This window comes from Anaeromusa acidaminophila DSM 3853, assembly GCF_000374545.1.
GTDB classification, from domain to species: Bacteria; Bacillota; Negativicutes; order Anaeromusales; family Anaeromusaceae; genus Anaeromusa; species Anaeromusa acidaminophila.
Map to the genome: position 1 here is coordinate 57672 of NZ_KB894584.1, position 57204 is coordinate 114875.

The 57204-nt window shown below is 49.0% G+C and carries 56 protein-coding genes (2 of these 56 running past the window's edge); 47 read left to right on the forward strand and 9 right to left on the reverse strand.

Annotated elements, in window-relative coordinates:
• The 24 genes from dnaN to C508_RS0103130 form a co-directional block, all read left to right on the forward strand.
• A protein-coding gene (gene dnaN, locus C508_RS0103015) for a DNA polymerase III subunit beta (RefSeq protein ID WP_018702060.1) crosses the window boundary here: on the forward strand, positions 1 to 703 show its 3' portion. Its footprint begins 413 nt before the window's first position; 703 of the gene's 1116 nt are visible here — the last part of the coding sequence; its start codon lies beyond the left edge, outside the window; it ends in the stop codon at positions 701 to 703.
• A 272-nt stretch (positions 704 to 975) separates the two neighbouring features.
• Complete coding sequence (locus C508_RS0103020) at positions 976 to 1197, forward strand: RNA-binding S4 domain-containing protein (protein WP_018702061.1); 222 nt, start codon at positions 976 to 978, stop codon at positions 1195 to 1197.
• Between the two features lie 3 nt (positions 1198 to 1200).
• Positions 1201 to 2328 carry a DNA replication/repair protein RecF gene (gene recF, locus C508_RS0103025; protein WP_018702062.1) on the forward strand — a complete coding sequence of 376 codons (1128 nt, stop codon included), beginning with the start codon at positions 1201 to 1203 and terminating at the stop codon, positions 2326 to 2328.
• Entirely contained in the window at positions 2316 to 3170 is an 855-nt protein-coding gene (locus tag C508_RS0103030; protein WP_018702063.1) for a DciA family protein, read from the forward strand. The genes recF and C508_RS0103030 overlap by 13 nt, the downstream gene beginning before the upstream one ends.
• Positions 3148 to 3426, forward strand: a complete 279-nt coding sequence (gene remB, locus C508_RS19765; protein WP_027937787.1) for an extracellular matrix regulator RemB — start codon at positions 3148 to 3150, stop codon at positions 3424 to 3426. The genes C508_RS0103030 and remB overlap by 23 nt, the downstream gene beginning before the upstream one ends.
• A gap of 2 nt (positions 3427 to 3428) precedes the next feature.
• Complete coding sequence (gene gyrB / locus C508_RS0103035; protein WP_018702064.1) at positions 3429 to 5345, forward strand: DNA topoisomerase (ATP-hydrolyzing) subunit B; 1917 nt, start codon at positions 3429 to 3431, stop codon at positions 5343 to 5345.
• Between the two features lie 181 nt (positions 5346 to 5526).
• On the forward strand, positions 5527 to 5709 hold the full coding sequence (locus C508_RS0103040; protein ID WP_018702065.1) for a 4Fe-4S binding protein: 183 nt from the start codon (positions 5527 to 5529) through the stop codon (positions 5707 to 5709).
• A gap of 14 nt (positions 5710 to 5723) precedes the next feature.
• Complete coding sequence (locus tag C508_RS0103045) at positions 5724 to 6860, forward strand: 2-oxoacid:acceptor oxidoreductase subunit alpha (RefSeq protein ID WP_018702066.1); 1137 nt, start codon at positions 5724 to 5726, stop codon at positions 6858 to 6860.
• A gap of 12 nt (positions 6861 to 6872) precedes the next feature.
• Positions 6873 to 7691 carry a 2-oxoacid:ferredoxin oxidoreductase subunit beta gene (locus C508_RS0103050; protein ID WP_018702067.1) on the forward strand — a complete coding sequence of 273 codons (819 nt, stop codon included), beginning with the start codon at positions 6873 to 6875 and terminating at the stop codon, positions 7689 to 7691.
• A 1-nt stretch (position 7692) separates the two neighbouring features.
• Entirely contained in the window at positions 7693 to 8226 is a 534-nt protein-coding gene (locus tag C508_RS0103055) for a 2-oxoacid:acceptor oxidoreductase family protein (RefSeq protein WP_018702068.1), read from the forward strand.
• Between the two features lie 78 nt (positions 8227 to 8304).
• Positions 8305 to 9801, forward strand: a complete 1497-nt coding sequence (locus C508_RS0103060; RefSeq protein ID WP_018702069.1) for a DASS family sodium-coupled anion symporter — start codon at positions 8305 to 8307, stop codon at positions 9799 to 9801.
• Between the two features lie 431 nt (positions 9802 to 10232).
• Positions 10233 to 11924, forward strand: coding sequence for a LytS/YhcK type 5TM receptor domain-containing protein (locus C508_RS0103070; RefSeq protein WP_018702071.1), 1692 nt, complete (start codon positions 10233 to 10235; stop codon positions 11922 to 11924).
• Positions 11914 to 12633, forward strand: coding sequence for a LytR/AlgR family response regulator transcription factor (locus C508_RS0103075; protein ID WP_018702072.1), 720 nt, complete (start codon positions 11914 to 11916; stop codon positions 12631 to 12633). Before C508_RS0103070 ends, C508_RS0103075 begins: the two co-directional genes overlap by 11 nt.
• Positions 12634 to 12976: 343 nt before the next feature.
• On the forward strand, positions 12977 to 13483 hold the full coding sequence (locus C508_RS0103080; protein WP_018702073.1) for a DUF6803 family protein: 507 nt from the start codon (positions 12977 to 12979) through the stop codon (positions 13481 to 13483).
• Between the two features lie 161 nt (positions 13484 to 13644).
• Positions 13645 to 14319: a response regulator transcription factor gene (locus tag C508_RS0103085; RefSeq protein ID WP_018702074.1), complete on the forward strand. Its 675-nt coding sequence runs from the start codon at positions 13645 to 13647 to the stop codon at positions 14317 to 14319.
• The gene (locus tag C508_RS0103090) at positions 14316 to 15383 is read left to right on the forward strand and encodes a sensor histidine kinase (protein WP_018702075.1); all 1068 of its coding nucleotides are present in this window, start codon (positions 14316 to 14318) and stop codon (positions 15381 to 15383) included. Before C508_RS0103085 ends, C508_RS0103090 begins: the two co-directional genes overlap by 4 nt.
• A 185-nt stretch (positions 15384 to 15568) precedes the next feature.
• On the forward strand, positions 15569 to 15823 hold the full coding sequence (locus C508_RS0103095) for an SHOCT domain-containing protein (RefSeq protein ID WP_018702076.1): 255 nt from the start codon (positions 15569 to 15571) through the stop codon (positions 15821 to 15823).
• Positions 15824 to 15990: 167 nt separating this feature from the next.
• Positions 15991 to 16830, forward strand: a complete 840-nt coding sequence (gene pheA / locus C508_RS0103100) for a prephenate dehydratase (protein WP_018702077.1) — start codon at positions 15991 to 15993, stop codon at positions 16828 to 16830.
• A 76-nt stretch (positions 16831 to 16906) separates the two neighbouring features.
• The gene (locus C508_RS0103105; RefSeq protein WP_018702078.1) at positions 16907 to 17503 is read left to right on the forward strand and encodes a TetR/AcrR family transcriptional regulator; all 597 of its coding nucleotides are present in this window, start codon (positions 16907 to 16909) and stop codon (positions 17501 to 17503) included.
• 239 nt (positions 17504 to 17742) lie between these two features.
• Complete coding sequence (locus C508_RS0103110; protein ID WP_018702079.1) at positions 17743 to 18534, forward strand: YybI family spore inner coat protein; 792 nt, start codon at positions 17743 to 17745, stop codon at positions 18532 to 18534.
• Between the two features lie 17 nt (positions 18535 to 18551).
• On the forward strand, positions 18552 to 18929 hold the full coding sequence (gene gcvH, locus C508_RS0103115; protein ID WP_018702080.1) for a glycine cleavage system protein GcvH: 378 nt from the start codon (positions 18552 to 18554) through the stop codon (positions 18927 to 18929).
• Positions 18930 to 19005: 76 nt separating this feature from the next.
• A complete protein-coding gene (locus C508_RS0103120; RefSeq protein ID WP_018702081.1) occupies positions 19006 to 19698 on the forward strand; it encodes an iron-sulfur cluster assembly scaffold protein in 693 nt (230 codons plus the stop codon).
• Between the two features lie 14 nt (positions 19699 to 19712).
• The gene (locus C508_RS0103125; RefSeq protein ID WP_018702082.1) at positions 19713 to 20714 is read left to right on the forward strand and encodes a GGGtGRT protein; all 1002 of its coding nucleotides are present in this window, start codon (positions 19713 to 19715) and stop codon (positions 20712 to 20714) included.
• Between the two features lie 178 nt (positions 20715 to 20892).
• Positions 20893 to 22077: an MFS transporter gene (locus tag C508_RS0103130; protein ID WP_018702083.1), complete on the forward strand. Its 1185-nt coding sequence runs from the start codon at positions 20893 to 20895 to the stop codon at positions 22075 to 22077.
• Positions 22078 to 22336: 259 nt separating this feature from the next.
• Here the strand turns inward: C508_RS0103130 and glpK are convergent, their stop codons facing one another.
• Positions 22337 to 23830 carry a glycerol kinase GlpK gene (gene glpK / locus C508_RS0103135; protein ID WP_018702084.1) on the reverse strand — a complete coding sequence of 498 codons (1494 nt, stop codon included), beginning with the start codon at positions 23828 to 23830 and terminating at the stop codon, positions 22337 to 22339.
• A 102-nt stretch (positions 23831 to 23932) separates the two neighbouring features.
• Positions 23933 to 24661 carry an MIP/aquaporin family protein gene (locus C508_RS0103140; protein ID WP_018702085.1) on the reverse strand — a complete coding sequence of 243 codons (729 nt, stop codon included), beginning with the start codon at positions 24659 to 24661 and terminating at the stop codon, positions 23933 to 23935.
• Positions 24662 to 25626: 965 nt separating this feature from the next.
• Here C508_RS0103140 and C508_RS0103145 point away from each other — a divergent pair.
• From C508_RS0103145 to C508_RS0103160, 4 genes are all read left to right on the forward strand, one after another.
• Positions 25627 to 27105: an NAD(P)/FAD-dependent oxidoreductase gene (locus C508_RS0103145; RefSeq protein WP_018702086.1), complete on the forward strand. Its 1479-nt coding sequence runs from the start codon at positions 25627 to 25629 to the stop codon at positions 27103 to 27105.
• Positions 27098 to 28378 carry an NAD(P)/FAD-dependent oxidoreductase gene (locus tag C508_RS0103150; RefSeq protein ID WP_018702087.1) on the forward strand — a complete coding sequence of 427 codons (1281 nt, stop codon included), beginning with the start codon at positions 27098 to 27100 and terminating at the stop codon, positions 28376 to 28378. The genes C508_RS0103145 and C508_RS0103150 overlap by 8 nt, the downstream gene beginning before the upstream one ends.
• Before the next feature lies 1 nt (position 28379).
• On the forward strand, positions 28380 to 28751 hold the full coding sequence (locus C508_RS0103155) for a DUF1667 domain-containing protein (RefSeq protein ID WP_018702088.1): 372 nt from the start codon (positions 28380 to 28382) through the stop codon (positions 28749 to 28751).
• Between the two features lie 416 nt (positions 28752 to 29167).
• Entirely contained in the window at positions 29168 to 30034 is an 867-nt protein-coding gene (locus C508_RS0103160; protein ID WP_018702089.1) for a damage-control phosphatase ARMT1 family protein, read from the forward strand.
• Positions 30035 to 30096: 62 nt separating this feature from the next.
• Here the strand turns inward: C508_RS0103160 and C508_RS0103165 are convergent, their stop codons facing one another.
• The gene (locus C508_RS0103165; RefSeq protein ID WP_018702090.1) at positions 30097 to 32076 is read right to left on the reverse strand and encodes a methyl-accepting chemotaxis protein; all 1980 of its coding nucleotides are present in this window, start codon (positions 32074 to 32076) and stop codon (positions 30097 to 30099) included.
• A gap of 184 nt (positions 32077 to 32260) precedes the next feature.
• Here C508_RS0103165 and C508_RS0103170 point away from each other — a divergent pair, with 184 nt between their 5' ends.
• From C508_RS0103170 to C508_RS0103180, 3 genes are all read left to right on the forward strand, one after another.
• Positions 32261 to 32743, forward strand: a complete 483-nt coding sequence (locus C508_RS0103170; protein ID WP_026319326.1) for an 8-oxo-dGTP diphosphatase — start codon at positions 32261 to 32263, stop codon at positions 32741 to 32743.
• A 197-nt stretch (positions 32744 to 32940) separates the two neighbouring features.
• Positions 32941 to 33423: a GNAT family N-acetyltransferase gene (locus C508_RS0103175; RefSeq protein WP_245553710.1), complete on the forward strand. Its 483-nt coding sequence runs from the start codon at positions 32941 to 32943 to the stop codon at positions 33421 to 33423.
• 119 nt (positions 33424 to 33542) lie between these two features.
• Entirely contained in the window at positions 33543 to 34289 is a 747-nt protein-coding gene (locus C508_RS0103180; protein WP_018702093.1) for an SDR family NAD(P)-dependent oxidoreductase, read from the forward strand.
• A gap of 209 nt (positions 34290 to 34498) precedes the next feature.
• Here the strand turns inward: C508_RS0103180 and C508_RS0103185 are convergent, their stop codons facing one another.
• Positions 34499 to 35095, reverse strand: a complete 597-nt coding sequence (locus tag C508_RS0103185; RefSeq protein WP_018702094.1) for a glycerol-3-phosphate responsive antiterminator — start codon at positions 35093 to 35095, stop codon at positions 34499 to 34501.
• A gap of 164 nt (positions 35096 to 35259) precedes the next feature.
• Between C508_RS0103185 and C508_RS0103190 the strand changes: the two genes are divergently transcribed.
• The 6 genes from C508_RS0103190 to C508_RS0103215 all read left to right on the forward strand — a co-directional run bounded on the left by C508_RS0103190 (position 35260) and on the right by C508_RS0103215 (position 44277).
• Positions 35260 to 36285: an ABC transporter substrate-binding protein gene (locus tag C508_RS0103190; RefSeq protein ID WP_018702095.1), complete on the forward strand. Its 1026-nt coding sequence runs from the start codon at positions 35260 to 35262 to the stop codon at positions 36283 to 36285.
• 82 nt (positions 36286 to 36367) lie between these two features.
• Positions 36368 to 38053: an ABC transporter permease gene (locus C508_RS0103195; RefSeq protein ID WP_018702096.1), complete on the forward strand. Its 1686-nt coding sequence runs from the start codon at positions 36368 to 36370 to the stop codon at positions 38051 to 38053.
• Positions 38054 to 38074: 21 nt separating this feature from the next.
• Positions 38075 to 39124, forward strand: coding sequence for an ABC transporter ATP-binding protein (locus C508_RS0103200; RefSeq protein ID WP_018702097.1), 1050 nt, complete (start codon positions 38075 to 38077; stop codon positions 39122 to 39124).
• Between the two features lie 176 nt (positions 39125 to 39300).
• Positions 39301 to 40386 carry a hydrogenase small subunit gene (locus C508_RS0103205; protein ID WP_018702098.1) on the forward strand — a complete coding sequence of 362 codons (1086 nt, stop codon included), beginning with the start codon at positions 39301 to 39303 and terminating at the stop codon, positions 40384 to 40386.
• 16 nt (positions 40387 to 40402) lie between these two features.
• The gene (locus C508_RS0103210; protein WP_018702099.1) at positions 40403 to 42292 is read left to right on the forward strand and encodes a nickel-dependent hydrogenase large subunit; all 1890 of its coding nucleotides are present in this window, start codon (positions 40403 to 40405) and stop codon (positions 42290 to 42292) included.
• A 275-nt stretch (positions 42293 to 42567) separates the two neighbouring features.
• On the forward strand, positions 42568 to 44277 hold the full coding sequence (locus C508_RS0103215) for a methyl-accepting chemotaxis protein (RefSeq protein WP_018702100.1): 1710 nt from the start codon (positions 42568 to 42570) through the stop codon (positions 44275 to 44277).
• Positions 44278 to 44377: 100 nt separating this feature from the next.
• Here the strand turns inward: C508_RS0103215 and C508_RS0103220 are convergent, their stop codons facing one another.
• Entirely contained in the window at positions 44378 to 45790 is a 1413-nt protein-coding gene (locus C508_RS0103220; RefSeq protein ID WP_018702101.1) for a sensor histidine kinase, read from the reverse strand.
• A complete protein-coding gene (locus C508_RS0103225) occupies positions 45774 to 46460 on the reverse strand; it encodes a response regulator transcription factor (protein ID WP_018702102.1) in 687 nt (228 codons plus the stop codon). Before C508_RS0103225 ends, C508_RS0103220 begins: the two co-directional genes overlap by 17 nt.
• A gap of 179 nt (positions 46461 to 46639) precedes the next feature.
• Here C508_RS0103225 and C508_RS0103230 point away from each other — a divergent pair, with 179 nt between their 5' ends.
• From C508_RS0103230 to C508_RS0103245, 4 genes are all read left to right on the forward strand, one after another.
• Positions 46640 to 47197 (forward strand): class I SAM-dependent methyltransferase, encoded by a 558-nt coding sequence (locus C508_RS0103230; protein WP_018702103.1) that lies wholly within the window; start codon positions 46640 to 46642, stop codon positions 47195 to 47197.
• 241 nt (positions 47198 to 47438) lie between these two features.
• The gene (locus C508_RS0103235; protein ID WP_018702104.1) at positions 47439 to 47648 is read left to right on the forward strand and encodes a hypothetical protein; all 210 of its coding nucleotides are present in this window, start codon (positions 47439 to 47441) and stop codon (positions 47646 to 47648) included.
• Between the two features lie 127 nt (positions 47649 to 47775).
• The gene (locus C508_RS0103240; RefSeq protein WP_018702105.1) at positions 47776 to 48264 is read left to right on the forward strand and encodes a VOC family protein; all 489 of its coding nucleotides are present in this window, start codon (positions 47776 to 47778) and stop codon (positions 48262 to 48264) included.
• 159 nt (positions 48265 to 48423) lie between these two features.
• The gene (locus C508_RS0103245; protein WP_018702106.1) at positions 48424 to 49608 is read left to right on the forward strand and encodes a type III PLP-dependent enzyme; all 1185 of its coding nucleotides are present in this window, start codon (positions 48424 to 48426) and stop codon (positions 49606 to 49608) included.
• A 55-nt stretch (positions 49609 to 49663) separates the two neighbouring features.
• On the opposite strand, the gene C508_RS0103250 is transcribed toward C508_RS0103245, so the two are convergent.
• The gene (locus tag C508_RS0103250) at positions 49664 to 50950 is read right to left on the reverse strand and encodes a dicarboxylate/amino acid:cation symporter (RefSeq protein ID WP_018702107.1); all 1287 of its coding nucleotides are present in this window, start codon (positions 50948 to 50950) and stop codon (positions 49664 to 49666) included.
• A 275-nt stretch (positions 50951 to 51225) separates the two neighbouring features.
• Here C508_RS0103250 and C508_RS0103255 point away from each other — a divergent pair, with 275 nt between their 5' ends.
• The gene (locus C508_RS0103255; RefSeq protein WP_018702108.1) at positions 51226 to 51714 is read left to right on the forward strand and encodes a NanQ anomerase/TabA/YiaL family protein; all 489 of its coding nucleotides are present in this window, start codon (positions 51226 to 51228) and stop codon (positions 51712 to 51714) included.
• 78 nt (positions 51715 to 51792) lie between these two features.
• Here the strand turns inward: C508_RS0103255 and C508_RS0103260 are convergent, their stop codons facing one another.
• Positions 51793 to 52314, reverse strand: coding sequence for a hypothetical protein (locus tag C508_RS0103260; protein ID WP_018702109.1), 522 nt, complete (start codon positions 52312 to 52314; stop codon positions 51793 to 51795).
• Positions 52315 to 52473: 159 nt separating this feature from the next.
• On the opposite strand from C508_RS0103260, the gene C508_RS0103265 reads away from it, so the two are divergent.
• Both C508_RS0103265 and C508_RS0103270 read left to right on the forward strand, forming a co-directional pair.
• Entirely contained in the window at positions 52474 to 52860 is a 387-nt protein-coding gene (locus tag C508_RS0103265) for an ATP-binding protein (RefSeq protein ID WP_018702110.1), read from the forward strand.
• A 149-nt stretch (positions 52861 to 53009) separates the two neighbouring features.
• Positions 53010 to 53621, forward strand: coding sequence for a hypothetical protein (locus C508_RS0103270; protein WP_018702111.1), 612 nt, complete (start codon positions 53010 to 53012; stop codon positions 53619 to 53621).
• Positions 53622 to 53944: 323 nt separating this feature from the next.
• Here C508_RS0103270 and C508_RS17705 read toward each other — a convergent pair whose 3' ends face one another.
• Positions 53945 to 54538 carry a DUF1836 domain-containing protein gene (locus C508_RS17705; RefSeq protein ID WP_018702112.1) on the reverse strand — a complete coding sequence of 198 codons (594 nt, stop codon included), beginning with the start codon at positions 54536 to 54538 and terminating at the stop codon, positions 53945 to 53947.
• Positions 54539 to 54724: 186 nt separating this feature from the next.
• Here C508_RS17705 and C508_RS0103280 point away from each other — a divergent pair, with 186 nt between their 5' ends.
• The 3 genes from C508_RS0103280 to C508_RS0103290 all read left to right on the forward strand — a co-directional run.
• Entirely contained in the window at positions 54725 to 55474 is a 750-nt protein-coding gene (locus C508_RS0103280) for a TerC family protein (protein WP_018702113.1), read from the forward strand.
• A gap of 54 nt (positions 55475 to 55528) precedes the next feature.
• A complete protein-coding gene (gene htpX / locus C508_RS0103285; protein WP_026319329.1) occupies positions 55529 to 56392 on the forward strand; it encodes a zinc metalloprotease HtpX in 864 nt (287 codons plus the stop codon).
• Positions 56393 to 56755: 363 nt separating this feature from the next.
• A protein-coding gene (locus C508_RS0103290) for a methyl-accepting chemotaxis protein (RefSeq protein WP_018702115.1) crosses the window boundary here: on the forward strand, positions 56756 to 57204 show its 5' end (the start). Its footprint extends 1594 nt past the window's final position; only the first 449 of its 2043 coding nucleotides appear in the window; it begins with the start codon at positions 56756 to 56758; its stop codon lies off the right edge, out of view.

Below are 57204 nucleotides of genomic sequence, written 5' to 3' on the forward strand. Positions count from 1 at the left end.
TGTATTAAAAGATTTGGTAAAGAAAACTGGCTTTTCTTGTTCCAGTGATGAAGCACGGCCTATTTTTACAGGTTGCTTGATAGAAATAAATGAAGGCGTCATCCAAATGATAGCTACGGATACGCATCGTATGGCGCTGGCTCAAAATGGAGTAGAGCCTTCGACAACAACCGCTAAAATGATTATTCCCGCTAAGCTTTTAAACGAAATTTGCCGCATTGTACCGGCTAATACGCAAATTCAAGTACATTTATTAGATGGACAGGTTGCTTTTGTTTTTGGATCGGTGTACTTAGTTACTCGTTTAATTCAAGGACAATTCCCTGATTACCGCAAAGTGTTATTGACGCAAGTGCAAACACAAGCTACGATTGATACGCAGCAATGGCTGTTAGCCATGGAGCGTATTTTCCTGCTGGTTCGGGAAGGAAAATATAATACGGTGAGGATGTTCTTTAAAGAAGATCATCTTTCTATTGTTTACAGCAATCCGGATATTGGCACTGCTTCGGAAAGCGTTTCTTGCCAATTGGAAGGAAATGAGCTGGAGATTGCCTTTAATGCGCGCTTCTTATTAGATATTCTAAAAAATATCGATTCCGAGCAATGCACCATTGCCTTGAATACGTCTTTAAGTCCTGCGGCCATTCGGCCAGTAGGAGAAAGTCAGTATACGTATATTGTGACGCCAATGAGAATTTAAGAAGCTATAATGCTTTCTTAATATCTTCGCTAAAACAGCTCTTTTTCTGCGAAACAGCGTCAGAAAGCCCCGGCAGAGCGTCGCTATGCCTGCGTTTTCTTCCTTGTTTAGCCAGACTTGTGACGTCGGTTGTCATGCAATCCTAGCACAACCGACCTTAGGCGCATCCAGCGCCGTTTTGTTGTATCGAAGCATTCATGAAAGCATTAAAACTTCAATGATAGTAAAAACAGACAAAACAAAATTAAAAGATATGGATTGAGGTGGCTCTGATGGAATCTGTTGAAATTTCCACGCCTTACATACAGCTGGATCAGCTGTTAAAATTAGTTGGCGCTGTAGAAACAGGCGGTCAGGTCCGCTGGCTGATTGAAGAAGGTGTAATCTTCGTCAACGGCGTTGCTGCTACAGAACGTCGTAAAAAGCTGTATCCAGGGGATAAAGTGGAAATTCCCGAGAACGGCAAATGGCAAGTTGTGGCGACGGAGGCCTAATCTGTGCAGATTCAAAGTTTATCGTTGCGACATGTGCGAAACTATGAAACATTAGAACTGCCTGTTGGAGAACAAATTAATCTTTTTTTGGGAGATAACGGACAGGGAAAAACCAACATCTTGGAAGCTTTGTATTTTTGCGCTTTTGCTAAATCTCATCGGACTTCTAATGATGCGGAAATGATTCGGTGGCAGCAGCCCCAGGGAAGCATTTCCTTACTGTTTTCCCGTAAAGAGGTTTCGCATCGTTTGGATTTTATTCTGTCACGCCCGGAAAATAAGCGAAGCGGCAAAAAAGTGCAAATTAATGGCCAACCAGCTAGGGCGAGAGAGGTGGTAGGTCTTTTTAACGCTGTCCTTTTTGCGCCGGAGGATTTGCTCCTGGTGAAGGGAGCGCCTCAGTTGCGCAGGCGTTTTTTAGATAGCGAGCTTTCGCAGTCAAATCCTTTATATTATAAAAATTTCCTACAATATCATAGAGCTTTGTTACAGCGCAATCAGTTGCTGCGTTCTTGTCGTGAGAGAACGGCTGATGAAGCCATGTTGGCGGCTTGGGACGCTCAATTGGCTCCTTTGGCGGCTTGGCTTGTTTTTAGGCGTCAAGAAGCGGTTAAAAAGCTTTCGATGCTGGCTAATTTGATGCAGCGCCGTATTACTGACGGTAAAGAAGAGTTGGCGGTGCGCTATCAATTGCAGGGAGCCGCTAAAGGATTGGAATGTCCTGATGCGTCTTGGTATTTAGAACAGTTGGAAGCCAGTCGCCGTCAGGATATTTTTAGAGGTTCTACTGGAGTAGGTCCTCACCGGGATGACTTGGAATTTTTAGTGAACGACACCGATTTAAAGGCTTATGGGTCTCAAGGGCAGCAGCGTACAAGCGTTTTGGCTCTTAAACTGGCGGAATTGGAATTTATTAAAGCAGAAACAGGCGAATATCCAGTTCTTCTATTAGATGACGTGATGAGCGAACTCGACGCCGGGCGTCGAGAGCATTTGCTGTCTTTTATTCGTGAACGCATTCAGACCTTTATTACCGGTACGGAAGCCGCTTATTTTCCAAGCCGCCTCCAAGATGAATGTTATCGTGTGCAGTTGGGATGTGTGGAAAGGAGAGGCGCATGCAGCCTTTAAGCTCGGTTTTGGCGCAGGCTATTCGTAAAATGAATATAGCCAAACCATTTGCCATGCATTCTTTGATTGGTCACTGGCGTCAATTGGTGGGGGATGATATTGCAGACCACAGTCAACCGCAAAAAGTAGAGTTTGGCGTACTGGTGGTTACAGTAGATAGTTCGGTATGGACGCATCATTTGACATTGTTGAAATCGGATATTTTAAAAAAAATTCATCAGTATACCGGAGAGAAGCTAATTAGTGATTTGCGTTTCCAAGCAGGAATTTTACGTTCGAGGACGAATGATAATACAGTTGAGATTGAGGAAGCCCCTCCAAGACGCTATTGGTATCAAGCTCGCTGGAATGAAGAAGAGGCAAGTCAAGTAAAAATGTTAGCAGCTGCGGCCACTGACGAAGACGTGCGCGGCGCTAGCCTAAAGCTGTTAAAGAAAATTCGCCTTTCTCGGCGCTGGAAAGAAGAACATGGTTGGCAGGCTTGTTCTGTTTGCGGCAGGCTGCGTCCTCCGGAAGAAAAAGAATGTTCTATCTGCGCTTTTGAAGGCAGACGTAATAAACGACAGCGCATTAGAGAATTGCTTACAGGCGCTCCTTGGCTTTTATATGGACAATTGCGCCAATATATAGAATGCACTTCCTACGAATATACTTCGGTGAAGGCGGATATTTTAGCCGGTTTGCTACGGGATTTACAGGAGCAGAGGCTGGACGATTTGCATTTATCCACGCTGGTCATGCTGACAACAGGGTTGCAGCCGGAAGCGCTGACGGAAGAGTTGAAAATGAGTACTGTAGAAAAATTCAGGAGGAAAAAATATGTTTCTTCATCTAGGGTCTGATGTAGTCATTCCGCTGGATTCCGTCATTGCCATTACCGATTACAAGACAAATAAATTTGTTATTAATCGTAAATTTATTAATCACGCGCGGGAAAATCAAAAAATTATTGATATTTCCGAAGGACATCCTAAAAGCGTGGTTGTTACTAATAATCAGTTGTATTTTTCAGCTATTTCTTCTGTTACTTTGAAGAAACGAGCGCTTTTTATCTATGAGGATATTCATGATGAAAACAGTACTGGGGGACAAGGATAAACATGAGTGAAGAAACCGTGGTTAACGGTAGTTATGGCGCCGAGCAGATTCAAATTTTAGAGGGTTTGGAAGCGGTACGTAAGCGTCCTGGTATGTACATTGGCAGTACGTCTGTTCGAGGGCTGCATCATTTGGTGTATGAGGTAGTCGATAATAGTATTGACGAAGCGTTAGCCGGATATTGCGATAATATTGTAGTGGAGATTCGGCCTGACAACAGCATTTGCGTGCAGGATAACGGCCGCGGCATTCCTGTAGACATGCATGAATCCGGCATGCCTGCGGTAGAAGTCGTGTTGACAGTTCTTCATGCGGGCGGTAAATTTGGCGGCGAAGGCTATAAAGTGTCCGGCGGTCTTCATGGCGTGGGCGTTTCGGTTGTTAACGCCTTGTCTAAACGGCTGGAAGTAGAAGTAAAACGCGGCGGGAAAAAGTATAGTATTGCTTTTGAACGCGGTATTACCGTAGAAAAATTAACGGTCATCGGCGAAACCGAAGAAACCGGGACTAAAGTTACTTTTTGGCCGGATGAGGAAATTTTCGAAGAACTGGTTTATAGCTACGATACTTTAAAGCATCGTTTACGGGAATTGGCGTTTTTGAACCGCGGCATTCGCGTGACTCTTAAAGATGAGCGCGAAGAAGGCAAGGAAGAAGAATTTCATTACGAAGGCGGCATTTGCTCGTTTGTAAAGCATCTCAATAAAAATAAAGACGTGCTCCATGCAGAGCCTATTTGCATTTATGGCGGCAAAGAAACTACGTTAGTAGAAATTGCTATGCAGTATAATGACAGCTATGTGGAAAATGTTTCTACTTTCGTTAATAATATTAATACCCAAGAGGGCGGTACCCACTTAAGCGGCTTTAAGCAGGCTTTGACGCGTTCGATTAACGACTATGCTCGTAAATTGAATCAGCTGAAAGATGCCGATGAAAACCTAAGTGGTGAAGATATCCGCGAAGGTTTGACAGCGGTTATCAGTATAAAAATCCAGGAGCCTCAGTTTGAAGGCCAAACCAAGACAAAACTGGGAAACAGCGAAGTCCGCGGTATCGTAGACAGCGTAGTTTCCGAAAAGCTGGGCGAATTTTTGCAGGAAAACCCGGCGATTACCAAAAAAATCATTGAAAAAGCGGTTATGGCTTCCCGCGCTCGTTTGGCAGCCAGAAAAGCCAGGGAATTGACGCGCCGCAAGAGCGCCTTGGAAATCAGCAGTCTTCCTGGTAAGCTGGCGGATTGCTCCAGCCGGGATTCGGAGCAGACGGAAATTTACCTGGTCGAAGGCGACAGCGCCGGCGGCAGCGCTAAACAAGGACGAGACCGTCGTTTCCAAGCAATTTTACCGCTTCGTGGTAAAATTATTAATGTGGAAAAAGCGCGTTTGGATAAAATCTTGAATAACGAAGAAATTCGTTCTATGATTACCGCCTTTGGCAGCGGTATTGGCGAGGAATTTGATCTTTCGAAACGACGCTACGGTAAAATCATTATTATGACCGATGCGGACGTAGACGGTGCGCATATTCGCACGCTGTTGCTGACTTTTTTCTATCGCTATATGCAGCCGTTGGTAGCGGAAGGGCATGTATTTATTGCGCAGCCGCCGCTCTATTTGGTCAAAAAAGGCAAGGATCATACGTACTTGTATAGCGATGATGAGTTGGATCAGCATTTGACACGTATTGGTCGCGACAGCAATGTGGCGGTACAGCGTTATAAAGGTCTTGGCGAAATGAATCCGGAGCAGCTTTGGGAAACGACGATGAATCCGGAACGCCGCACGCTGCTGCAGGTATCCATGGAAGACGCCATGGAAGCTGACGAGATTTTCACGGTGCTCATGGGCGACAAGGTAGAGCCGCGCCGTAAATTTATCGAAGATTATGCGCATCGCGTGCGCAATTTGGATATTTAAAAAAATAAATCGTTTTATAAATAAAACCGTTCAGTCATTTATTTGACTGTTCGGTTTTTATTTTTTACCGTTCAGACGATTGTATTCGAAATGTTATCAAAACTGTCTTACGATACATAAGGAAGTATTTGTTTGTTTTTAACCAGTAGCAAACGGCAAGTGTTCAGAGGAGGTGACGGGAATGGCGATTAAATTGGTTTTGAATCGTTGCAAAGGCTGTGGAATTTGCGTGGAGTTTTGCCCGAAAAAGGTGTTGAAAGTCAATGAACTGAGCAAAGTGGAAGTGGCGGATGAGGCGTCCTGTATTCAGTGCAAGCAATGCGAGGAACGCTGTCCGGATTACGCTATTTTTATTCAAAAATAAAGGAAGTGACGTACGTGCCAAAAGTTATGCTTATGCAAGGCAACCAGGCTTGCGCCGAAGGCGCTATTGCCGCTGGTGTTACCTTTTTTGGAGGCTATCCGATTACGCCTTCTACGGAAGTGGCGGAAATTCTTGCTAAACGTCTGCCTCAGGTGGGCGGCAAATTTATTCAGATGGAAGATGAAATTGCCGGTATTGGCGCTGTTATCGGCGCTTCTTTGACAGGCAAAAAAGTAATGACTGCTACCAGCGGCCCTGGATTTTCCTTAAAACAGGAATTGATAGGGTATGCGACGATTTCGGAAGTGCCTTTGGTTATTGTCAACGTACAGCGGGTAGGTCCCAGTACGGGGCAGCCTACGTCCCCGTCACAGGGGGATGTAATGCAGGCTCGCTGGGGAACTCATGGCGATCATCCGGTCATTGCCCTGACGCCTGCCAGCGTGCCGGAATGTTTTTCTCTGACCATTAAGGCCTATGAACTGTCCGAAAAGTATCGTACTCCCGTTATTTTACTGATGGACGAAGTAATCGGTCATATGCGCGAGCGTATTGAACTGCCGGACAGTTATGATGAAATCCAAAAGCCGCAGCGCAAAGTCCCGGCGAAGAAAACCGAAGGATTTTTACCTTACAAAGCCGATACGGACGGCGTACCGCCGATGGCTCCTTTTGGTCAAGGCTATCATAGCCATGTGACAGGTCTTGTGCATGATGAAAGCGGTTTTCCTAACGGCTCTTCCCAGGCGACGCAAGTGCTTATGGATCGTCTGAATGGCAAAGTGGAAAATAATCTGGACGACATTATGATGTACGAAGAGTATTGCCTGGAGGATGCGGACATTGCAGTAGTCGCTTACGGCGGTACCGCCCGCACGGCCTATGCGGCTGTGGATATGGCCCGCGCTCAGGGTATCAAGGCCGGCTTATTTCGCCCCATTACTATTTGGCCTTTTGCGGAAAAGCAGATGCAGCAGCTGGCCGGCAAGGTAAAACATATTTTGGTAGCGGAAATGAACTGCGGCCAATTGGTCGGCGAAGTGAAAAAAGCAGTGGAAGGAAAAGTTCCGGTAGAGCTCTTGGCCAAATACAATAACGAAGCCATTTTGCCGGACGAAATGCTCCAGGCCATTGCCAACGTGAAATTGTAGGAGGTTCGCTCTATGGAAAAGATAGTGGAAAAATACTTTCGCCCCAAACTGCCTCATATCTGGTGTCCCGGCTGTGGCAACGGCATTGTGACAGGGGCTATTGCACAGGCTATCGATAAAATGGGTTTGGATCAGGACCGGACGGTTATTGTTTCCGGTATTGGCTGTTCCTCCCGCGCTTCAGGCTATTTGGATTTTGATACCGTTCATTCCGCTCATGGCCGGGCGCTGCCTATTGCCACCGGCATTAAGCTGTCTGAGCCGGATTTAAATGTTATTGTCATCACCGGCGACGGCGATTGCACTGCCATTGGAGGCAATCATTTCATTCATGCCGCGCGACGCAACATCAATTTGACTGTAGTGCTCTTTAACAACAATATTTACGGCATGACCGGCGGGCAGTATTCGCCGCTGACTCCTGTAGACAGTAAGGCTTCTACAGCGCCCTATGGCACCATTGAACGCAATTTCGACATTACGGAGCTGGCGAAAGCCGCTGGCGCTACCTTTGTGGCCAGAGCGACTTGCTTCCACAAGCAAGTCTTGGTGGACGCCATTGCCAAAGGCATTGCCAACGACGGTTTTTCTTTGGTGGAAGCCATTACGCAGTGCCCAATTTCGTATGGACGTCAGAACAAGCGCGGCAATGCGCCCCAGATGATGCAGTGGCAGAAAGAGCATGCCGTACCGGTAGCGGCGGCGGCAAAAATGACGCCGGAACAACTGGAAGGCAAGTTTACCATTGGCGTGCTGCATGAAAGCAAAGCGCCAGAATATACAAGCGAATACGATAAGGTAATCGCCAAAGCGCAGAAAGGGGGCAAATAAGATGTTGGAATTGCGTCTTTCCGGTTCCGGCGGCCAGGGCCTCATTTTAGGCGGCATTATTCTGGCGGAAGCGGCTATTTTAGACGGTAAGTTGGCTATTCAGTCGCAGTCGTACGGTCCGGAAGCCCGCGGCGGCTCCAGTAAATCCGAAGTGCTCATTTCCCATAAGCCCATTCATTTTCCAAAAGTAACTAAGCCCAATTTAGTGTTGGCTATGACCCAAGCGGCTCTTGATAAGTATGCGGCTGATTTGCCGGATGACGGTATTTTAATAACCGACTCCATGTTGGTGCAAGAAGTTCCTGCGCGTCTCAGCCGCGTTTATGAGCTGCCGATTACAGCGACAGCGAAGGAAGAGCTGGGCCGAGATCTATTCGCCAACATTGTGGCTTTAGGAGCCATTGTAGAGCTGACGGACGTGGTGACGAAGGACTCTTTAGTTAAAGCCGTGCTGTCTCGCGTACCGGCGGGAACGGAAGAAGTCAACCAAAAGGCTTTGTCCTTAGGAGCGGCCTTGATTTCGGCAAAAAAATAAGGATATAGCCTTAAATTCACACTCCTTGAGAAAATGATAGAGTTTGTTTCAATGTTTTTAAGGAAAAGGTGGAAGTGTATGTCGAAAACAACACAAAGCGGTTCCGTTGAGAGCAACTGCCGAAAGCAGTATTTGTTTTTAGCAGCGGCTGTAATTCTCTTGGGAATCATCCTGGCGCTGCCGACGCCTGCGGGCTTGCCTACGGCAGGGCATCGCATGCTGGGTATTCTAGTTTTTTCCGTTATCATTTGGATGTCTGAGGCGGTTTCCTATCCAACAAGCGCTGCGGTTATCTTGTCGTTAATGGCTTTTCTTTTGGGTACAGCTCCTGATGTGGCAAGTCCTGCCAAGCTCTTGGGGACCTCCAAGGGCTTGACCATGGCCCTGGGAGGTTTTAGCAATACGGCGCTGGCTTTGGTCGGCGGCGCCTTGTTCCTGGCGGCGGCCATGACAAAAACAGGCTTGGATCGGCGCATTGCCTTGGTGATTTTGTCGAAGATCGGCGCCCGTACCAACCGGGTGCTGGCCGGCGTCATTTTTGTCGGCTTTTTCTTGAGCTTCTTTGTTCCCAGTACGACAGCGCGCGTATCCTGTATGGTACCCATTGTTATGGGGATTATTCTGGCTTTCGGCGTGGAGAAGAAAAGCCGTTTTGCAGGCATGCTGATGATCGCCATTGCCCAGGCGGACAGTATTTGGAATGTGGGCATTAAGACAGCGGCGGCGCAGAATATGATCGCTCTGGGCTTTATTGAAAAGCAACTGGGCGTATATATCAGCTGGCTGGACTGGTTTATTGCCGCCGCTCCGTTCGCCATTATTATGTCGGTGGTCCTATACTACATTTTGTTGAAAATGATGCCGCCGGAAACGCGTGAAATCGAAGGCGGAAAAGAAACAATTGCCAGGGAACTGGCGCAATTAGGTCCGATGAAGGCGGAAGAGAAAAAGCTCTTTGCTATTTCCATTGTGCTTCTGTGTTTCTGGGCTACGGAAAAAATACTCCACAATTTTGATACCTCTTCGACGACCATTGCAGCTATTTCCTTGATGCTGTTGCCCGGCATCGGCATTATGACCTGGAAAGAAGCGCAGAGCAAGATTCCCTGGGGTACGCTGCTGCTCTTCGGCGTGGGTATTAGCTTAGGCTCGGCTATTCTTTCAACTAAAGCCGCTGCTTGGCTGGCTAAAATGATTGTAGGCTGGTTCGGATTGCAGACTATGCCGGCTTTGATCGTCTTCGCGGTCTTGGCTGCGTTTTTGATCATTATTCATCTTGGTTTTGCCAGTGCGACCGCTTTGGCGGCCGCGATGATTCCGATCATTATTTCCATTCTCCAGGGCATGCCGCCGGAAGCAGGCGTTAATGTTGTAGGTATGACTATGTTGCTGCAATATGTCATTAGCTTCGGCTTTATTTTGCCGGTCAATGCGCCGCAGAATATGGTGGCGTATGCGACGGAAACATTTGAGGTTAAGGATTTTATCCGCACCGGCGTACCGTTATGCATTATCGCTTATGCGCTGACGCTGGTACTGGCTGCCACCTACTGGAAGTGGCTTGGACTTGTGTAAGGAAGGTTGATTGATTCCCCGATGCCGGGTAAGACGAATAGGTCTTTTTCGGCGTGCAATATATTATTTTGTTGTGGACGCCGCCTTTTGGAAGAGGTTGGCGTCTTTTTTTCAGGCAGCTGCGACTAAATCACGCTACGCGCTAAAACAGATCTTTTTCCGCCAGATTTTGTCAGAAAGCCTCGGCAGAGCGCCGCTATGCCTGCGTTTTCTTTCGCGTCTGACAAAAAAATTTCTAATTTTAGCGGAGCGTTCATTATAGTCGCAGCTGCCTGTATAAAATTAATTTATAATTATAGTCCTCTCTCGTGCCCTCCGGTAACTCTGGTTCTCTTGTTCGTTTCTTGCTGTTAAAAATTCTATATTCTCGTACTTTCTGTTATTGATTCATTCGTGATACACTGAAGAAAATGACACAGAGGGAGATTATTATGGATCTCGAGTTGCTGCTGCAATTAAGTTTAAACATGTCTTTTGTGGCGTTAGCGGCGTATTTGATGGGGCGCAATCGCTATATCATCCAGTGCGCTACACAGCCCTATCGCTTAAAGCATTGGCTGACCTTGAGCGTGGCTTTTTCTATTTTATCGGCTATTGGTACTTATACAGGAATTCCCGTTCATGACGCCCTGGCTAATACCCGCATGGTAGGGGTGATTATGAGCGGTTTTATGGGCGGGCCGTTAGTAGGGGTGGCTACAGGGGCCGCCAGCGCCATTCACCGCTATTCCATCGGCGGCTTTACGGCGGAAATTTGCGCGGTTGCCAGCCTAGTGGTTGGTTTAATGGCTGGCTTGGTTCGGCGTAAAGTGGGTTTTGCGCGGCTAGATTGGAAAACGGGCGCTGCCGTAGCATTAGCAGGAGAATTTATTCAAAAAAGCTTGGTGATGCTGCTGGCGCAGCCTTATGAAAAAGCGCTTGCTATGGAAAAGGCCATTGCCTTGCCGACGACGATCGTAAGTGTCGTGGGTACCATTATTTTTATTGTCATTTTGAAGAACATTCTTGAAGAACAGTCTCTTTACGGAGCTAAAGCGGCGGAACAGGCTCTTGATATTGCTACGCAAGCGCTGCCTTACGCTCGCCAGGGCTTGAATGAAGAGTCGGCGAGGATGATTGCCGGCATTATTCACAACATCACGAATATGGACGCGGTGGCGGTTACCGATAAGGATAAGATCATTGCCTTTATCGGCGACGGCGCGGACCATCATACCGCCGGACAGCCGATTGCTGGTCAGGCTACTCGGGAGGCTTTGCAAAGCGGCCAGGTGGTTGTGCATAAAAATGAAGGTATTCGCGAGTGTCCGCAGCTGTCGTGTCCACTGCGGTCCAGCGTGATTGCGCCGTTGATGGCGCATGGCAAGGCTATCGGTACAATTAAACTTTTCCGGTCGCATGAGGATGGAATTTCACCCTTCGATATTCGCATTGCCAGTGGCGTAGCGCATCTTTTATCGGTGCAATTGGAGTTGGCGGAAATGGATCAGCAGGTTTTGATGCGTGAGAAGGCGGAACTGAAAGCGTTGCAGGCGCAGATTAATCCGCATTTTTTATTTAATACCTTGTCCATTATCATGTCCTTTTGTCGTACAGATCCGGACACGGCGCGACAACTTTTGTCGCATTTATCTACGCTCTTAAAACGCAGCTTTCAGCAGCGTCAGGATGTGGTCCCCTTGGGTGATGAGCTAGAGGGAATTCATGCCTACTTGGAGATTGCCAAACGGCGTTTTGGCAACCGCTTGCGCGTGAAAGTAAAGGCGGCGGAAGAAGTAAAGCCGCTATTGGTGCCGGTATTATCGGTGCAGCCTTTGGTGGAGAACGCAGTACAGCACGGACTTTTTCCTAAGACCGATGCGTGTGAATTAGAGATACTGGCTTTTTATGAAAACGAGCAGGTGATTATCCGGGTTTGCGATAATGGCATTGGCATGCAGGAAGAAACGCTGCGGAAATTGAAAGAATTCCGCAGTGACGGCATTGGCTTGAAAAATGTTAATGGCCGTATTCTGAGTTTTTATGGTGAAGAGGCAAGCCTGCAGGTGCAAAGCCAGGAAGGGCAGGGAACGCAAGTGGAGCTTCGCATTCCTTGGAAAGGGTCGGTACAGCATGCGGTATAAGGTGGTTATTGTCGATGATGAAGCGCCCATTTGCGATGAAATTGAGTACTTGTTAAAACAGTATGTGGATATGGAAATCTCCGCTAAATTTTCTCGTGCTCCCGACGCTTTGGCATATTTAGTGGAGCATAGTATCGATATTTTGTTTCTCGACATTCAAATGCCAGGCCTTAGCGGTTTAGAGCTGGCGCAAAAACTCAAGCAATTGTCGCAGCCGCCGCTGATCGTTTTTGTAACGGCTTTTGCCGAGCATGCGTTGGAGGCCTTTTCCACTTCGGCTGTTGGTTATTTGACCAAGCCGATCGAAGAAGATCGTTTAGACGAGGTCTTGCGTAAAATTCGTTCCTTTGCTTTGCGGGGCAACGGCGAAGCGCAGCCGGCATTGTGCCGGATTTGCGTGTTGGAAAAAGGTAATATTGTGCCTTTGGCTCCTAAGGACATTGTTTTTGTGCAGGTTAACGAGAAAGACGTTTTTGTGCATACTGCGGAAAATAAGCACTTGTGTCCGTTGAGTCTGAAAGAGGTGGAAGAATTGCTGGAGAAGCAGTCTTTCATGCGGGTGCACCGCCAGTATTTGGTGAATTTGGCGGAGATCCGCGAAATCGTTCCTTGGTTTCACAGTTCTTTTATGTTGCGCATGAAAAACGGGCATGAAGTTCCTGTAAGCCGTAATAAAGCGAAAGCGCTGAAACAAACGCTTGGGTTCTAAGGGAGCTGCTGGTTCGTTCGTACACACGCCAGGACAATTCTTTTTTCGCCTAGCTGTGTCAGGGCAACCTTGAAATAGCGGTGCTATTCCTGCAGTCGCCCTTTCTTGCTAGGCTAAAAAATCTTTTGTTCTGGCGATGAACTCATTAAACCAGCAGCTCCCCCGTGAATCGTAAAATTATAAAAAAGCGATAGTCCTCCGTTGTATCCTCCGGTCACTCTGATTCTCTTGTTCAAAATATAGGGTTTCCTCATGATTTGCGCATACTTTCTTCATCAGTTCTTCACAATTGTTGGTTATTCTTAAAGCAAGGAACAACAAAAGAACTGAGGAGGAAGTAACAATGAGCATGACCCATTATATGGAGCTGCTGGCGGCCAGCCAGCCTTGGAATCTAATTATTTACATGGTAATCCCGGTGGCCTTGGCGGAAGCCTTGGTGGCCATGGAGTTTGTGCTGCTCTTTAGTCAGCGTTACGAAGGAACGCTGCGTCAGGTGCACAAAATAGCCGGTATTGTGCTGGGCGTGTACTTTTTCGGGATTATGGCGCAGTTGGGAACGCAGGTGCTGCCGAATTTAGCCTGGAGAGGACCGGCTGATGTTTTGGCCGTAGGTTCGTATCTATTAGCCGGGGTGCCGCTGGTAGCCATCGCTTTATTGGAGCTGGGAGTTTGGGGCGGTCAAGCGTCGGCAAGGGAAAAAATGAAGTACCATTTTCTACTGCTGACGGCGTTTCTGATTATCACTCATGTGGCCATGGTCTTCGGCATGGTGGACCCAACCATTATGGGCTGGCAGCCGCAGCTGGACGGCGGGATGATGCAGCACGGACAGCATCATGGACAATAAAGACTGATTTTACGCAGAATTAAGAGGGCAGAGGAAACGAAGAGAAATAAAGGCTCTCTTTGCTTTCTCTGTTTTTCGAATTTCAAAACCATCTGCCCAACCCTCCATTTACTCCTTCTACTCTTGTTAAATATGCTATTTTGGAAAGGAGAGCGAAGACATTGCGGGTATTGCTGGTAGACGACGACCAAAAGCTCCTAGAGCTGTTAAGCGCTTATTTTTTAAAGAACGGCTTTGCTGTTTTGGAAGCGACAAATGGTCCGGAGGCCCTAGAGCTGGCTCTGCGAGAGGCGCCGGATCTCATTGTATTGGATTTAATGCTGCCCGGTCTCGATGGCTGGGAAGTATGCCGGAGTTTGCGCAAAACCAGTGATGTGCCTATCTTAATGCTGACGGCCCGGGATGAAGAAGCGGATCGTTTAATTGGCCTGGAACTGGGGGCGGATGACTATGTGACAAAACCGTTCAGTCCCCGGGAAGTGGTGGCCCGGGCCAAGGCGATTTTACGGCGCAGCCGCCGGGAAATGCCGACGGAAAATGAACTGCGCCAAGGGCCTTTGGTGATGTTGACGGAGCAGCATCGAGCCTTGCTGCATGGCAAAGAGCTGGAACTGACGCCGACGGAGTATAAACTGCTGGAAACGCTGGCTTCTAGACCTGGGCGGGTTTTTTCTAGACTGCAGCTGGTGGAGCAGGTACAGGGCTATGCTTTTGAAGGCTACGAGCGGACCGTAGACGCTCATGTGAAAAATTTGCGGCGCAAGCTGGGGGAAGAGCAGCAGCTGGTGCAAACTGTATATGGCGTAGGTTATAAATGGAGCAGTGAAACGGAATGAACAGTATTCGTTACCGGATTGCCGGGCTGGTTTTTTTATCCATCACCGTAACCGTTGTGATTCTGGTTTTTTTAGCTAACTACCAAATGATGCTGCATTTTGAGACGTACCTGTCTATGCAGGGCTTGCATGGCGGCGGGCAGGAGGAAGCCTATCTCAACAATATCCATGATTCGCTGTTTTGGGTGGGAGCGGTCATGGTATTTTTCGGTTTAGGTTTTAGCTTTTTTTTAGCGAAAGGTATTACCGAGCCGTTGCGGCGTTTAGGAAAGGCAGCGGAAGGTATTGCTGACGGCCGTTACGGAGAAACGGTGCCTGTAGAGCAAAAAGATGAAATAGGACAGTTGGCGGAGACTTTTAACCATATGTCCTTGTCCTTGAAGGAAGCGGTTCAATTGCGGCAGCGCTTTTTGGCTGACGTCGCTCATGAACTGCGTACGCCTTTGGCAGTCATTCAGGGAAACTTGGAAGGCATGCTGGACGGCATTGTACCAACAGATGAAAAAACCTTATCTTCTTTGCGGGAAGAGGCGCTGCATTTGAACCGCTTGATTCAAGACTTGCGGGAGCTATCTTTAGCGGAGACCGGGCAGCTTCCTTTAGTAAAAGAAGAGGTGAAGCTTCACGTGCTTGCGGCCCGAGCGGCAGGCATGCTGCAGCCTCTAGCCGAGGAAAAGCAGGTAGTCTTGCAGGCGGAAGCGGTAGAAGTGCCGGCATTACTTTTGGACAGTCAACGCATGAACCAAATTATTTATAATTTGCTTACTAATGCGTTGCGCCATACGCCTCCTGGCGGGCGGGTGACGGTGGCTGTGCGGCAAGAAGAAAGGGATGTGCTTTTAGCCGTTAGTGATACAGGGGAGGGGATAGCGCCGGAGCATCTTCCGTATATTTTCGAGCATTTTTACCGGGTGGACGCTTCTAGAGACCGCCGCAGCGGCGGTTCCGGCATTGGTCTGGCCATCGTGCGTCGCTTGGTGGAAGCCCAGGGTGGCAAAGTGACGGTGCAAAGCCGTTTAGGTGAAGGCAGCTGCTTTGAAGTTCGTTTTAAAAGGAGAGAGTAACTTCTAAAAAAATACTAACCCTCTGTCGTACCCTCCCTTTACTCCTTCTACTCTTGTTTAAAGTTTGCACCTCGTACTCTTTTTTCTTTTCTTCTTGTATGTGCGAAAGATGTCACAATTTCTTCATCGTTTCTTCAAATTCTTTCGTTATACTGAAGATGAAGAAAAGAAAGGAGGCGCTTCGTATGTGGATGCATGGATTTGGCGGAGGACCTTTTGGATATTTAGGGATGGGCATTGGCATGCTGATGCATGTGCTGGTGCTGGCGGTGCTGGTACTGTTTGCAGTGTGGCTGTTCCGCTCGCTGAAGGGCGGCTCGGTTACTAAGCATGAAGAAGCGCCGGTTAACGCGCTGGAAGTGCTCAAGCTTCGTTTGGCCAAAGGCGAAATCACTTTGGAAGAGTACCGTGAACGAAAAGAAGAATTAGAAAAGGTATAGTCGTTGTAAGTGTATAAGGGGTCCGCGCCATACGGCGCGGACCTTCTTTTATTGTGGACAATGTCATGAGAACAACAAATTATTAACAAAACGTATATTGTGTTACTGTAAAATATCAGCTATACTATGTTCTAACATGAACATAACAAGGAAAGGAAGGCAGAAGGATGACGCAGAAGCGATGCATGGCGTATTTGGGACCGGAAGGAACCTATAGTGAGGAAGTAGCTCGATTTTTAGCAAAAGACGAATGGCAGTTACAAGGATTTCCAAGTATCGAAGATGCTATGTGGGCTGTGGCTCAAGGCGAAGCGGATTGCTGTGTCGTTCCTTTTGAAAACTCCTGGGAAGGCTCGGTTAATGTGACCTTGGATTTGCTGGTGCATGAAATGGATTTATTTATCCAGCAGGATGTGCGCTGGCCAATTCGTCATGATCTTTGGGTAGCGCAGAATTGTGAGAAACCAAACAGCATCTTGTCGCATCCTCAGGCGTTGGCGCAGTGCAGGGCTTTTTTAGGACGAAAGTATCCGCAGGCGGCTAGAATTCCTGTGGTCAGCACTGCAGAGGCAGCGCGGCGCGTTGCTTCCGGTGACGGCGATGCGGCCATTGGCAGCTCGCTTTTAGGCGAATTATATGGTTTGAAGTTGCTGGAGCGAAGTATTCAGGATGATGAAGGAAATTGTACGCGCTTTGTGCTTTTGGTGAAGAAACCGGTTTCTTGCAAAGGCGAATCAGTGCAGACTTCTTTGATTTGCCGTATTGACGGCGAAAAACCAGGCAGGCTGTATGAGCTTTTAGCGGAATTCGCTAAAAGAGAAGTTAATTTAACGCGTATTGAGTCGCGTCCGGCGCGAACCAAAATGGGAGAATATGTTTTCTTAATGGATATCGACGGAGATGCGGCGCAGCCGAAAATTGCCGAGGCTATTCAAGCGGTGCGGCAGCGTTGTGTTTGGATGAAGAATTTGGGTTCCTATGCAGTGCATTATGAGGTAACCCAATAAAGAATCTACATAAAAAGTGGTGTGTTATCGCGGAGACAGGCCGTGATGAATAGGGAATGAAAGGGGATAAGGGTATATGCGAGGAATGGACACGAAAGATCGGATTATGTATGTGGCGATGGATCTGATTTCCGCCAAAGGATTTCGGGCTGTAACCATCAAGGAAGTGGCGGCAGGCGCTGGCGTTAGCGAGATGACGGTGTTTCGCAAATTTACCAGCAAAAAAAATATGTTGATGGAGGCTTTTGATCGTTTTTCGGTTTCCTTTCCGTTTCAGGAAATCTTCCATGATCAATTGACAGGCAATCCGGATATTGATTTAATGAATATCTGCAAGGCCCATTATAAACACCTGGAACATAATCGTCGTCTGATGAATATCTTTTTGAAAGAAGATAATAATATTCCCGAGCTGCGGGCGAAGATCCGGCAGTTTCCTGTGGAAATGAAAAAACACTTGATTGCCTATTTCGAGCAAATGCAGAAAGAAGGAAAGCTGCCCAAGGATAATGCAGAGCTGCAGTACAATAGCTTTTCTACTGTCGCGGTAGGGCAATTCTGGTGGCGCATGTTTATCAACGACAACCCGGCAGAGCAGGTTCTGGACAGCGACGTCAATACGGTCTTAGAATACTCTGTACGCGCCTTTTTGCACGGCCTGAAGGCTCAGTAAGAGATAAGAAGAAAGCCGGTTTTGCAAGAACATTGTTCCTTGTAAAGCCGGCTTTTTGCTGTTGGATAATAAATTGGAGAGACGTTGCTATCGAACCGCGAAATACCCGAAAGGGGATTTTAAGCCTAGGAGCTTTGGTATAAGCGGTGGCATAACTGTATTTATCCTTACTAAGGGTCGTATTTAAGCGTTAAGATAGGTATAATAGAGAAAAGACAGTGATAGCAGGAGGAACTACAATGAATCTTAAGATAGGCATTTTAGGGTTGGCTTTTCTGCTTTTAACCGGCGCGTCGGCGTCAGCGGCGCCGGGCACGCCGGAAATTATGAAAGAGATCCAAGTCGATTTAAACCATGATGGCGTAAATGAGACGGTTACGGTTTTAGGCTCTTCTGTTTATGAAAATAGTAAGTTCCGCATGAACTTGGAACTGCGCATTAAAGATGGGGCTACGCAAAAAATCAGCAAAACCAAAGTAGGTACTGCAGGCTATGAGGTTATTTTGGAAACCGTAGAGGTAACCGGCGAGAGCCCGCTGGAGATTTTGGTTTCTGTGGCAACCGGGGCGAATAAAGGGGTGCGTGATTTTCAAATATTTACTTGGGGAGAGAAGGGGATTAAACCCTTATTTACTCCAGAAAATCAGCCTGTGCTGGATATAAAGGGAACCCTTATACCCAATTTTCAAGGGGCTTTAACAGAGCAGTCCAGCGGGGCTCAATTTTACCTGGATGTACAAGCCGGGAAAGAACGTTATGTTAAAGAACAGGTCTACAATAAAGACGGCGTGATGAAAAGTAAAATACAGATCCAGGTGGATTCGTTGCCTTTAATTGCCCTGCAAGCGGTGGATCAGGATGGAGATGGCACGCAGGAACTGCTGTCAACACAAGAACTTTTAGAGAGCAGCAGCCGCATTGCTAAAATGACGGCGCTTTGGAAATACCAGAATAAAAAATGGGTCTTGCAACGGATTGACAGCGATCAGCCAATATCGTTCCAGAAGAAAAAGGTAGAGCTAGATAAATAATAGTCTGGAGGCGGAGGATGATGAATTTTCCCGAAGATCTGGCGTATACACCGGAACATCAGTGGGTGCGGAGCAAGGACGAAAAAACAGTTGTCGTGGGTATTACCGATTATGCGCAAGCCGAATTAGGCGATGTGGTCTTTGTGGATTTGCCCCAATTGGGTCGCAAGGTGAACGCCGGCGATAGCTTGCTTGTGGTGGAATCGGTCAAATCCGTTTCTGACGTGTATGCGCCGGTAACCGGGGAAATTATTGCTGTGAACGAGGCTTTAGAGGATGAGCCGGAGCTGGTCAATCAAGAACCTTACGGCAAAGCTTGGCTGGTTGAAATTAGTATGACCGAAGACATGCCGTCGTTGTTGACAGCACAGGAATATGAAAAGCAGCTGGGATGAAAAAAAGACCGCATAAGCGGTCTTTTTATATAGGTATATACCTATGATTATTTAGGTTATAGAAAGGAGCGTTTCAATGCAGTATTCAGCAGAAGTACAAGGCATGACCTGCGTGGCCCGGGGGGCTAATCACGGCGCTGCGCCTATTCCTCAGGAGGGCGCCTGGACGAAGGTCAAGGAAGTCAAGGATGTTTGCGGGCTGACGCACGGCGTGGGCTGGTGTGCGCCGCAGCAGGGCGCCTGCAAGCTGACTCTCAACGTAAAAAACGGCATCATTGAAGAGGCTTTGGTGGAGACGATTGGCTGCTCCGGCATGACTCACTCAGCAGCGATGGCTGCTGAAATTCTGCCGGGCAAGACCATTTTGGAGGCTCTTAATACGGACTTGGTTTGCGACGCTATTAATACCGCCATGCGCGAGCTGTTTTTGCAAATTGTTTATGGACGAAGTCAGACGGCGTTTTCCGAAAACGGCCTGCCTGTGGGAGCAGGTCTGGAAGACTTGGGTAAAGGTTTGCGCAGCCAAATTGGCACTATGTACGGCACACAGGCAAAGGGGCCGCGCTATTTAGAGCTGGCGGAAGGGTATGTGACCTCCTTAGGTCTTGACGAAGACGGGGAAGTAATTGGCTACCAATTTGTGCATTTAGGAAAAATGATGGAAATGATTAAAAAAGGCACAGATGCCAATGAAGCAGTGAAAAAAGCGACCGGTCAATACGGACGGTATAGCGAAGCGGCTCGTTATCTTGATCCGCGGCACGAATAAGGGAGGTGTACATGATGGTGAAATTTGAAGGCTATGAACGTCGAGAAGCAAAATTACAGCAATTTTTACAGCAGGTATCGCTGCAGTCGTTAGAGCAGGCCCAGGATATCTGCCAGCAAAAGGGTTTGGATATAGCAGCTATCGTTAAAGGTATCCAACCTATTTGTTTTGACAATGCTTGTTGGGCGTATACCTTGGGAGCGGCGCTCGCGATTCAAAAAGGCTGCGCCAAGGCGGCGGATGCGGCGGAAGTTATCGGCGAAGGTCTGCAGGCTTTTTGCATTCCCGGTTCTGTGGCGGACAACCGCAAGGTTGGCCTGGGCCATGGCCGTTTGGCAGCGATGCTGCTGCGGGAAGAAACAAAGTGCTTCGCCTTTCTGGCAGGTCATGAGTCATTCGCCGCCGCAGAAGGCGCTATCGGCATCGCCCGTTCCGCCAATAAGGTGCGTCAAGAGCCTTTGCGCGTTATTTTGAACGGCTTGGGCAAGGATGCGGCGCTGATTATTTCTCGGGTGAACGGTTTTACCTATGTGCAGACCGCCTTTGATTACGCGGCAGGCAAGGTGAACATCGTCCGGGAAAAAGCCTACTCGCAAAGCGAGCGGGCCAAAGTGCGCTGCTATGGCGCGGATGACGTCATGGAAGGCGTTGCGATTATGCATTTGGAGGGCGTCGATATTTCCATTACCGGCAATTCCACCAATCCGACCCGGTTCCAGCATCCTGTGGCCGGGACGTACAAGAAGGAATGTCTGGAGCAGGGAAAACGCTATTTCTCCGTGGCTTCCGGCGGCGGCACCGGGCGAACGCTGCACCCGGATAATATGGCGGCCGGGCCGGCTTCGTACGGCATGACCGATACCTTGGGCCGCATGCATTCGGATGCGCAATTTGCGGGTTCGTCTTCGGTGCCGGCGCATGTGGAGATGATGGGTCTCATCGGCATGGGCAACAACCCCATGGTTGGCGCCAGCGTGGCCGTGGCCGTAGCCGTCGAAGAGGCTATGGGAAAGTAGGGGTTACGGATTTTTTAACAGGAGTCGAATCCCTCCGCCGCCGTGGCGGCACCTCCCTTTAATAAGAGAGGCAAAGTAAAGTCCCCCTTGCCAAAGGGGGATGGCCCGCAGGGCCAGGGGGATTTTGTGAGATTCAGTATAAACGCCATGACAACCGACATCCGCCGAAGGGCAGGTGATGAAGATGCATCGCAATGTGATTATTTTGGGTCTAGTCAGTCTGTTTACAGATGTATCCAGTGAAATGCTCTATCCGCTGATTCCGCTCTATGTCACCACGGTGCTAGGGGCTTCGCCTGCCATTTTAGGTGTTATTGAAGGGGTCGCTGAGAGCCTGGCCAGTTTGCTTAAATTGTTTTCCGGGCGCGTAGCAGACCGCTTCGCCCGGCGCAAGCCTTTGGCCATTCTCGGCTATGGCTTGTCAGCGGCGGCAAAAGTATTTTTTATTGTGGCGACAACGTGGACAGGCATCTTATGGGGCCGCGTCAGCGACCGTTTTGGCAAGGGCATTCGTACGGCTCCTCGGGATGCCTTAATTGCTGATGCCAGCAGCGCTGATTCAAGAGGCAAGGCCTTTGGGCTGCATCGCGCTATGGATACCGCAGGAGCCGTCCTTGGCATTGGTCTTGCCTATTGGCTTTTTACCAGCTATAACGGGGATTATCAGATCGTATTTCTGGTGGCGTTGGCGCCGGCTTTTTTTGGCGCGGCCTTATTATTTCTGGTGAAGGAAGAGGGCCGTTCGGCAGCGCAAAAAGCGAAAGAGCTGGCTTTTTCCTGGGGTTCCCTGGCGCCGCAGCTCAAGTATTTTTTGGTCATCAGCTTTTTATTTAATCTCGGTAACTCTTCCAATCAGTTTTTACTGGTACGGGCGGGGACGCTGGGTTTTTCCGCAGCGGAAGTGATTTTGCTCTATTTGCTGATGAATATCAGCTATTTTCTTTTGGCGTATCCTGCGGGGGCGCTTTCAGATCGTTTGGGTCGGCGGCGGCTGTTGGTAAGCGGTTACTTGCTCTATGGCTTGGTATATCTTGGCTTTGCCGTTGCGGAAAGCTCCTGGCCGGTGATAGGGCTTTTCGTCGTGTACGGCCTGTATATCGGCTTGACAGAGGGCGTAGAAAAGGCGCTGCTGGCGGATATGGCTGTGGAAGGGCAAAAAGCCACTGTGTACGGCTTGCATGCGCTTTTAGTGGGTGTTGCGCTGCTGCCTGCGTCCATTTTGGCCGGGCTGCTTTGGGAGCTCTTTGGTGTAGCAGCTCCGTTTTACTTTGGCGGCTGTTTGGGCTTGCTGGCCGCAGTAGCTCTCTGGGTAGCGCTGCGAGGTGAGGAGAAAAGGAACGGTATTGAACAGGAGTCGCGATGAGAATCGGCGACGGCGCTGGATGCGCCTAGTGCCGGATGCGCCATGGACGGCGAAGCATCCGGTCTCCACCAGTGAGGGTTACGGGGGATGAGTTTTTAAAATGATTTTTTCATAATTCTCTTGCGTACCCTCTCGTGACTCCGATTCTCTTGTTCAATCTTCGTACCCTCGGTTTTAATAGTTCGTTGACACTTAACAAACAAAAACGCCCCTCGGCTCCGTGGATTGAGCCGAGGGGCGTTTGGTTGTTTAGAAGGGATTAGTCTTCCCAGTTCATGGAACGCTGAACCGCTTTCTGCCAGCCTTTGTAATAACCTTCGCGTTTTTCAGCAGGCATATCCGGTTGGAAGCGCTGATTGAGTTTCCAGCTGCTAACCAGATCTTCTTTGGTTGCCCAATAGCCTACAGCCAGACCTGCCAGGTAGGCAGCGCCCAGAGCGGTGGTTTCTGTGATTTCTGGACGGTCAACAGGCACATCCAGAATATCAGCTTGGAACTGCATCAACAGGTTGTTGGCAACGGCGCCGCCGTCTACCTTCAGAGCCTGCAGTTTGATGCCGGAATCGCTTTCCATAGCGCTCAGAACGTCCCGGGTCTGATAGCACAGGGAGTCCAAAGTAGCGCGGATGAGATGGCTCTTTGTTGAACCACGGGTCAGGCCGAAGATAGCGCCGCGGGCTTTCATATCCCAATAAGGAGCGCCCAAGCCGGCGAAGGCCGGTACGACGTAGACGCCTTCAGCATCGTCAACTTTGCTGGCGAAGAATTCGGAATCTGAAGCAGATTCGATCATCTTCAGGCTGTCGCGCAACCACTGGATAGCGGCGCCGGCGATGAAGATACTGCCTTCCAAGGCGTATTCCACTTTGCCGTCGAGGCCCCAAGCGATGGTGGTCAACAGACCGTTATTGGAGTTGTAGAGTTTTTCGCCGGTGTTCATAAGCATGAAGCAGCCGGTGCCATAAGTATTTTTGGCAGTGCCTGGTTTGAAGCAGGTCTGACCGAAAAGAGCAGCCTGTTGGTCGCCGGCGATACCAGCGACAGGTACTTCGGCGCCGAAGAAAATCTGAGCGTCGGTCATGCCGTATTTTTCACTGGAAGGACGTACTTCCGGCAGCATGCATTTAGGAACGGTGAGGATTTCCAAGAGCTCTTCGTCCCATTTCAGCTCGCGGATGTTGTACATCAGAGTACGGGAAGCGTTGGAATAGTCGGTGACATGTACTTTGCCGCCGGTCAGTTTCCAAGTCAGCCAGGTGTCGATCGTTCCGAACAGCAAATCGCCCTTTTCTGCACGTTCACGGGCGCCTTCTACATGGTCCAAAATCCATTTTACTTTGGTGCCGGAGAAGTAGGCATCCATAACTAAGCCGGTTTTTTTGCGGAATAAAGGCTCCAGGCCTTTCGCTTTGATATCGTTGCAGATATCAATACTTTGACGGCTTTGCCAAACAATGGCGTTATAGACGGGTTTGCCGGTGTGCTTGTCCCAAACCACCGTGGTTTCACGTTGGTTGGTAATGCCGATAGCGGCAACGTCCGAAGCGTTGATGCCGGCAGTGGCGATAACTTCAGCGACAACGCCGATCTGGGTAGCCCAGATTTCGTCTGCGTTGTGCTCAACCCAAGCCGGTTTAGGGAAAATTTGACGGAATTCCTTTTGGGCGACAGCGATAATGTTGGACTCATGGTCAAACAAAATAGCACGGGAACTGGTTGTACCTTGGTCAAGAGACAGGATGTACTTCGACATGCGGACAACACTCCTTTTTACACGTTATTAATCCTAAAATGGAAGGAGACCGGCTGGTTAAAACCGGCCTCCTTAGAACACGCGAAGAAACAGGAGAGCAAATTACATGATGCCAATTGCGTGACCGAAGACATAGGCGATGGATGCGCCTACGAGCGGAGCTACGCAGGGAATCCAGGCATAACCCCAGTCGGAGCCGCCTTTACCAGCGATCGGCAGAACGGCGTGAGCCAAACGAGGTCCGAGGTCACGAGCCAGGTTCATGGCGTAACCGGTAGGACCGCCAAAGCTCATGCCCAAAGCCCAGATCAGGATACCGACAACATAAGGTCCCATGCCAGGAGCCATGCCGCCAACGCCTTTACCGAAGATGCAGAAGATGCCGAAAATCAGGAAGAACGTAGCGATAACTTCGCAGATGAAGTTATTAGTAGTATTCCGGATTGCAGGACCGGTGCAGAAGATACCAAGCTTGAAGCCTTGGTCCTCTGTTTTTTCCCAGTGTCCGAGATATGCCAGCCAGCAAATAACGCCGCCGACAAAGCCGCCGGCAAGCTCAGCCAACATAGTAGCCGCAGCATGACCGAAGGTTTTGTAGATGCCCATGAAATACTTAGCCAATGTTACAGAAGGATTGAGGTCGGCCTGCGGCGCACCGCAGGTAATAGCGGTATAAACCCCCATTACAACAGCAAAACCCCAGCCAGCGGTGATAACGATCCAGCCGCCGTTTTGTCCTTTGGAGCCGGTGAGCAAGGTGCTTGCTACAACCCCGCAACCAAAAGCGCATAAAACCATGGTACCTAGAAATTCACCCAACAAGTTGTCCATACTTTTTTCTCCTTTCTCTAGTAGAAAATAAATTTGGATAAAACTAGGGATACTTGGATACTCTGCAGAGAACTAAGAGAGACGCCAAAACAGAAAAGTCCGGGAATCTATTTCAGGTATGCGCGCGCTAGTATTAAGTAAAGAGAAGGAACAAATTTCTTAATTCTTATGTAATCAGAAAGAAAAACAAAAAGAGAGAAAGGTCAACAGAGAACTCATCGTTAAACGAGTTCTAATGCGGACTTTTCTCCTTATCTCTAGTCCCGTATGTAAATTGCCGCGGGTGAGGATATAAGCTTGCATAGCAGATCTCCTAACGCCCATTTATATGCTACTATATTTTCTGACAAAAGGCAACAGGCATTGTCGTCCTTTTTCTGACTATGTAGCGAGAGTGAATAATACGAAAATTTCCACAGTTCATATTGTAAACCAAGACGAACGATTTGAAAATAGTATTATGTCTACCAGAAGAAATATAAATAGATAAATTTTTACAATATTTGCTGTTTTATTTTTAAAATGGACAAAAATAAACAAAATGTACAAGGAAAATGTAAAAAGAAAAATTTGTCAAATGTGCATATAAATTATATACCCTGTATTAAGAAAAACTTGCTATGTCCTTTTTGAAGGGACGTTTTGTGAGATTGTAGTAAATGATGCTGTATAGAAGTAATAAACAGGAACCGGAATAATTCTGACAGTCTTTCTGAGAGTCAGTACTTGCAGAGCTTAAATAAAACATATAAAATATAAAAAGTGAGAAAAGAATATATAGTTATTTTTTTCTCAAACTCTTCGCGGTTGGCGAAGATCATCCAATTTCATAGCGGACAGAGAGATAAGAGAATGTCCAGAATAGGTCGGCAGCTGTAAAGCTGGTGGCGTATTCATGGCTATTCTCTTTTTTTCGTCCGGTTTTTCTTTGCAGGAAATAAAAAGAAGGAAGTGAAGGCAAATCTATGGAGACCATTTTTAAAACCGACGTCGTTGTTATTGGCGGCGGCATTGTCGGTACAGCCATTGCCCGGGAATTGTCCAAATATGAGCTGGACCTGGTGCTGGTAGAGAAGGAGCCTGATTTAGCTACAGGTACAACCAAGGCGAACAGTGCGATTCTTCATGCCGGTTTTGACGCGCCCCATGGCTCGTTGAAGGCTCGTACCAATGTGCGAGGCAATCAGCTGTATCATGAGCTGGAAGACGAACTGGGCTTAGATATTAAATGGACCGGTTCTCTTGTTGTAGCTACCAATGAAGAAGAAATGGAAACCGTGAAAAACCTGGTAGTACGGGGTAAGGAAAACGGCGTGCCTGGCTTAATGATGCTCAGCCGCGATGAAGTCCTTGAGCGTGAGCCTAACCTCAACCCTACCGTGGAAGGGGCTCTTTGGGCTCCTACGGCCGGTGTTTGCTGGCCCTTTGGCGCAGCCCTTGCTTTTGCGCAATGTGCAGAGCAAAACGGCGCCAAGGTTCTTACCGAATGCGCGGTGGAAGGTATTGAAACGGAAAATGGCGCCGTTAAGGCGGTGCTGACTTCCAAAGGACGTATCGAAACCCGCTTGGTTATTAATGCCGCCGGTCTCTATGCGGACGCAGTCAGCCGCATGGCTGGCGATGACAGCTTCACCATTACCCCTCGTAAAGGAGAATATATTTTCTTTGACAAATCAGTAAAAAAAGATTTGGTCAATGGCGTAGTATTCCCGACGCCTAGCAAAATTTCCAAGGGTATTTTGGTTTGCACTACTACCCATGGCAATACTTTCATCGGCCCTAACGCTCAAGGGCAGGAAGACAAGGAAGACAAGGCTACAACGCTGGCTGGGTTGAATGAAATTATTTCTTCGGCGAAGAAGCTGATGCCGGCTATGCCGATGCATGCGTCCATTACGCAGTTCTCCGGTTTGCGCGCTGTTTCCAGCACGGGAGACTTTATTTTAGGGCCTTCGGAGTCGGTTATTGGTTTGGTTCATGCTGCTGGCATGCAGTCTCCTGGTTTAACAGCCGCTCCGGCTGTGGCGGAAGAGCTGGTGGAAATGCTGCGCCAAAACGGCGAGCAACTCAACCCGAAAGCCAATTTCAAAGCGCGTCTGCCTAAAAAAGTGGTTTTCCACAAACTGCCTCGGGACAAGCAGGCGGAGCTGATTGGCAAAGACGCTCTGTATGGCCGCGTGATTTGCCGCTGTGAAGTCATTACAGAAGCGGAAATTGTAGCTGCCATCAAAGCGCCTTGCGGCGCACGGACTGTGGACGGCGTTAAACGCCGCACACGCGCTGGCATGGGACGCTGCCAAGGCGGCTTCTGCGGACCGCGGGTTACGGCCATCCTCGCCAGGGAGCTGGATATTCCGGTGACCGAGGTGCGCAAGGAACGCGCCGATTCGTATATGTTCTACGACAAACTCTCCGGAATTTGCGAGGTGGACAACCATGAATGAAGTATGTTTTCCGACGTATGACGTCATTGTTATTGGCGGCGGCCCTGCGGGTCTGTCGGCGGCGCACAGCGCTCACAAAGAAGGCGCGCAGAGTATTCTTGTGATTGAACGTGACCGCGAGCTGGGCGGTATTTTGCAGCAGTGCATTCATAACGGCTTTGGCTTGCACCATTTTAAAGAGGAATTGACAGGCCCTGGCTATGCGCATCGCTGCATTGCAGCCATTAAGGATCTGCCGGGCGTAGAAGTGATGACCGATACGATGGTATTGGAAGTGCTGCCTGATAAAACCGTAGTGGCTGTCAATCCCAAAGCAGGCATGATTCAAGTGAAAGGCAAATCCGTTATTTTGACCATGGGCTGTCGGGAGCGTACTCGCGGAGCTATCCGCATTCCCGGCGAGCGCCCGGCCGGCGTCTTTACAGCTGGCGCAGCGCAGCGCATGGTGAATATGGAAGGTTACTTGCCTGGTAAAAAAGTCGTCATTTTGGGCTCCGGCGACATCGGCTTGATCATGGCCCGCCGCATGACCTTGGAAGGCGCAAAAGTAGAAGCCGTGCTGGAAATCTGCCCTTATTCCAACGGTTTGACTCGTAATATTGTGCAATGTCTGGAAGATTTCGATATTCCTCTGCACTTGGCGCATACTATTGTTAAGGTCCATGGCGAAGGCCGCGTGACTGGCGTAACCTGCGCGAAAGTGGATGCGCACATGCAGCCTGTGGCTGGTACGGAATTCTTTATTGAATGCGATACCTTGCTGCTGTCGGTTGGCTTGATTCCTGAAAATGAACTATCACGCGGTCTTGATGTGCCGCTGCATCCGCTGACGAGCGGCCCCTTGGTGGACCAGCGCCGTCAAACCTTGGTGCCGGGCGTATTTGCCGCCGGCAATGTCGTTCATGTGCATGACTTGGTGGACTTTGTGTCGGAAGAAGCGGAAATTGCCGGCAAATTTGCCGCTCGCTACGCTCAAGGCGCATTGACTGGTGAAGAACGCAGCGTGCAGGTGCAGCCTGGCGACGGCATTCGCACGGTTGTGCCGCAGCGTCTTACTGTCCCCGAAGGCGGCGAGCAAGCGCGCCTTTTCCTGCGCGTGGCCAAGCCGGAACTGAAAATTTCCATTGAAGTCCAGTCCGGCGGTACGACCATCCTCAGCCGCCGTCAGGCCGTAGCCAAGCCGGGGGAAATGATCGTCATTGATTTGCCTGCGGAAAAAGTAGCCCAAGTACGCGGTGAGATGACGGTACTTGTCAAACGGGAGGGAAACTAAGATGAGTGAAACCAAACGAGCATTGAACTGCATTGTTTGCCCTATGAGCTGCAGTGGTACGGTGACGTTGGAAGACGGTAAAATAACAAATTTGGAAGGCTTCACCTGCCCGCGTGGCAAAGCCTACGCGCAAGAAGAGCTGACCGCTCCCAAGCGTATGCTGACCACCACCGTGCGCGTGGAAGGCGGCGCGTTGGCGCTGCTGCCGGTCATGTCTAAGGCCAGCTTGCCGAAGGAAAAAGTTATGGACTGCGCAGCTTGTCTGCGCAGCGTCAAGCTGCAGGCGCCGGTCAAGGAAGGCCAGATCGTGATGGCCGATATTTTGGGTCTTGGTGTTGATATTGTCGCTACGCGCGACATGGAAGCCATCTAAAGATAAAAACCGCCTCGGATTATTCCGGGGCGGTTTTTGAATAAGAGAAACATGGTCACATCGCGTCCTTGCCCGGCGCCAGCGTCAAAACAAAAGCTCGCTCAGCTCCTGCGCAGGTAGTTGAAAGGGAAATCCGGAACTCGCTGCGCTCAGACAGCCGGATTTCTATTCCTCTCAACTACCTTTGCAGGCCCTGCGGACCGCTTTGCTTGCAAAAGTTTTGCCGCAGACGTCGGGCGCGGACGAGGCAGTCTAATCGTAACCCTCCCTCTACTCCTTTTACTCTTGTTAAAAAACATCGTACCCCGTAACCCTCACTGGTGGAGATCGGATGCTTCGCCGTCCATGGCGCATCCAGCGCCGTCGCCGATTCTCCCGCGACTCTTGTTCAATTTTTCAATGTTAGGAAGTGTTTTATGCAGCTCAATTTGAATTGCCTGCTTTGCAATCTGAAGCAGGTATTAACCGTATCTTCCGTGGCTGGAGCCGATGAGAAAACAACAGAGCTTATCATGCGCGAAGTTATGGGCTATTTAAAGGAAACTGATTACGCCCGCTCCAATCCGGAAGTCATTCAGGGTACTTGGGAGATTATTACGAAGCATTTAAAGGACGCTGATCCGTATCGGGAGATTCGCAGCAGCTATAATGAGGAGCTTTTGGGGCTGTCGCCTGCGGTGCGTTCTATGATTCAGGAAGCTGACGACTCCTTTGATGCAGCGTTGAAGCTGGCGATTACGGCGAATCTGATTGATTTTGCCGCTAGTCATTCCTTTGATCGGGAAATGGTGCTGGAAAAACTGCATTGCGCCAGAGAACAGGAGTTGGCGGTGGATGAAAGTTCCAAGCTAAAACAAGCCTTGGCAGGGGCGCAATCGCTCTTGTATTTAGGAGACAACTGCGGGGAAATTGTCATTGATAAGCTGTTTTTAGAAGAATTGCGGCGGGAGTTTCCGCAGTTGACCATGTATTTTGGCGTGCGCGGGGAGCCGATTGTTAATGATGTGACGTTTGAAGACGCCATGCAGGTGGGCATGAGCGAGGTAGCCAGGGTAATCAGTAATGGAGATGGCTCGCTGGGGACGGTGCTGCATCGGACCAGCCCCGATTTTCAGCAGGTATTTAAAGAAGCCGATGTCATTATCGCTAAAGGTCAGGGAAACTATGAAAGCTTGAGCGAAACAGCGCACAAAAATCTTTTCTTCTTGTTCATGGCCAAATGTGAAGCCGTGGCTCGGGCGGCGGGCGTGAAAAATATGTCCATCGTCTGCCAACAAGGCTAAGCAAAGAAGAGTCAAAAAATCCCGCCTGGCTTATACATAGCCAGGCGGGATTTTTTGTGAATTTATACCTTGAATTTTTGTACGGCTTCTTGCAGTTCTTCCGCGCGTGTGGCCAGCGCTTGGCTGGCGGTGGCGATTTCCACAATGGTGGCGGATTGTTCTTCCGAAGCGGCGGATACGCTTTGGGCTTCGCCAGCGGCAACTTTGCTCAATTCGTCAATACTTTGGACGGAAGAGACGATTTGCCGGCTGCCTGCTTCGGTTTGCTTCATCGCAGCCGAAATATCAGCAATTTGCGTAGATACCTGGGTAATCAGCGTTTCAATTTCGCGGAAAGCGCGGCCGGCGACATGGATAATTTCCGTGCCTTTGTTCACTTCCTGCGTGCCGTTAGACATGGCCACAACGGCTTTTTCCGTATCTCCTTGAATTTCGCTGATCAAAGTGGCGATTTTTTTCGCAGCGTCCTGGGACTGCTCGGCCAGTTTGCGCACTTCTTCGGCGACGACTGCAAAACCTCGTCCTTGTTCGCCGGCGCGGGCGGCCTCAATGGCGGCGTTTAAGGCCAACAGATTTGTTTGGCTGGCAATGCCGGAAATGGTGTCAATGATTTGACCGATTTCTTTAGACCGTTCGCCGAGGCTAGAAATAACGCCGGCGGATTCGTTAACGGTTTTTTCGATCAAGCTGATTTGGGCGATGGCCTGGTCGATGGAGGCGCCGCTTGTTTTGGCTTTGCTTGCTACTTGCAGCGATTTTTCCGCAGCGTCATTGGCGCCGTTGCTGACTTGTTTTAAGTTCTCCGACATGGTTGTGACGATCTGGGATGTTTCTTTGACTGCCGTAAGTTGCTTATCCGTACCGGCGGCGATCTCCGTTACCGAGGCGGCCACTTGGGTGGACGCTTGGGCCGATTCGTTCGCGCTGGCGGTAAGCTCTTCCGAGGAGGCTGCAACATGCTCGGCGTTCGAGTTTACATGCGAAATCAAATCGCGCAGATTGTGCACCATCTTGTTGAAGCTTGTCGCTAGAGACGCGATTTCATCCTTTCCTTCTACGTGCGCTTGGATGGTCAGATCTCCAGCGGCGACTTTGCCTACATCTGTTGATAAAAGCTCAATGGGCTTGGCAATGCGCTTGACAACAGTGAAGGTAATGCCAATAACAATTAACGTTGCCGCGATGGCGATTACCGCCAGAAGCCATTGCAAATTACGCAGGGGGTTGAAAACGGTTTTTTCCGGGACCGTAATGGCCATTGTCCAGCCTGTAGAGGGAACGCGCTGGTAAATGACAAGCAAGGAATCGCCGTTGCGGGTATAGGTTGTGAATCCTTGGTCCTTGCTGAGAATTTCTTTAAACGTACCTTCTAATGTTTTTAAAGTGGGGTCTTCAAATACATTTTTGGATAAAAAGGACTTGTCCGGGTGAGCTAGAACCAACCCTTTGGGGTCGAGCAGGTAAGCATAGCCCTCGCCTTTGAACTTAATGGCTTGGACATTGTCCACAAGGGTTTGCAATAAAATATCCTGGGCCACAATGCCGCGTTCTTGGCCGGATTGACTTTTGTAAGGCATCGCGATGGAGACAGCCATTTGATTGGTTACAGAGTCCAGGTACGGCTCGGTGAAGACAAGAGAGCCTTTTTCTTTGGCGGCTTTATACCAGCTGCGGGAGCGAGGGTCGTAGCCCGCGGGCGGATTCCAGCCGCTGCCGTCGATCATTTTGCCGTCTAACGAACCGAAATAAACATCGGAAATTTCCTTGTCAACGCTTTTGAACCCTGCCAGCATCGGTACGGTCAACTCGGCGTCGCCAGAGGAACTTCGCAGCGTGCCTACCGTTATTTCCAACATTTTAGATTTACTGATAAGCCAACCGTCGAGTTTGTTGACATGGGCGTTAATGCTGGCGGCCATTTCTGCTTGAATGCCTGAGACAACTTGCTCTTTGGTAAATAAATAGCCTGCGGTGGAAGAAACTAAAAGGATTAGCGCGGAAACGACGGAAAAAATTAAAGTTAACTTGCTTTTTAGATTCATAAGAGCACCTCTCTTTCTTCAATGTAAAACACTATCGCCAGTGTTGGAAGAGTTCGCCAATTCGTTTTTTGTTTCCTGCTAAAGAGAGATAATATACTAATTTATAAGATTTAAGGAGAATAATTTCTGGAAGATGTATGGTACAATTGAGAAAATGCAACAAAACAGAGGTGGTTTCATGTACATGTATCCGACAACACTGGTATTTCCTGTAGTGGGTCAGCCAGTGAAAAAGATGCTTTTAGGCATGAAAAAAGTCCGCTTTGGTCGGGGTAAATATAATGGCTTTGGCGGCAAGGCGGATGAAGGCGAGTCTATGCGTGCGGCGGCGGTACGCGAGCTGCGCGAGGAAAGCGGCCTGGCAGCGAGAGAGGAAGACTTGGAATTTGTGGGACGTCTGTGGTTTTATTTTCCGGCGAAGCCGGAGTGGGATCACAGCGGCGATATTTACTTTCTTCGTTCCTGGAAAGGACAGCCTTTAGAAAGCGAAGAGATGCAGCCTGCCTGGTTTGATGCAGCGGAAATTCCCTATGAGGAAATGTGGGAAGACGATATTTGCTGGTTGCCGCAGGTGCTGGCAGGGGAGAAAATTTTCGCCGACGTCATTTTCGCTGAGGATAATGAAGGCATGGCCGAGTTTCGCCTGCGCGCAGCGGAGGCAGAGTAAAGATACGGGGAAATATATGCTATAATGTTCAACCTGTAAACAACGATCTTGTTTGGAATAACTTTATAAAATATGCTAAGGAATCCGATGTCGAAAAGAAGAACAGTTAAGTCAGCAAATTCGTTGGTTGCCTAATAAGAATTTACAGGAGAAAGAGGAACATGAACTTTCAGCTTTTGCCTCTAGGAACAGAGGATTTGGAACAGTTCAAAAAAGATATGCAAGAGGCTTTTCAAAAAGGCGCAGCGTCTGAATTAGAGAATTTGGATGTGGAGATACTCCCGGAGGCGGATATTGGCAAGTCCCTTAAGGCAAAGGGAGCAGCCGCATATAAGGCGGTCGTTGACGGGCAGATGGTTGGAGGAGCTATCGTTTTGATAGATGAGTCTACCTGCCACAACCATCTTGACTTTCTGTACGTGAAATACGGGATTCAAAGTCGTGGCGTTGGAAAAGCTATTTGGAATGCGATTGAAGAAAAGTATTCCGACACAAAAGTGTGGGAAACATGTACGCCTTATTTTGAGAAGCGAAATATTCATTTTTACATCAATCGCTGTGGTTTTTCTGCGGTCGAATTTTTCAACCCTTATCACAAAGATCTTAAGAGTCCTGACGACATGGTCGGCGGGGATTACTTTTTTCGGTTTGAAAAAAAGACGGAGACTTATAAGCAATAAGGGTAGCGTGAGTAAAGTGAGGGTGCGAAGGACTGTAATTATAAATTGCTTAAATTATCGGTCGTATCCTCCCTCTACTCCCTTTACTCCTGTTTAAATTAATAAAGGTGGTTTAAATGATGGAGGACAAGGTGGCGTTGATTTCCGGGGGGACATCCGGGATTGGCCTGGCGACGGCGGCATGGCTGATGGGCAAAGGCGCGCGAGTGGTGATTTCCGGGCGCAGCGGGGAAAAGGGCGAACAAGCGCTGGCGCAGTTAGGCTGCGAAGATCGCTGCTTTTTTGCTGCCGCGGATGTGGCGGAGGATGCCGCTTGCCGTCGTTTAGCGGTACAAGCGGCAAAGCGCTGGGGGCGTTTGGATATTTTGGTTAATTCCGCCGGGTTCTATCTGGAACAGTGTCTGGCGGAAACGACGCCGGAGCAGCTGCAGCGCCTGCTGGCGGTAAACGTTATGGGAACCTATAATCTTTGCCGCCATGCCTTGCCCGCGCTGCGCCGAACGAAGGGAAACATTGTTAATGTGGCTTCTGACGCCGCTTTGCACGGTAATGTTGGCTGCAGCGCTTACAGCGCGTCTAAAGGGGCGGTTGTGGCCTTTACGCGATCCCTAGCGTTGGAGGTTGCGCCGTACGAAATGCGAGTCAATTGCGTTTGCCCGGGGGATGTGCGGACTCCTCTTTTGGATAAGCAGCTAGAAACAGTTAAAGACAAGGAAGAAGCGATGAAAGAGATGGCTCGTTGGTACCCGTTGCAGCGTCTGGCTACAGCGGAGGAAGTGGCGTCGGTTATCGGCTTTTTGGCTTCCTCGGAGGCTTCCTTCGTCACCGGCGCTATTTGGTCTGTTGACGGCGGCCTGACGGCGTAGAGGAGTGCGAGGATTGAACAGGAGAATCGGAGTCGCGGGAGGGTACGACAGAGAAGATGTTTTTTGAAGAGAAAGTAAAGGGAAGATTAATTTTATAAAAACACAAAAAAAGCCGCGAAAGCGGCTTTTTAAAAAGAACGTTTCTTTTCTCATTCTGACCCTCAGATTCTCCGGTTCTCTTGTTGGTCCTTCTCGGACCTCCCGTTATTCTATTCTTCGTACTTGATGTCCCAGAGCTCGCGGCGGCTGGTGCTGACGGCGCAGACGCCATTTTTCAGGGCCTGGATAACATCCTCTTTGGTATAAAGCAGGCCGCCGCCTAAAATCGGCAGGCCTGTTTCTTGTTTTAAAGAGGATACAACGCTGGAAGGAATGCAAGCCGGCAGCACTTCCAGAGCGTCAGGTTTATAGTTTTTCAGTAAATGAATACCTGTTTTCATGGATTCCGAGTCCATCAAGAATAAGCGCTGGATGACCAGCATGCCTTCTTCGCGAGCGTATTTGACAAGCGCCGGTTTAGTTGTGATGGCGCCGGTGACGCCTAAACGGGACAAGAATGTGACCGCAGCGCGATCCTTGCCGATACCGCCTAAAAGGTCAAAATGAACTAAAACGCGCTTATTGTACTGTTTGGCTTGCTGCAGCAGACTTGGGAGTACATTAATATCGCCAAACAGCAGAATAACCGTAGGAGAAGGATGGTGCTGTAAAGCATATTTGAAATCGTCAATGGAACGAGGTGCGGGGATAACCGGTCCGTTTGCCAGCAAGCGAAGAATGTTTTTATTATTGTTTGTTATATTCATAAAAGTTATACCTCATTTATAAAAGATACTGATACCATTTCTGGATGCATTGAAAAAATCCTGCAAAATAAAATAAGCGAAGGAGGACTTTTGCAATGAATTACGAAATGATTTATTTATAGTAATTTATTCTGATAGCAGAGTATTAAAAGGAGGCAGAAAGAGTGAGCGGGAAACGATGGCTATGGCTGTGTCTGATGCTGGTATCGTTGTCTTTGGCAGTGGCTGGCTGCGGCGGCGAAAAGAAGGATGGAGCCGACAAAAGCGGTCCTCAAGGGAAAGTGATGATTTACACTTCCATTTATCCGGATATTATTGAAAGTGTCAAGCCAGCGGTGAAAAAAGCTTTTGGCGCCTTGGACGTGCAGTGGTTCCAAGGCGGTACGGAAAAAGTTATGACCAAGCTGAGCGGGGAAATTCAGGCGAATAAGATTGCCGCCGACTTGATCATGGTGGCGGATCCTTCGTACTATTTAACGCTGAAGGAGAGAAAGCTGCTCTTCCCTTATGCGTCGCCGAACAATAAGGACGTAACCCAGGCGAAGGACGCCGATGGCGCCTGGACGGCTGTACGTATTTCCAACATGATTATAGCGTATAATACAGCGAAAGTCTCGGCTGCGGATGCGCCGAAAACCTGGAAGGATCTGCTGGATCCTAAATGGCAGGGCAAGATCGCCATGCCGAACCCCTTGCTTTCCGGGAGCGCCTATGTAGCAGCCGGCGCGTTGGCGGACAAGTATGGATGGGAATATTTTGAAAATCTGAAGAAAAATGGCTTGAAAGTGGAGGAAGGAAACTCCGCTATTCAGAATAAGCTGCTCACAGGCGAATACCTTGTGGCGATTATTTTGGAAGAGAACATTTTGAAGCTGGCTTCTAAAGGAGAGCCGCTGAAAGTGGTGTATCCTGACGACGGCGTGGTGATGATTCCTAGCCCGATCGCTATTTTTAATTCTAGCCAGAATAAAGAGGCGGCTAAGGCTATGGTGGACTGGTGGCTGTCGAAAGAAGGACAGCAGGCCATCGTTAAGGGCTGGATGCATTCGGTGCGCGATGACGTAGAGCCGCCGAAGGGCGCTCCGGCGCTGAAGACCTTTGCTGATAAGGCAGTTAAGGTGGATTGGGTCAAGCTGGCTACAGAGAATGAAAAAATTAAAGAAATGTTCCGATCGAAGGTATTGGAATAAGCGGAACGCAGCCGTTTATAAAAAGGCGCGAATTCTTGGAATTCGCGCCTTTTCCCCGCAAACTGCGTGAGGAGGAAGTATCGTGGAAGAACGTATTTTTGGCATGCGTCTGGATTCTAAATGGCTTGTGATTGCCGGCGCTGTGGCGGTGCTGGTGCTGTTTGTGGTCATTCCGATGCTGTATTTGGTGTATAACAGCGTGGTGACTGAGGGCGCCTTTACTTTGGAAAACTATAAATATGTCTACAGTAAAATGGTCAACTGGACGGCGTTGGTAAATACCTTCAAGTTGTCTTTTATGGTAATGCTCCTTAGCTTGGTGATTACCTTTCCTTTAGCCTGGCTGGTAGGACGGACGGATTTGCCGGGCAAGGGAGCGTTTCGCACCATGCTGGTGGCTACCTATATGATTCCCCCCTACGTGGGCGCTATCGCTTGGACGCAGCTTTTAAATCCCAGCGTGGGCTATGTGAATGTGATTTTGCGGCATGTCTTTGATTTGGCGCAGTCGCCATTCAATATTTACAGTATGGGCGGTCTGGTTTGGGTGCTGACCCTGTTCTATTCGCCCTTTGCCTTTATTACGATTTCCAGGGCGCTCGAAAAAATGGACCCCACCCTGGAGGAAGCGGCGCGTATTTCCGGCGCTTCCCCGCTGCGGACGCTTTGGGATGTTACCTTGCCTTTGATGTTTCCCAGTATTTTAGCCGGGGGCCTGCTGGTTTTCATTGCAGCCGGTTCCTGTTTCGGCATTCCTTCCATTGTGGGCATGCCGGCGAAAATCGAGGTGCTGACCACCCGCATTGTGACCTATGTCTATATGGGCGACGCCAAGGGCATTCGAGATGCTACGGCCTTGGCGGTATCGCTGATGCTGGTGGCCAATACGCTGCTTTTCGCCATGACCGCCATGCTGGGCCGTAAGGATTATACGACCATTGCCGGCAAAAGCACGCGGCCCAATCTGGTAGAGTTGGGCAGTTGGCGTTATGCAGCGGTGGGCTTGCTTTGCGCGTACGGTTTCATTTCCGTGGTATTGCCTATCGGCTCTATCTTGTTGACGTCTCTCATTCGCTCGATGTCGCGGCCGATTACCTTGAGCAATCTGACTTTTGAGCACTGGCTGCCGGTCGTGCAGAGCTCGCAGTACTTAGAACCCATTTACAACAGCTTTGTGACGGGCGCGGCGGCGGCAACCCTGTCTACAGTGGTGGCGCTCTTTGTCTCGTATTTGCTGGTGAAAACAAAAGTAACCGGACGTTCGTTGCCGGATCTTCTGGCGACGCTGGGCGGGGCGACGCCGAGCGTAGTTATCGCGTTGGCCTTGATTATTACTTTTTCCGGCGAATTTGTCTTGAATTTATACTCTACGCTGACCATTTTAATTGTGGCCTACATGGTCAAGTACCTGACCATGGCAGTGCGCACCATTGCCGCGTCCTTGAGCCAGGTCCATCCTTCCTTGGAGGAGGCGGCTCTCAATTCCGGCGCTTCCTGGCTACGCACTTGCAAGGATATCCTGCTGCCGTTGGTAGCGCCGTCTATCGTGGCCGGCTGGTTTTTGGTATTCATGCCGTCTTTTTACGAGCTTACCATGTCGATTATTCTCTATGGCGCGGAAACAAAAACCATCGGGGTGCTGCTCTATGAACTGCAAACCTATGCAGACCCTCAAAACGCTTCAGTTCTGTCGGTGCTGGTGCTGCTCATTGTGTTGCTGGGCAATCTGATTGTCAGCAAGGTCAGCAAAGGAAATATTGGAATTTGATTATATTTAGGAGTGAACGAAATGGCGCAGGTACGAATTGAACATATCTGGAAACGCTTTGGTGCGGTTACGGCGGTGCATGATTTTGACGTAACCGTGAAGGATGGCGAATTTGTCTCGATTCTCGGACCCTCCGGCTGCGGCAAGACGACCATGCTGCGGATGATTGCCGGTTTTGAAAAAGCTTCAGAAGGAGATATCTATATAGGGGAACGCCTTGTGAGCTCTTCCCGGGAGAAAACTTTCGTGCCGCCGGAAAAGCGGGATATTGGCATGGTGTTCCAGTCGTACGCCGTCTGGCCGCACATGACGGTGGCGGAAAACGTGGCCTATCCTTTGAAAATCAAAAAAGTTCCTCAGGCCGAACGGCGCGAGCGCGTACAGAAGGTGTTGGAAATGGTGCACTTGGAAGCCTATGCCGAGCGCTACCCCCATCAGCTCTCCGGCGGACAGCAGCAGCGTGTGGCCCTGGGACGGGCTTTGGTGGCTGAGCCGGGCTTGCTGCTCTTAGATGAACCGTTGTCCAATTTGGACGCCAAGCTGCGGGAAAGCATGCGCTTTGAGATCAAAGCGCTGCAGAAAAAGTTGGGCGTCACCGTTATTTACGTGACCCATGATCAAGCCGAGGCCATGGCTATGTCGGATCGCATTGTGGTCATGCACCAGGGGGTTATCCAGCAGGTAGCGGAGCCGATGGATATCTACGAAAGACCGGCAAATCAGACGGTAGCCGATTTTATCGGCTTAGTGAATCTTCTGCCTGGCGAAGCGGCGGACGGCGTAGTGCGTTTAGCCGCAGGCGGCGAAATAAAACAGGAAACAAGCTGCCGCGGAGCGGTACAGGTAGCGGTGCGGCCGGAGAACATCTCGCTTTCCCGTAGCAGCGGCTGCGTCCAGGGCGTTTTGACGCATCGCGTCTATTTAGGGGATGCCGTGGACTATCGGGTGCAGGTAGGCGACAAGGAAGTGCGCGTCATTGCCAGAAGCGATGAGTACGGCGATTTTAGTGACGGAGAGACCGTGTATCTAAACTTCTCTAAAGCTATGTTTTTTTCCCAGGAACGCTGTTGAATTCGTGGTATAGCCTTTATAAATAAAAGGTTTTTTTCAGGGGAAAGAGAATAGTAAAAGCATAGTCTGGCGCAGAGTACGCGTTTTGACGAGAATTAGTGCGCCGCAGGCCTTCGGCGCAGACTTTGCGGGCGGCATTTGCCGCCGCAGAGAAGAGAAATAGGGAGGTTGTAAGGATGCGCTTTGGGGACACCTTATGGGATGTATTTCAACGTAAGGATATTAGTCGCAGAAGCTTTTTGAAAACCTGCGTCACCTTAACCGGTATCTTGGGCCTGGGCCCCAATATGGTGGCAAAGGTAGTGGAAGCGGCGGAAACGAAGGTGTTGACGCCTGTAATTTGGCTGCACGGACATGAGTGCACCGGCTGTGATGAATCGTTTTTGCGTTCGGAAACGCCCTTAGCTTCGGATTTGCTTTTGAATATGATCTCGTTGGAATACAATGATGTCATTGGCGCTGCCGCGGGCGAGCCGCTGGAGCATCATTTGGAAGAAACCGTTAAAAAATATGCTGGCAAGTACATTTTAGCCATTGAAGGAGCCATTCCTTTAGCCGACGACGGCATTAGCTGCATGGTGGGAGGACGCCCGATAAAAGACATGGTGAAGGAAGTCTCTAAAGGCGCGATGGCGGTGCTGGAAATTGGATCCTGCGCTACTTGGGGCGGCATTCAAGCGGCTAAGCCCAATCCGACGGACTCTCGCTCCTCAAGCGAGGTGTTAAGCGGCGGCAAGCCGGTCATTAAAATTCCTGGCTGTCCTCCCATTCCGGAGGTTATTACCGGCACGATCATGCATGTGGCCTTGTTTGGCACGTTGCCGCCGGTGGACGCCAAAGGGCGGCCAAAACAGTTTTTTGGCAACCGTATTCATGATACTTGCTACCGGCGTCCGTTTTTTGACTCCGGCATGTTTGTAGAGAACTTTGACGACAAGGGATCTAAGGCGGGCTGGTGCCTTTACAAGGTGGGCTGCCGTGGTCCTGTAACGTATAATTCCTGCGGCAATATGCGCTGGTGGAACGGCCTGTCCTATCCGATTCAGTCCGGATCTCCCTGCATCGGTTGCGCGGAGCCTTCTTTCTGGGATAACGACCCGCTCTTTGCAAGGCTGCCTAATATCCCTGTGCCCAATACCTTGGCGACAGCGGATAAAGTGGGTCTGGCGGCGGCTGGCGTAGCGGTGGCCGGGGTGGCGGCTCATGCCATTGCTTCGGTCATTCAACAGAAGAAAGCCAGTCATGACGACCAGGATGAATAGAAGGAGGCCTTAAGCCATGAAACGCATTGTAGTCGACCCGGTGAACCGTATTGAAGGCCATCTGCGCGTAGAGGTGCAGGTGGATGAAGCTACCGGCAAGGTCAGTGACGCTCTTTCCAGCGGCACCGCCTGGCGGGGCATAGAAGTGATTTGTAAAGACCGCGACCCTCGGGATATATGGGCTTTTGTGGGCCGCATCTGCGGCGTTTGCACCAGTACCCATTCCTTATCGTGCTTGCGGGCAGTGGAGGACGCCTTGGGCATTGAAGTGCCGAAAAATGCGAATTATATCCGCAACATCATGATGGGGACGCAAAGCGTTCATGATCATGTGGTGCATTTTTATCATCTCCATGCCCTGGACTGGGTTAGCCCGGTAAACGCTCTTAAGGCCGATCCGGCAGCGGCGGCGGCGCTGCAAAATACCATGCTCGATAAATACGCTGTGCCCTTAAAAGGACCGATTGTTAACGATACCCAGGCCTATCCTAAAACCTTCCCCAAGGCGACCAACGCTTACTTTCGGGCCATTCAGGATAAGGTGCGCAAAATCGTCGAAAGCGGCCAGCTTGGCATTTTCGCGGCTCACTACTGGGACCACCCGGACTACAATATCCTGCCGCCGGAAGTGCATCTGATCGGTATAGCTCATTATCTGGAGATGCTGGATAAACAGCGGGAATTTATTCTCTCTCATGTGGTTTTCGGCGGTAAGAATCCGCATCCGCACTACATAGTCGGCGGTATGCCATGTTCTATTTCGCTGGATGACATGAACGCGCCGGTTAATACGGAACGTCTGATGGTGGTGGAGAAATCGCTGCATTCTGTGCTGGACGCCTGCAATTTCTACTATCTGCCGGACGTGCTGGCTATTGGCGAATTCTACGTCAAGGCGGGCATGCTCGATGGCGGCGGCTTGGCGGGTGTGCGATCTTTGAGCGTTGGCGATATGCCGGACGGCACCTTTAAGAGCGTTACGAACGGCAGCTTCCACAAAAATCTGCTGCTTCGCTCGCAGGGCGTGGTGGAAAACTTCAGCGCTGGTTTGGCAGGGGCTACTTATTCGGAATTGGAGCCTAAGGATTACGCCGATCCCTCGGTGATTGCCGAAGGTGTGGCTCATTCTTGGTATGAATACCCTGCAGGCAAAAGCGAGCTGCATCCTTGGGACGGCGTCAGTCAGCCTAAGTATACGGCGCCGAAGGAAGGCACGAAAACCAACTGGAAGTATCTTGACGAACAGGGCAAGTACTCTTGGGTTAAAACGCCGAAATGGCGCGGCAAGATGGCCGAAGTAGGGCCGCTGGCCAAATACATTGTTATCTATGTCAAAGTAAAAAAAGGCATTATTACCGAGCCGACATGGCTGGAAAAAATGATGGTGGATCAGATCGACTTTGTTTCGAAAGTGCTGGGCGTAGCGCCGGAAAAATGGCTGCCCACCACCTTGGGACGCACCGCTGCCAGAGCTCTTGACGCCCAGGCCAACGCCTATGTGGCCAAGTATTTCCAAGACAAGCTCTTGGCTAACATCAAAAGCGGCGACACTATTGTGGCAAATACGGAAAAATGGGACCCGTCTACTTGGCCGAAAGAGGCCAAGGGCGTGGGCTTGGTGGAAGCGCCTCGCGGCGCGCTGAGCCACTGGATCGTGATTAAAGACGGCAAGGTGGCCAATTACCAGGCGGTGGTACCCAGCACCTGGAACGCCGCACCTCGGGACGACGCCGCCGGTCACGGCCCCTACGAGGCCAGCATGATCGACACTAAGGTGAAGATTCCCGACAAACCGCTGGAAATTCTGCGGGTCGTCCACTCCTTTGATCCTTGCCTGGCTTGCGCCACGCATCTGTACGATACGAAGGGCAAAGAAGTGGCGGTTGTGCGCTGCGGTGAGTGTTGAGCGGGACTACCATTTTATGAAAAAAGGCAGGGCGAATCTTTCTCTCTGCCGCTTAGACTCACGGGGACGGTTCTCGTGAGTCTTTTTTCTTTTCTGGTTCAGGGGGACGGTTCTAGTGAACCACTGGTTCGCCAGAACCGTCCCCTTGAACCAAACACTCTAAAGAATATTTAATAAGATGTGTAAATTTATTTACATGATTTCCCAAATTGAGTAGACTGTTTATAAGGGACAAGTTATAGACTCAAATTAGTGTTGAGAAATGAGGGAATAAAATGAATTTCCTGTTGAACATGAAAATCTCACGCAAATTGCTGGTCTTGACAATTACCTCGTCATTGCTGTTGCTGGCGGTAGGTCTTGTGGGATACTACTATGTCAGAGCAGGTCATGATCAAATTACCGAGATCTTTGAAAAACATGTGGCAGGTTTAGATATTTCCCAAGATTTGAGACAGCAAAATAGAGCGCGCCAAGGTCTTTTGCTTCGATTAATTACTGCTGACCAGAGTGAACAAGGGAAGCTTATTGAGCAACTGAAGAAAAGGGATAAAGACTTTGCTGCTTTAATTGATAAACTCGAAAAAATGAATTTGAACAATGATGAGAAGCAGTTAGTAGATAAGATTAAAGCATCGGCTGCAAAGTACTTGGATTTGCAAAATAACATTATCAAATTGTCAATTTCCAATAAGTCTGGAGACGCGCTAACTTTCTATAAGCAAGGCGAAGGTTTAGTGGAAGGACTTGCGGACGAGATACGAGCTTTGGTCAAAAACCAAGAAAAAGAGATTGCAATTGTTCATGAAGCAAATGAACAAGACTATAAAAAATCAGTCATGCTATTATTGGGAATTAGCGCTATTTCCATCGTACTGACCTTTATGTTGGGCCAATATATATCCAGACTCATTGTCAAGCCGGTAACAGGCGTAGTACAAGAAGCAGCGCTGATTGCGAAAGGAGATTTAGCTTCAAAAGACCTTGTGTTACAAAGCCGCGATGAGATGGGCAAGCTAACAGCGGAATTTAATAGCATGAAGTCTAACTTGCGTCAGTTAATAAAGAGTGTAGCACAGTCAGCCGAGCACCTCTCGGCGTCTTCTGAGCAATTAACAGCCAGCGCAGAACAGTCTGCTCAAGCCGCAAATCAAGTAGCTTCGACAATTACCGAAGTGGCAAAGGGAGCGGAAAAACAGACAAATGCGATTACTAGCATGTCTGCTTCTGTTAGCAAGATTTCCGTTAGCATTCAACATGCGGTGGTAAACAGTAATACTGCGACAACAACGACAGATAAAAGCGCCTTAGCTGCACAAGCAGGGTTGGGAGAAATTTCAACAGCAATCGAGCAAATGGCGAGTGTTGAAAAGACGGTTGACAGGTCCGCTGCAATGGTTGCAAAATTGGGCGAACGTTCGCAGGAAATTGGACAAATCGTTGATACTATATCTGGTATTGCAGGACAAACCAATCTGCTAGCGTTAAATGCAGCGATTGAAGCGGCAAGGGCTGGTGAGCAAGGCAGAGGCTTTGCGGTAGTTGCTGAAGAGGTGCGAAAGCTTGCTGAACAGTCCCAGGAAGCAGCCAAGCAGATTGCTTCCTTAATTGGAGAAATTCAAGAAGATACCAATAAGGCCGTTCTGGCCATGAATGCAGGTACGAGTGAAGTTAAAAAGGGAGCGGAAGTGGTAACTTTAGCCGGTGAATCCTTTGATAATATCGCTCAGCATGTCAATGTGGTTTCAAGGCAAATTAAAGAAGTATCATCTATTATGCAAGAAATCGCTTTTGAGAGCCAACAGATTGTGGAGGAAGTACATCAAATTGATGATATTAGTAAAAATGCGCTCGATCATACGCAAACCGTTTCTGCAGCAACCGAAGAACAATCTGCATCAATGAAAGAAATCGGCGTCAATAGTCAAAGCTTGGCAAAAATGGCGGAAGAGCTGCAACAAGCTGTTCAAAAATTTAAGATTTAAGGCGATACTATCAAGGAAAGAGAAGCGGCAGGGAATATTCCCTGCCGCTTCTCTTTCAATCTTTTGTTTCTCAAGAAGAGTCCTCCCTAGTCTTAGCGCCTTAGGAGATAAGGGGAAACTTCAAGATGATCGTCGTACCTTGGGAGGGAACGCTTGCTACCTGGATAGTGGCGTTGTGCTGGGCGGCGATCCAATGGGCGATAGACAGGCCCAGACCGGTACCGCCGGTGGTTTTGGAACGGGACGAGTCTACCCGGTAAAAGCGGTCAAAGATTTTGGCTTGCTCTTTTTTCGGGATACCTATGCCTGTATCAGTGATGGTAATTTCCAAATGGGTATTGATTCTTTGCGAGGCCAGCGTAATGACACCGCCGTCTGGCGTATATTTGATGCTGTTTTCAATAAAAATGCGCAGCATTTGCTTAATGGCGACAGCATCCGCCAAAATGGAAGCTTGCTGGTTTTGGCTTAGCAGTACCTGGTGCTGCGGGGCGATCAGCCTGGTTTCTTGGAAAATATCCTCCAGCAGGGGCGGCATGAGAAGTGCATCTTTAGTCAGCGTTTGTTTGTTCTGGTCGGTGCGTGCCAGGAAAAGAAGTTTTTCGATTAAATTATGCATGTTGGCAGCTTCTGACTTTATCGCTTCAATTCCTTCGGTTAAGGCGGCGCCATCTTGCTTGCCCCAGCGATCCAGCATGTCGGCATAGCCGCTGATTACGGTAATCGGTGTGCGCAGCTCATGGGAAGCGTCGGCCACAAAACGTTGTTGTTGTTCAAAACCTGTCTGAATGCGGTTCAACATATGATTGAAAGTCGCCGCCAGCTCATGCAGTTCGTCCTTGCTGTTGCTTAAAGGGATTCGTTTCCCTAGGTCATGAATCTCAATTTCCTTAGCGGTGGTAATGATGGTTCGCAAGGGCTGCAGCGTTTTGCGGCTGATAAACATGCCGGCCAGGATGGCGATTAAAAGTCCAAGGGCTGTTGTGAGGAACAAGCCCCTGATTAATGTTTTTAAAAAGTTTTTTTCCGCCGCCATGGTTTTAATGATTTGTAGATGGTAGGTGTGGCTGCCATAGGATACATGCGCAGTTGTGTAGTAGAAGTACATATCGTTTACGTGCAGGATGCGCAGCGGCGTATTTAGCAGCAAGGCCGGATTGAGAGGGTCGTGTTCTATCTCCGCTTTCTCCATGACCGATTGATTGCTGGGCATATGAGGAGCGCTGTCGACAAGCAGCTGATTTTGCTCATCGGAAATTCGCAAAATGATGCCCGGGAGGAGAAGATTCTCTTTGAGCAAGCGCTGGTCGACCGGCTCGCCGGAAGCGATATGACGAGATAGGGTATCTACGCTTAGATCAATATCTGCGACGGCTTGATCGTAGAGCACGTAATACAAGCCAGCTACGGTCAAGGAACTGGTGAAGAGCAAAATGAGGCTAAGTATGGCCGTATATAAAAAAGTCAGCTTAATGGAGATGGGAACAGGAACGCCTTTAATCTTTGACCACATAACCGACTCCTCGCACGGTATGAATGTATTTTTCACCAAAGCGTTCATCCAGCTTGCTGCGCAAATAACGAATATATACGTCGACGACATTGGTATCGCCTAGATAATCATATCCCCAGACCTCTTGGAGAATATGTTCGCGGTCAAGGACGACATGCTTGTTGCGAACTAAATACTCCAAGAGGTCATATTCTTTTTTTGTTAGTTCCACCAATTGACCGTCAACTTGCGCTTCATAACGGCTGGGATGCAAAACAAGGTTTTTCAGATGCAAAGTATTTTCCTTGAGGCCGGAGACGTTGCGTTTGCGAAGCGCTGCGCGGATGCGAGCCAAGAGCTCCCGGATGGCGAAGGGTTTGGTCAGGTAGTCATCGGCGCCGATGTTGAGTCCCTCGACTTTATCGTCGAGCTCACCTTTGGCTGTGACCATGATGATGGGAACATCCGATACTTCTCGGACGCGCTTGCAAATTTCAATGCCGTCCATCTCGGGCAGCATAACGTCCAATAAAACAAGATTAAAATTTTCCTGCACAATTCGTTCCAGGGCATGGCGGCCATTGGCCTCAATCTCGGTGGTAAAGCCTTCATGCTCCAGCTCCAGTTGTAAAAAGCGAGCGATTTTCCATTCATCTTCGACAATGAGAAGATGGGATGCTTTGCTTGTCATACAAGTAACCTCCATCGTTAGCGTAGCTATAAGTATATAAAACCACTTTTTTTCTTGGAGCGAAAGAGGAGTTTTTCTTTTTAATCCAATTCTAATCTTTGTGTAATCTCTGTCTAATCTTTGGCTTTTATGATGGTACTAGAGAGGACGCGACAGGCGCAATGAAAGAGAGGCTGAAGATGAGTTTGCTTGCAGAACGGGCGGAGTTTATGCTTCGCTTTCTAGAAGAGCCTGCTAAAATCGGCAGCATTACTCCTAGTTCCATGTTTCTAGCGCGCAAGATGTTGGGGGAGTTACCCTGGCCGGAGCTGGATACTATTGTTGAATTGGGAGCGGGTACAGGAGTATTTACAGGGTACATTTCTCAAAATAAACAAAAGAGTGCGAAGACGCTCGTTGTAGAGCAGGACCGAAGTATGCGGGAAACCTTGCGTGAAAGGTATCCGGAATTTTTTTACGGAACTAGAGCGGAAGAATTGCCTGCGTTGCTACGATACTTTAATTTGCCGCAAGCGGATTGCGTTATTTCGGGGCTGCCTTTTGCGACCTTTTCCAAAGAGGAAAGAAATCAAGTCTTGTTAGCAGTCAGTCAATCGTTAAAGACAAACGGAGTATTTGTGGCGTTTCAGTATTCTCTACAAATGCGAAGCTTAGTTAAAAAGTATTTTCGGGAAGTGCGTATTCGCTTTGCGCCGCTTAATTTTCCGCCGGCCTTTATCTATTACTGCAAAAAATAGGTTTTAGTGCAACGTTTGGTAAAATACTAGCGGTGCTAATGAAATAGTACTGGCTATTAAAATAGAGCGTAGCAAGCACTGTCCGCAAAACTGCGGGCAGTGCTTTTTTACGCAGATTGAAGTTCTTTTATGGTCTTTTTAATCTGATTTTAATCTCCTTCTTAGACTTGTCTAATCTTGCCTCTATATACTGCAAATAGTGGCAAACGCCAATAAGCATGATATGAAAGAAGGTAATTGTATGAAAAAGAAATGGCGCGCCTGTGTTTTTTCGGTAATGGCGTTGGGCGGAGTGATTATCGCAGGGCCGGTTTTGGCAGCTCCCCAGGAAGAAGCTCAGCCAATAATTATCCAAAAAGAAGATCCGGAGCAAGCCGGCAACACTCGTGAAAAAACAAGGGTGTCGGAGCAAGTTGCTTTGGTTAAAGAAGTAAACAACGTACAGAAATAGCAAGAGAAGCCCCTTTGCTCAGGGGCTTTTCTATCTTTTCATAGCGTAAAATAACAAATACAAAGAAGAAAAAATAGTAGTACAATGTATTTCAAGGATGTAGAAAGCCCAAAAGGAGTATGCGCTTATGAAATATATGAGCACGTTGCTTGCGGTCCGAGATATGGAAAAATCGAAGCGATTTTACACAAAAATACTAGGTCTTGCCGTTGTCTCGGACTTTGGGGATAATATAGTTTTGACAGGCGGCATTGCCTTGCAGACGGTGGCAACTTGGGTTGCTTTTTTGCAAAAAAAAGAGGAAGATATTTTTTTTGCAAACCATGCAAGCGAGCTTTATTTTGAGGAAAATGACATAGATATTTTCATGGAATCGCTGCAGCGGCAAGAGATACGATATGTACATCCTCTTTTTGAGCACCGCTGGGGGCAAAGAGTGGTGCGCTTTTATGATCCTGATGGGCATATTATTGAAGTTGGCGAGAACATGGCGATGGTGGTGCAGCGTTTTTTACAGAAGGGCTTATCGATAGAAGAAACGGCCTTGCGAATGGAAGTGTCCTTAGAATATGTGCGAGCCTGTATTCGAAAATGCGAGAATGACTCAGGATTTTGAGAGCTGTGAAAAAATAATGAAACTCTTGCGTAAAAAACAGGTAAAAATTACTTGCACTTTGCAGCGTGCGTGATACAATCATCTTGGTCCTAGAACAACGGTGACGGCAGGGAAACCGGCCATTAGGCCTAAAGACCGTCACAAAGAAGGGAGAGGGATATGAACGCGCAACTCCGACTGACAGAAGAAGAAGCAAAAGCCTTGGCGAAGGAGCATGGCACTCCGCTATTGGTGGTGTCTACCAAGAGGGTAACGGAAAATTACCAATACTTGAAGCGAAAGCTGCCCCGCGTTGAGGTGCACTATGCAATGAAAGCCAATCCAGACGAACATATTGTCCGGACGTTGGCCGATCTGGGATCTTGTTTCGATGTCGCCTCAGCAGGCGAGATGGAAGCGCTCACAGCGATGGGCATTGCTGCTGCGAGGATTGTATATGCCAATCCCGTAAAGACGGCAGAAGGTTTGGAAACGGCGAAACGCCTGGGTATTCATAGATTTACTTACGATAGCGCCAGCGAAGCGGACAAGATGGCCGCCGTGATTCCCGGGGGCGAAGTGCTCCTGCGGGTTCGGGTAGAAAATCCCGAGGCGCTGGTGGATTTGAACAAAAAATTTGGCGCCTCTGTTGGCGAGGCCTTGGCGCTTTTGCGTCGCGCACGGGACAAGGGTTTGTGCGTGAAGGGGCTTTGCTTCCATGTGGGCAGTCAATCTGCTACAGCAGACGCCTATGTACGCGCCCTTAAGCAATGCCGGGAGCTTTTTGACTTGGCGGCGGAAGAAGGAATGCACTTGACCACCTTGGATATTGGGGGAGGCTTCCCGATTCCCGTAACCGGTCAAGACATCAATCTCGATGAAATGACGGAAACCATTCAGAAATATGTTGATGAATTGTTTCCTGATACCGAACTTTGGTCCGAGCCGGGGCGTTTTCTCTGCGGCACGGCGGTACAGCTGATAACCCAGGTTATTGGCGTTAAAAATCGGGATGAGCAAATATGGTACTTCTTGGACGAAGGCGTATACGGAACGTTTTCCGGCATATTCTTCGACCATTGGAATTACGAGTTTGTTTATTTTAAAGACGGCGAGCAGCATCCGGCGACATTTGCAGGGCCTAGCTGCGATTCTTTGGATATTCTCTACCGCGGCCATAATGCGCCGGCGTTGGAGGAAGGCGATCTGATTCTTGTGCCGGACTGCGGCGCGTATACCTCGGCTTCCGCTACAACGTTCAATGGTTTTGCTAAGGCGAAAAGCATTGTTTGGGAGACGGAGAATACACAAAGCTATGCGGTTTTGAAGCATGAACAACATCATTTAGTGGCTGACGCTGTATAAAAAAGAGAGGCTCTACTTCGCTGAAGCGAAGTAGAGCCTCTCTTTTTAGTCTAGTTTAGGCAGTTTGCCGATCTTCTATTAGTTCCGGATGAGCTCGCCGTTGGCGCAGATCTTCCAGCTTGCTGGAGTCAAACTCATTTTCCCATTTAGCAATGACGATGGTGGCAATGCCGTTGCCGATGAGATTGGTAAGCGCGCGCCCTTGCGACATGAAACGGTCAATGCCGAAAATAAGCGCTAAACCAGAGACCGGAATGCCAGGAATAACGGACAAGGTGGCCGCTAGGACAATGAAGCCGCTGCCGGTTACGCCGGAAGCTCCTTTAGAGGTGAGCAGCAATACGGCTAAAATAGTTAACTGCTGGGTCAACGATAAGTCGCTGTTAGTAGCTTGAGCGACAAAAATAGCGGACATGGTGAGGTAAATGGAAGTACCGTCTAAATTGAAGGAATATCCTGTAGGTATAACTAGACCGACAATGGATTTGCCGCACCCCATGGTTTCCAATTTTTCCATGATCTTCGGGAGCACGCTTTCCGAGGAAGCTGTGCCGAAAACGATAAGCAGCTCTTCTTTGATATAAGAAAGGAACGAGAAGAGATTGATGCCGGCCCAATAGGCGATTGGACCAAAGATAAAGATAACAAAGAGCGTACAGGTAGCGAAGAAGCATAAAAGCAGCTCGCCTAAAGGAAGCAACGACGCAATGCCGTACTTGCCGATGGTGAAGGCCATCGCGCCAAAGGTGCCAATCGGCGCCAGTTTCATAATCAGATCCACAAGGCGGAACAAACAGTGTGACAGCTCGGTAATCAACGTGAAAAGACGGGTTTCTTTGCCCATGGAAGACAGGGCCCAGCCGAAAAGCAGCGAAACTAGGAGTACTTGAAGAATATCGCCCTTGGCAAAGGCGTCAACAACAGTGGAAGGAATGAGATTCAAAAAGAAATCCTGTGTGCTGTGGGCCTGCGCGGCGCCGCCGGTAGTGTAGGAGGCGACGGCTTTCGCGTCCAGCGAAGCTACGTCTACATTCATGCCTTGGCCAGGGGCCATCCAGTTGACGGCAAAAAGACCGAGAATCAAAGCAAAGACGGTAACGACTTCAAAATAAAGGAGCGCTTTCGCTCCTACGCGGCCTACTTTTTTCATGTCATCCATACCAGCGATGCCGGTGACAATGGTACAGAAGATGATGGGGGCAATAATCATTTTAATCAATTTAATGAAGCCGTCACCCAAAGGCTTCATCGCTTCTCCCCACTCTGGCGAAAAATGCCCTAAAGCAATACCTATGACAATCGATAAAAGAACCTGTACATGTAGAGAGCGAAAATAGGACATAATAGGACCTCCTTTACAAATGAGGGCTTACATATTGAAATAATAAACTATAAATTATAGAATATACTTCTGACAGAATACCAAAAGAAACCAAAAAATACAAATGCCTACAAGTGAAAAACACAGTATACATAAATTGCAAGACTATTTGATTTTTGCAAAAATAGTCCTAGAGAAACTATGCCGTTGCTAGAAGGAAAAACAGCCTTGTATTGACGGCGACGAGGTCATCACGTAAGCTGAAGGAAGAAAACGCTTATAGGAGGTTAAAAAGCATGATCGTAGGTCATATGCGTTACTTAGAGCAAGATCGGCAATGGCTGCCCGCAGAGGTAGTCAAAGTGCTGGATTGGATGGCGGCGGCGGATTGGGGCCGCCTGGAGGATGGCCGTTACGAGTTGGAAGGCGCAGAGGTTTATGTAGGGGTACAGCATTATAAAACAACTCCGGCCGCAGAAAAGCAGCCGGAGTCGCATCAAGCGTATGTGGATATTCAGTATGTGCCTTTGGGGCGCGAAGTGATCGGCGCGGAGCCGCTGACAGACGAGCATGAGGAACGCAGTATTGAACTGGAAGAACGGGATTTGATCTTTTACCATGAGGGCGTGCAGGAAAGCTCGTTGGTTTTGGCCCCTGGCATGTACGCTGTGTTTTTTCCTTGGGATGTGCATCGTCCAGGCTGCAGAGCAACCGAAGAGGCTGAGACTGTCTGCAAAGCCGTGGGCAAGGTCCGCGTAGAGCGGCTGGTGACGGAATCCGAATAAAACGTATTCCGTAGCCCTCATTCGGACCCTCCCTTTACTCCCTCTACTCTTGTTCAAATTTACGTACGCCATTACTCGTTAATGCAGCCATTGCGGTTCGGTTTTTTGACGCAGTACCAGGCTGGCGCCGATGAAGGACGTGAAAAATAGAGAAGAAGCTAGTTCTTCTTCGAAGTAAGAAGCGCAATATGCGTCATCGGAGTTGGTTGCCCAGTCGGCAAAAGCGGCAAAAAATAATGTGCTTCCCGGGTAGGCATTCTCAAGCAGCGCCTCTAAAGACGCATCGCCGAGATTCTGCCGATGACCATGCCAAAGTTCATCAGCGGCAAGCGGCTCAAGGTCGTCCAGGCGATCTGCTTGCCATAGGAGCGCTCCTTCGATGCCTCTGGTAAAAGCGTAGCCGAAGGCTAAGGGCAACGCAGCCGCCAAGGGCAGAGGCCTAGAGACATCATAAAGCAGTAATTGCGTTAAATGCTGGGTGCAATGATGCAGGCAGAGTCGTAAGTCGGTGGATAACGATTGTATATCCGTGTAATTTAAGCCGCAGTGAAAGGCGGCTTTACGCAAAGCGGAGGCTGCTTGGGAATCGAAGAGATTCATGAGTCATTCCTCCTCTTGTGGAAATGGCTGGGCGTTGTTTAAAAGATGCCAACAAAATAAGATTGATAATTCTGTTAACGTTACATGAGGATTTCGATATATAAAAAGACTTTTCCTGCTGCAAAAAAGATTTGCTGCTATTCAAAGGAGGCTATAACGATGGCTAAACGGAAAATTATTCGGATTGATGAAGCTTTGTGCAATGGATGCGGGCGCTGCGTGTCGCCCTGCGCCGAAGCGGCAATCGAAGTGGTGAACGGCAAAGCCAAGGTATTACGGGACGAGCTTTGCGACGGAGCTGGTTTTTGCATCGGCGCCTGTCCTACAGGCGCTTTAACGCTAGAGGAGCGAGAAGCTGTTGCTTTTGATGAAGAAGCGGTGCAGGAACACAAAAAAGACGTTGCTCAACGTCCGGAGTTTCATCATTTGATGCAATGTTCACTGTGTGATATTTCGGAGCAAGAGCGGCCGTTGCTGCCCATGAAGTATAAAGGCGAAAGCACGTGGGTTTGTGTACGCTGTCTGCCAACGTTGATTCACGGTTAGTAAACAATAAAATAAATAGCACTTAGGCCGAAGGATAGGGTAGCAAGAAACCCGTCTTTCGGCCTATTGTAATAATAAGGAAGTAAATGTAAAATAAAAATTGTTTTTGACAAGTATAATAAGCTCATATAACAAAAGGAGGCGGTAAGGTGAAGAAAAAATTAGTCTTTTTGATGTTTGCGTTATTGTTAGCGGGCAGTGTGGCGTCGGCGGCGCCGGTGGTAGAACCGTTGCAGACCGTGGAGATTCAAGCGGATAACAATGTGAATATTTTTGACTATAACTTTATGGACGAGCCTGGCGAAGCACGTTTGGAGCTGACCCAGCTTACTAATATTTGGGGCGGTGGCGCTGTCCTGCGTGTGGATATTGAGACTGACAATGGCAAGGAAGAGCTGCAAGTGGTTGTCAGCGGCGCTTATAATGGCGACAATCTTACAACACACATGTTGAGCGTGTCTTTGCGCAATAAAGGACTTATTAATGTAAGTATTGCGAAAAGCACACCGCTGGTGTTGAATGTAAAGGATGGCAAGCTGACCGTAGCTGCGGGGGGCAGCAAGCGTACAGTAGACAAGGTGTACTCCTTTGGAGGTTCCTTGCATACACAGTCGATCAAAGGAACGTTGCGCGTATATCCGGGCAGCGACAGTGTTAACGCCGGCAGTCTGGTTAGCGGCGGTTCCGGCGGCAATGGCGGCAATTCCTCGGTTAACGATACAGTGGATACCGTGTCCCGAGTTGTGAACATTTTCCGGTAAGTTTTGCAGGGAACATGAAAAAGGCGCTTGCAGTGATTTGGCTGCAAGCGCCTTTTATATGCCCAATTTATAAAATAACCGCGAAATACACGAAAGACGCGAAAAGAGTTTTCAAGATTAAATATCGTGCTTTCTTCTTCTCCTGTGTACCCATTTATGGATGTCGGTTGCCATGCCATCCATGAATTTTCAACGGAGACCGGCGATTATGCCATCCTTGGCATCGTCGGCATTAGGTACCTCACGTACCGTCAGGCGCATCCAGCGCCGTCGCCGATTCTCTTGTTCAGTCTGACCTCCGTCGAGCCCTCCAGCTACTCCCTTTATTCCTGTTCAACTCCGCTTTTCGGTTTCTCCATGAAATAGTCAGCAATCAGTTCTTTAGCGGCGCGGCGGGCAAATTCCGCCTGGGCGGCTAAAAGGAGCACCGTTAAAAAACGTTCTAGAGCCGCTTTCGATTCGTCATCGTCAATATGCGTCAGCCGTTCCGTCAGGCGCAGACTGCTGGCTTGGGCTTCCTCGCAGAAAGCCTGCAATTCGACGGCTTTCAACTCGGTGAAAAGATCGTAGACTTCTTCCAAGGGAAGAATGTCATCATGGGGGGAATCAATATTGCGCAGAACAGGGTTGAAAAGAGCTTTGATTTCCTGGATGGAAAGGACTTGCTTGAGCTTGCTCAGCAGCAGGAGCAGCAAAATATGGTAGCGATGGTATTTTTTTTGCTGGCTGCGGGCTAAAACGCCATCCTTGGTGTAATTATTGACCATGGTGCGCGTTAATAGGTCATCGTTGCTGGCAGCTTGACGGTTGACCAAGGATAGAAGCTGGTCCATATATAGCCCTAAATCCGGCAAAGACTGAGAAGTTGCCTCTGGGCATTCCAGTAAGCGCGTAAGGCGTTCATGTAAGGTTTGCATAGCGGTATCCTCCATCGTGCTCTATATCTTTTAGTATATGGTTTTCAAAACAAGGAGTCAACGCGTATATAGACGGAGGTAGGTACTTTTTAAAAACAATTAACATGGTTTTAATAAAAAATACTTGTAGTTTTGAAAACTACATGGTATTCTATTTGTAGAAATTCAGAAAGGAGCTATTGCGCGATGGAAGCAGTATGGCAAAGTGTAGGCATGCTATTTTCAATGGATGCCTTGTTGCAAGCCCTTACAAATCCTGTTAACTGGGGCATTATCGGGACATTGGTTTTATTAGAAGGGTTGTTGTCGGCGGATAATGCGTTAGTGTTGGCAATGATGGTCAAGCACTTGCCGGAAGAGCAGCGCAAAAAAGCTCTCTTTTATGGTATACTTGGCTCGTACGCTTTTCGCTTTGTGGCGATTGCCTTGGGGACGGTACTCATCAAAATTTGGTGGGTGAAACTCATCGGTGCGATGTACTTGCTATATTTGGCAGGAGCGTTTTTTTGGAAGAAACACAAGCAAGATGAAACCGCCAATACAGATGGCTGCGAGGGGTTTGGTTTTTGGCGTACCGTCGTGGCGGTAGAGGTTATGGATATCGCCTTTTCTGTTGACAGCGTGCTGGCGGCTTTCGGCGTCAGCGATCAGGTTTGGGTGCTCTACTTGGGAGGTATTTTGGGTGTCTTGATGATGCGCGGCGTAGCGCAGTTCTTCATTACCCTTATTGACCGTTATCCGGAGCTGGAAGGTACGGCGTATGTCTTGATTGGCGTAATCGGCGCTAAAATGATGGCTTCCTCGGCTGGCTACGAAATGGAGCATGGCGTCTTCTTTGCGCTCATGGCGGTTGTATTCGGCAGCGCTTTTGGCATGCATTATTTGCGGCGGACGCAGACGGCGCCGGTGGCAGTGAAAAAAGAAGAGCTGAAATAAACGGAAGCAATAAAGGACTTTGTAGTCTCTTAAATGATGAAAAAGGAGCGTTGATTGGATATGTTTAAAACCACTCTTTTAATGGCGGCATTGACTGGAATTCTGATGTTCATGGGCAAAGCCATCGGCGGCAATGGCGGCATGATGCTGATGTTTCTGATTTCTATGGGCATGAACTTTTTCAGCTACTGGTATAGCGATAAGATTGTGCTGAAGATGTACAGCGCGGAGCCGGTGACTATGCAGGAAGCGCCCGGCTTGGTTCATTCCGTGTCCAAATTGGCCCAGGCGGCGCAGATGCCGATGCCGAAAGTGTATATTATCAACGAAGCAGTGCCCAACGCTTTTGCTACAGGCCGTGACCCTGAGCATGGCGTGGTGGCCGTAACAACCGGGATTATGCAGGCGCTGAGTACGGAAGAGCTGGAAGGCGTCTTAGCCCACGAACTGGCGCACATTAAGAATCGAGACACCTTAATCAGCACCATTGTCGCCGGTATTGCCGGAACGATTACCATGATCGCCAACATTGCTCAATGGGGCGCTATCATGGGAGGGCTGGGCCGCAGCGATGACGAGGAAGGCGCTGGCGGGTTGGTCGGTTCTCTGTTCATGATCTTTTTGGCCCCCTTGGCGGCGACTATTATTCAGCTGGCCATCAGCCGGACCCGGGAGTACGGGGCCGACGCGAAAGGCGCTGAATTCTGCGGCAATCCGCTGGCGTTGGCGGAAGCGCTGCGCAAAATCGAATATTATGCCCAGCATAGAACGCTGCCGGAAGCCAGCCCTTCTACGGCGCATATGTTTATCATCAATCCTTTTGCCGGCGGCGGCCAATGGTTTATGAGTCTCTTTTCCACCCACCCAGCGACAGGTGATCGTATCGCCAAACTGGAGCAGTTGGCGCGAGGACGCTAAACCGATATGCCTTTAAGCCCGTACCGTTATGGTGCGGGCTATTTTGTTTTACTAGTGTGCGTTAGCGCACTCTGCAGCATCCTTCGATTCTTGCCGTCACTTTTCGATTGACTTCTGGTAGCAAGATTTTCTCTGTTACTTTGAGAGCTGTTCACCATAGCAAGATTCTTGTCTGCTTTGTTGGACAAAGACTGGAATATGTGGCACAACGTGACAAAGTTAGCCTATAGAAGAGGACTTGAGGACTAGTAGGGATAGGCGTAAATATGATAAAATTAAATAGAAAGAATATTTCCTCCAAAAGGGAAAATATGGGAAGAATAATAATGAAGGAGCGCGGTAAGCGCTTCAGAAGGAGATTATATGAAAATCAGCAGCAATAGCATTCAAACACGTTTGACTCTGGCTCTGGCGGGATTGGTCATAGTGGCTCTGCTTTTACTGGGGGTAGCCAGTTATTGGCAGGCGAAAGGGGCGCTTTCCGATAGCGTGGATGAAACGGGGTACGCTTTGGCGGATTATTATGCGCTGCAAACGGAAATGTTCACTAAAGAAGCCATTCTTCGTTTGGAGGACTTGGCAAGTATTCAACGCATGCGTGAGAGTGAGGACAATGCTGCGTTAATCGCTTCTTTAGCGGAAACCGATAAGCGCCTAAAATTGTTTGAAATGCTCAGCTATGTGCGACCGGACGGTTCTTCCCTGCGCATGGACGGTAAACCGGATTCTTTGGGGGATCGGCCATATTTTAAAAAGGTGTTGGAAACTAAAAAATCCTATGTTTCGGATATGATCGTTTCCCGCTCTACGGG

Excerpts from the sequence above, each read along its gene's own strand:
- C508_RS0103250 (WP_018702107.1), bottom strand. The coding sequence starts at position 50,950 with ATGTCCTATTTTCGCTCTCTACATGTACAGGTTCTTTTATCGATTGTC.
- C508_RS0103040 (WP_018702065.1), top strand. The coding sequence starts at position 5,527 with ATGGCGATTAAATTGGTTTTGAATCGTTGCAAAGGCTGTGGAATTTGC.
- pheA (WP_018702077.1), top strand. The coding sequence starts at position 15,991 with ATGACGCAGAAGCGATGCATGGCGTATTTGGGACCGGAAGGAACCTAT.
- C508_RS0103225 (WP_018702102.1), bottom strand. The coding sequence starts at position 46,460 with ATGACAAGCAAAGCATCCCATCTTCTCATTGTCGAAGATGAATGGAAA.
- C508_RS0103105 (WP_018702078.1), top strand. The coding sequence starts at position 16,907 with ATGCGAGGAATGGACACGAAAGATCGGATTATGTATGTGGCGATGGAT.
- C508_RS0103200 (WP_018702097.1), top strand. The coding sequence starts at position 38,075 with ATGGCGCAGGTACGAATTGAACATATCTGGAAACGCTTTGGTGCGGTT.
- C508_RS0103155 (WP_018702088.1), top strand. The coding sequence starts at position 28,380 with ATGAGTGAAACCAAACGAGCATTGAACTGCATTGTTTGCCCTATGAGC.
- glpK (WP_018702084.1), bottom strand. The coding sequence starts at position 23,830 with ATGTCGAAGTACATCCTGTCTCTTGACCAAGGTACAACCAGTTCCCGT.
- C508_RS0103230 (WP_018702103.1), top strand. The coding sequence starts at position 46,640 with ATGAGTTTGCTTGCAGAACGGGCGGAGTTTATGCTTCGCTTTCTAGAA.
- C508_RS0103145 (WP_018702086.1), top strand. The coding sequence starts at position 25,627 with ATGGAGACCATTTTTAAAACCGACGTCGTTGTTATTGGCGGCGGCATT.
- C508_RS0103110 (WP_018702079.1), top strand. The coding sequence starts at position 17,743 with ATGAATCTTAAGATAGGCATTTTAGGGTTGGCTTTTCTGCTTTTAACC.
- C508_RS0103260 (WP_018702109.1), bottom strand. The coding sequence starts at position 52,314 with ATGAATCTCTTCGATTCCCAAGCAGCCTCCGCTTTGCGTAAAGCCGCC.
- C508_RS0103245 (WP_018702106.1), top strand. The coding sequence starts at position 48,424 with ATGAACGCGCAACTCCGACTGACAGAAGAAGAAGCAAAAGCCTTGGCG.
- gcvH (WP_018702080.1), top strand. The coding sequence starts at position 18,552 with ATGATGAATTTTCCCGAAGATCTGGCGTATACACCGGAACATCAGTGG.
- C508_RS0103185 (WP_018702094.1), bottom strand. The coding sequence starts at position 35,095 with ATGAATATAACAAACAATAATAAAAACATTCTTCGCTTGCTGGCAAAC.
- C508_RS17705 (WP_018702112.1), bottom strand. The coding sequence starts at position 54,538 with ATGCAAACCTTACATGAACGCCTTACGCGCTTACTGGAATGCCCAGAG.
- C508_RS0103205 (WP_018702098.1), top strand. The coding sequence starts at position 39,301 with ATGCGCTTTGGGGACACCTTATGGGATGTATTTCAACGTAAGGATATT.
- C508_RS0103055 (WP_018702068.1), top strand. The coding sequence starts at position 7,693 with ATGTTGGAATTGCGTCTTTCCGGTTCCGGCGGCCAGGGCCTCATTTTA.
- C508_RS0103255 (WP_018702108.1), top strand. The coding sequence starts at position 51,226 with ATGATCGTAGGTCATATGCGTTACTTAGAGCAAGATCGGCAATGGCTG.
- C508_RS0103280 (WP_018702113.1), top strand. The coding sequence starts at position 54,725 with ATGGAAGCAGTATGGCAAAGTGTAGGCATGCTATTTTCAATGGATGCC.
- C508_RS0103180 (WP_018702093.1), top strand. The coding sequence starts at position 33,543 with ATGGAGGACAAGGTGGCGTTGATTTCCGGGGGGACATCCGGGATTGGC.
- C508_RS0103050 (WP_018702067.1), top strand. The coding sequence starts at position 6,873 with ATGGAAAAGATAGTGGAAAAATACTTTCGCCCCAAACTGCCTCATATC.
- C508_RS0103240 (WP_018702105.1), top strand. The coding sequence starts at position 47,776 with ATGAAATATATGAGCACGTTGCTTGCGGTCCGAGATATGGAAAAATCG.
- C508_RS0103060 (WP_018702069.1), top strand. The coding sequence starts at position 8,305 with ATGTCGAAAACAACACAAAGCGGTTCCGTTGAGAGCAACTGCCGAAAG.
- C508_RS0103130 (WP_018702083.1), top strand. The coding sequence starts at position 20,893 with ATGAAGATGCATCGCAATGTGATTATTTTGGGTCTAGTCAGTCTGTTT.
- C508_RS0103220 (WP_018702101.1), bottom strand. The coding sequence starts at position 45,790 with ATGTGGTCAAAGATTAAAGGCGTTCCTGTTCCCATCTCCATTAAGCTG.
- remB (WP_027937787.1), top strand. The coding sequence starts at position 3,148 with ATGTTTCTTCATCTAGGGTCTGATGTAGTCATTCCGCTGGATTCCGTC.
- C508_RS0103150 (WP_018702087.1), top strand. The coding sequence starts at position 27,098 with ATGAATGAAGTATGTTTTCCGACGTATGACGTCATTGTTATTGGCGGC.
- C508_RS0103265 (WP_018702110.1), top strand. The coding sequence starts at position 52,474 with ATGGCTAAACGGAAAATTATTCGGATTGATGAAGCTTTGTGCAATGGA.
- C508_RS0103080 (WP_018702073.1), top strand. The coding sequence starts at position 12,977 with ATGAGCATGACCCATTATATGGAGCTGCTGGCGGCCAGCCAGCCTTGG.
- C508_RS0103235 (WP_018702104.1), top strand. The coding sequence starts at position 47,439 with ATGAAAAAGAAATGGCGCGCCTGTGTTTTTTCGGTAATGGCGTTGGGC.
- C508_RS0103160 (WP_018702089.1), top strand. The coding sequence starts at position 29,168 with ATGCAGCTCAATTTGAATTGCCTGCTTTGCAATCTGAAGCAGGTATTA.
- C508_RS0103165 (WP_018702090.1), bottom strand. The coding sequence starts at position 32,076 with ATGAATCTAAAAAGCAAGTTAACTTTAATTTTTTCCGTCGTTTCCGCG.
- C508_RS0103095 (WP_018702076.1), top strand. The coding sequence starts at position 15,569 with ATGTGGATGCATGGATTTGGCGGAGGACCTTTTGGATATTTAGGGATG.
- C508_RS0103120 (WP_018702081.1), top strand. The coding sequence starts at position 19,006 with ATGCAGTATTCAGCAGAAGTACAAGGCATGACCTGCGTGGCCCGGGGG.
- C508_RS0103070 (WP_018702071.1), top strand. The coding sequence starts at position 10,233 with ATGGATCTCGAGTTGCTGCTGCAATTAAGTTTAAACATGTCTTTTGTG.
- gyrB (WP_018702064.1), top strand. The coding sequence starts at position 3,429 with ATGAGTGAAGAAACCGTGGTTAACGGTAGTTATGGCGCCGAGCAGATT.
- C508_RS0103125 (WP_018702082.1), top strand. The coding sequence starts at position 19,713 with ATGGTGAAATTTGAAGGCTATGAACGTCGAGAAGCAAAATTACAGCAA.
- C508_RS0103030 (WP_018702063.1), top strand. The coding sequence starts at position 2,316 with ATGCAGCCTTTAAGCTCGGTTTTGGCGCAGGCTATTCGTAAAATGAAT.
- C508_RS0103075 (WP_018702072.1), top strand. The coding sequence starts at position 11,914 with ATGCGGTATAAGGTGGTTATTGTCGATGATGAAGCGCCCATTTGCGAT.
- C508_RS0103215 (WP_018702100.1), top strand. The coding sequence starts at position 42,568 with ATGAATTTCCTGTTGAACATGAAAATCTCACGCAAATTGCTGGTCTTG.
- C508_RS0103170 (WP_026319326.1), top strand. The coding sequence starts at position 32,261 with ATGTATCCGACAACACTGGTATTTCCTGTAGTGGGTCAGCCAGTGAAA.
- C508_RS0103020 (WP_018702061.1), top strand. The coding sequence starts at position 976 with ATGGAATCTGTTGAAATTTCCACGCCTTACATACAGCTGGATCAGCTG.
- C508_RS0103090 (WP_018702075.1), top strand. The coding sequence starts at position 14,316 with ATGAACAGTATTCGTTACCGGATTGCCGGGCTGGTTTTTTTATCCATC.
- C508_RS0103210 (WP_018702099.1), top strand. The coding sequence starts at position 40,403 with ATGAAACGCATTGTAGTCGACCCGGTGAACCGTATTGAAGGCCATCTG.
- C508_RS0103140 (WP_018702085.1), bottom strand. The coding sequence starts at position 24,661 with ATGGACAACTTGTTGGGTGAATTTCTAGGTACCATGGTTTTATGCGCT.